General features: G+C 41.8%; 56 protein-coding genes and 1 tRNA gene (1 of these 57 only partly in view). 20 read left to right on the forward strand and 37 right to left on the reverse strand.

Features of this window, described 5'->3' with window-relative positions:
* Window positions 1-481: 481 nt before the first annotated feature.
* The 5 genes from ACFQ1M_RS02970 to ACFQ1M_RS02990 form a co-directional block, all read right to left on the reverse strand.
* Window positions 482-1,558 (reverse strand): porin, encoded by a 1,077-nt coding sequence (locus tag ACFQ1M_RS02970; protein WP_386403655.1) that lies wholly within the window; start codon window positions 1,556-1,558, stop codon window positions 482-484.
* Window positions 1,559-1,716: 158 nt separating this feature from the next.
* A complete protein-coding gene (locus ACFQ1M_RS02975; protein WP_386403658.1) occupies window positions 1,717-2,967 on the reverse strand; it encodes an ammonium transporter in 1,251 nt (416 codons plus the stop codon).
* 61 nt (window positions 2,968-3,028) lie between these two features.
* Window positions 3,029-3,367: a P-II family nitrogen regulator gene (locus tag ACFQ1M_RS02980; RefSeq protein ID WP_386403661.1), complete on the reverse strand. Its 339-nt coding sequence runs from the start codon at window positions 3,365-3,367 to the stop codon at window positions 3,029-3,031.
* 271 nt (window positions 3,368-3,638) lie between these two features.
* On the reverse strand, window positions 3,639-4,010 hold the full coding sequence (gene crcB, locus ACFQ1M_RS02985) for a fluoride efflux transporter CrcB (RefSeq protein WP_386403664.1): 372 nt from the start codon (window positions 4,008-4,010) through the stop codon (window positions 3,639-3,641).
* Window positions 4,011-4,199: 189 nt separating this feature from the next.
* A complete protein-coding gene (locus ACFQ1M_RS02990) occupies window positions 4,200-5,243 on the reverse strand; it encodes an SRPBCC family protein (RefSeq protein WP_386403667.1) in 1,044 nt (347 codons plus the stop codon).
* A 111-nt stretch (window positions 5,244-5,354) separates the two neighbouring features.
* Between ACFQ1M_RS02990 and ACFQ1M_RS02995 the strand changes: the two genes are divergently transcribed.
* Window positions 5,355-7,385: a dipeptidyl-peptidase 3 family protein gene (locus ACFQ1M_RS02995; protein ID WP_386403670.1), complete on the forward strand. Its 2,031-nt coding sequence runs from the start codon at window positions 5,355-5,357 to the stop codon at window positions 7,383-7,385.
* Between the two features lie 58 nt (window positions 7,386-7,443).
* Here ACFQ1M_RS02995 and ACFQ1M_RS03000 read toward each other — a convergent pair whose 3' ends face one another.
* From ACFQ1M_RS03000 to ACFQ1M_RS03025, 6 genes are all read right to left on the reverse strand, one after another.
* Window positions 7,444-8,280, reverse strand: coding sequence for a hypothetical protein (locus ACFQ1M_RS03000; protein WP_386403673.1), 837 nt, complete (start codon window positions 8,278-8,280; stop codon window positions 7,444-7,446).
* A 107-nt stretch (window positions 8,281-8,387) separates the two neighbouring features.
* On the reverse strand, window positions 8,388-9,176 hold the full coding sequence (locus ACFQ1M_RS03005; RefSeq protein WP_386403676.1) for a hypothetical protein: 789 nt from the start codon (window positions 9,174-9,176) through the stop codon (window positions 8,388-8,390).
* Between the two features lie 102 nt (window positions 9,177-9,278).
* Window positions 9,279-9,893 carry a response regulator gene (locus ACFQ1M_RS03010; RefSeq protein ID WP_386403679.1) on the reverse strand — a complete coding sequence of 205 codons (615 nt, stop codon included), beginning with the start codon at window positions 9,891-9,893 and terminating at the stop codon, window positions 9,279-9,281.
* Entirely contained in the window at window positions 9,890-11,581 is a 1,692-nt protein-coding gene (locus ACFQ1M_RS03015) for a sensor histidine kinase (RefSeq protein ID WP_386403682.1), read from the reverse strand. Before ACFQ1M_RS03015 ends, ACFQ1M_RS03010 begins: the two co-directional genes overlap by 4 nt.
* Window positions 11,582-11,627: 46 nt before the next feature.
* Window positions 11,628-12,323: a hypothetical protein gene (locus ACFQ1M_RS03020; protein WP_386403685.1), complete on the reverse strand. Its 696-nt coding sequence runs from the start codon at window positions 12,321-12,323 to the stop codon at window positions 11,628-11,630.
* Between the two features lie 170 nt (window positions 12,324-12,493).
* Window positions 12,494-12,679, reverse strand: coding sequence for a hypothetical protein (locus tag ACFQ1M_RS03025; RefSeq protein ID WP_386403688.1), 186 nt, complete (start codon window positions 12,677-12,679; stop codon window positions 12,494-12,496).
* Between the two features lie 56 nt (window positions 12,680-12,735).
* On the opposite strand from ACFQ1M_RS03025, the gene ACFQ1M_RS03030 reads away from it, so the two are divergent.
* The 6 genes from ACFQ1M_RS03030 to ACFQ1M_RS03055 all read left to right on the forward strand — a co-directional run bounded on the left by ACFQ1M_RS03030 (window position 12,736) and on the right by ACFQ1M_RS03055 (window position 15,653).
* Window positions 12,736-13,122, forward strand: a complete 387-nt coding sequence (locus tag ACFQ1M_RS03030) for a pyrophosphohydrolase domain-containing protein (protein ID WP_386403691.1) — start codon at window positions 12,736-12,738, stop codon at window positions 13,120-13,122.
* A 67-nt stretch (window positions 13,123-13,189) separates the two neighbouring features.
* On the forward strand, window positions 13,190-13,720 hold the full coding sequence (gene idi, locus ACFQ1M_RS03035; RefSeq protein ID WP_386403694.1) for an isopentenyl-diphosphate Delta-isomerase: 531 nt from the start codon (window positions 13,190-13,192) through the stop codon (window positions 13,718-13,720).
* Window positions 13,717-14,127: a 6-pyruvoyl trahydropterin synthase family protein gene (locus tag ACFQ1M_RS03040; RefSeq protein ID WP_386403697.1), complete on the forward strand. Its 411-nt coding sequence runs from the start codon at window positions 13,717-13,719 to the stop codon at window positions 14,125-14,127. Before idi ends, ACFQ1M_RS03040 begins: the two co-directional genes overlap by 4 nt.
* Window positions 14,128-14,133: 6 nt before the next feature.
* Window positions 14,134-15,123, forward strand: a complete 990-nt coding sequence (locus ACFQ1M_RS03045; protein WP_386403700.1) for a type I phosphomannose isomerase catalytic subunit — start codon at window positions 14,134-14,136, stop codon at window positions 15,121-15,123.
* Between the two features lie 74 nt (window positions 15,124-15,197).
* A complete protein-coding gene (locus ACFQ1M_RS03050; RefSeq protein WP_386403703.1) occupies window positions 15,198-15,467 on the forward strand; it encodes a hypothetical protein in 270 nt (89 codons plus the stop codon).
* A 112-nt stretch (window positions 15,468-15,579) separates the two neighbouring features.
* Window positions 15,580-15,653, forward strand: a tRNA-Thr gene (locus ACFQ1M_RS03055).
* A gap of 822 nt (window positions 15,654-16,475) precedes the next feature.
* Here the strand turns inward: ACFQ1M_RS03055 and ACFQ1M_RS03060 are convergent.
* The 9 genes from ACFQ1M_RS03060 to ACFQ1M_RS03100 all read right to left on the reverse strand — a co-directional run bounded on the left by ACFQ1M_RS03060 (window position 16,476) and on the right by ACFQ1M_RS03100 (window position 24,239).
* On the reverse strand, window positions 16,476-17,177 hold the full coding sequence (locus ACFQ1M_RS03060) for a DUF4369 domain-containing protein (RefSeq protein WP_386403706.1): 702 nt from the start codon (window positions 17,175-17,177) through the stop codon (window positions 16,476-16,478).
* Between the two features lie 45 nt (window positions 17,178-17,222).
* Entirely contained in the window at window positions 17,223-18,488 is a 1,266-nt protein-coding gene (locus ACFQ1M_RS03065; RefSeq protein WP_386403709.1) for a DUF819 family protein, read from the reverse strand.
* A gap of 63 nt (window positions 18,489-18,551) precedes the next feature.
* Window positions 18,552-19,358, reverse strand: a complete 807-nt coding sequence (locus ACFQ1M_RS03070; RefSeq protein WP_386403712.1) for an HAD family hydrolase — start codon at window positions 19,356-19,358, stop codon at window positions 18,552-18,554.
* Between the two features lie 4 nt (window positions 19,359-19,362).
* The gene (locus ACFQ1M_RS03075) at window positions 19,363-21,555 is read right to left on the reverse strand and encodes a DUF5916 domain-containing protein (RefSeq protein ID WP_386403715.1); all 2,193 of its coding nucleotides are present in this window, start codon (window positions 21,553-21,555) and stop codon (window positions 19,363-19,365) included.
* 46 nt (window positions 21,556-21,601) lie between these two features.
* Window positions 21,602-21,784, reverse strand: a complete 183-nt coding sequence (locus tag ACFQ1M_RS03080) for an Arc family DNA-binding protein (RefSeq protein ID WP_386403718.1) — start codon at window positions 21,782-21,784, stop codon at window positions 21,602-21,604.
* A gap of 2 nt (window positions 21,785-21,786) precedes the next feature.
* On the reverse strand, window positions 21,787-22,716 hold the full coding sequence (locus ACFQ1M_RS03085) for an alpha/beta hydrolase family protein (RefSeq protein WP_386403721.1): 930 nt from the start codon (window positions 22,714-22,716) through the stop codon (window positions 21,787-21,789).
* A complete protein-coding gene (locus ACFQ1M_RS03090; protein ID WP_386403724.1) occupies window positions 22,713-23,216 on the reverse strand; it encodes a DUF1648 domain-containing protein in 504 nt (167 codons plus the stop codon). Before ACFQ1M_RS03090 ends, ACFQ1M_RS03085 begins: the two co-directional genes overlap by 4 nt.
* A gap of 2 nt (window positions 23,217-23,218) precedes the next feature.
* Complete coding sequence (locus ACFQ1M_RS03095; RefSeq protein ID WP_386403727.1) at window positions 23,219-23,377, reverse strand: DUF4177 domain-containing protein; 159 nt, start codon at window positions 23,375-23,377, stop codon at window positions 23,219-23,221.
* A 1-nt stretch (window position 23,378) separates the two neighbouring features.
* Window positions 23,379-24,239: an SPFH domain-containing protein gene (locus ACFQ1M_RS03100; RefSeq protein ID WP_386403730.1), complete on the reverse strand. Its 861-nt coding sequence runs from the start codon at window positions 24,237-24,239 to the stop codon at window positions 23,379-23,381.
* Window positions 24,240-24,365: 126 nt separating this feature from the next.
* Between ACFQ1M_RS03100 and ACFQ1M_RS03105 the strand changes: the two genes are divergently transcribed.
* Window positions 24,366-25,151 carry a S1/P1 nuclease gene (locus tag ACFQ1M_RS03105; RefSeq protein ID WP_386403732.1) on the forward strand — a complete coding sequence of 262 codons (786 nt, stop codon included), beginning with the start codon at window positions 24,366-24,368 and terminating at the stop codon, window positions 25,149-25,151.
* On the opposite strand, the gene ACFQ1M_RS03110 is transcribed toward ACFQ1M_RS03105, so the two are convergent.
* On the reverse strand, window positions 25,148-26,038 hold the full coding sequence (locus ACFQ1M_RS03110) for an RluA family pseudouridine synthase (protein ID WP_386403734.1): 891 nt from the start codon (window positions 26,036-26,038) through the stop codon (window positions 25,148-25,150). The genes ACFQ1M_RS03105 and ACFQ1M_RS03110 overlap by 4 nt on opposite strands.
* An 18-nt stretch (window positions 26,039-26,056) precedes the next feature.
* Window positions 26,057-26,917 carry an AraC family transcriptional regulator gene (locus ACFQ1M_RS03115; protein ID WP_386403737.1) on the reverse strand — a complete coding sequence of 287 codons (861 nt, stop codon included), beginning with the start codon at window positions 26,915-26,917 and terminating at the stop codon, window positions 26,057-26,059.
* A 203-nt stretch (window positions 26,918-27,120) separates the two neighbouring features.
* On the opposite strand from ACFQ1M_RS03115, the gene ACFQ1M_RS03120 reads away from it, so the two are divergent.
* Entirely contained in the window at window positions 27,121-27,543 is a 423-nt protein-coding gene (locus ACFQ1M_RS03120) for a MauE/DoxX family redox-associated membrane protein (protein ID WP_386403739.1), read from the forward strand.
* A gap of 444 nt (window positions 27,544-27,987) precedes the next feature.
* Here the strand turns inward: ACFQ1M_RS03120 and ACFQ1M_RS03125 are convergent, their stop codons facing one another.
* Together ACFQ1M_RS03125 and ACFQ1M_RS03130 are read right to left on the reverse strand one after the other, a co-directional pair.
* Complete coding sequence (locus tag ACFQ1M_RS03125; RefSeq protein WP_386403741.1) at window positions 27,988-28,587, reverse strand: alpha-ketoglutarate-dependent dioxygenase AlkB family protein; 600 nt, start codon at window positions 28,585-28,587, stop codon at window positions 27,988-27,990.
* Window positions 28,588-28,591: 4 nt separating this feature from the next.
* Window positions 28,592-29,461, reverse strand: coding sequence for a helix-turn-helix domain-containing protein (locus ACFQ1M_RS03130; protein WP_386403743.1), 870 nt, complete (start codon window positions 29,459-29,461; stop codon window positions 28,592-28,594).
* A 212-nt stretch (window positions 29,462-29,673) separates the two neighbouring features.
* On the opposite strand from ACFQ1M_RS03130, the gene ACFQ1M_RS03135 reads away from it, so the two are divergent.
* On the forward strand, window positions 29,674-30,015 hold the full coding sequence (locus tag ACFQ1M_RS03135) for a hypothetical protein (protein ID WP_386403746.1): 342 nt from the start codon (window positions 29,674-29,676) through the stop codon (window positions 30,013-30,015).
* A 52-nt stretch (window positions 30,016-30,067) separates the two neighbouring features.
* On the opposite strand, the gene ACFQ1M_RS03140 is transcribed toward ACFQ1M_RS03135, so the two are convergent.
* From ACFQ1M_RS03140 to ACFQ1M_RS03170, 7 genes are all read right to left on the reverse strand, one after another.
* On the reverse strand, window positions 30,068-30,433 hold the full coding sequence (locus ACFQ1M_RS03140; protein WP_386403748.1) for a DoxX family protein: 366 nt from the start codon (window positions 30,431-30,433) through the stop codon (window positions 30,068-30,070).
* A complete protein-coding gene (locus ACFQ1M_RS03145) occupies window positions 30,430-30,843 on the reverse strand; it encodes a hypothetical protein (RefSeq protein ID WP_386403751.1) in 414 nt (137 codons plus the stop codon). The genes ACFQ1M_RS03140 and ACFQ1M_RS03145 overlap by 4 nt, the downstream gene beginning before the upstream one ends.
* Window positions 30,844-30,877: 34 nt before the next feature.
* On the reverse strand, window positions 30,878-31,519 hold the full coding sequence (locus ACFQ1M_RS03150; RefSeq protein ID WP_386403754.1) for an MOSC domain-containing protein: 642 nt from the start codon (window positions 31,517-31,519) through the stop codon (window positions 30,878-30,880).
* Between the two features lie 37 nt (window positions 31,520-31,556).
* The gene (locus ACFQ1M_RS03155; protein WP_386403756.1) at window positions 31,557-32,891 is read right to left on the reverse strand and encodes a hypothetical protein; all 1,335 of its coding nucleotides are present in this window, start codon (window positions 32,889-32,891) and stop codon (window positions 31,557-31,559) included.
* A gap of 128 nt (window positions 32,892-33,019) precedes the next feature.
* Window positions 33,020-34,408, reverse strand: a complete 1,389-nt coding sequence (locus tag ACFQ1M_RS03160) for a hypothetical protein (RefSeq protein WP_386403758.1) — start codon at window positions 34,406-34,408, stop codon at window positions 33,020-33,022.
* 108 nt (window positions 34,409-34,516) lie between these two features.
* Window positions 34,517-36,400 carry a molecular chaperone HtpG gene (htpG, locus tag ACFQ1M_RS03165; protein WP_386403760.1) on the reverse strand — a complete coding sequence of 628 codons (1,884 nt, stop codon included), beginning with the start codon at window positions 36,398-36,400 and terminating at the stop codon, window positions 34,517-34,519.
* 356 nt (window positions 36,401-36,756) lie between these two features.
* Window positions 36,757-39,192 (reverse strand): alpha/beta hydrolase family protein, encoded by a 2,436-nt coding sequence (locus ACFQ1M_RS03170; protein ID WP_386403762.1) that lies wholly within the window; start codon window positions 39,190-39,192, stop codon window positions 36,757-36,759.
* A 233-nt stretch (window positions 39,193-39,425) separates the two neighbouring features.
* Here ACFQ1M_RS03170 and ACFQ1M_RS03175 point away from each other — a divergent pair, with 233 nt between their 5' ends.
* A complete protein-coding gene (locus ACFQ1M_RS03175; protein ID WP_386403764.1) occupies window positions 39,426-40,436 on the forward strand; it encodes a 3-oxoacyl-ACP synthase III family protein in 1,011 nt (336 codons plus the stop codon).
* A 74-nt stretch (window positions 40,437-40,510) separates the two neighbouring features.
* On the opposite strand, the gene ACFQ1M_RS03180 is transcribed toward ACFQ1M_RS03175, so the two are convergent.
* Together ACFQ1M_RS03180 and ACFQ1M_RS03185 are read right to left on the reverse strand one after the other, a co-directional pair.
* Window positions 40,511-41,905 (reverse strand): glycosyl hydrolase family 8, encoded by a 1,395-nt coding sequence (locus tag ACFQ1M_RS03180; protein ID WP_386403766.1) that lies wholly within the window; start codon window positions 41,903-41,905, stop codon window positions 40,511-40,513.
* Between the two features lie 154 nt (window positions 41,906-42,059).
* Window positions 42,060-44,615, reverse strand: coding sequence for an outer membrane beta-barrel protein (locus ACFQ1M_RS03185; RefSeq protein ID WP_386403768.1), 2,556 nt, complete (start codon window positions 44,613-44,615; stop codon window positions 42,060-42,062).
* A gap of 128 nt (window positions 44,616-44,743) precedes the next feature.
* Here ACFQ1M_RS03185 and ACFQ1M_RS03190 point away from each other — a divergent pair, with 128 nt between their 5' ends.
* A complete protein-coding gene (locus ACFQ1M_RS03190) occupies window positions 44,744-45,106 on the forward strand; it encodes a CoA-binding protein (RefSeq protein ID WP_386403770.1) in 363 nt (120 codons plus the stop codon).
* On the opposite strand, the gene ACFQ1M_RS03195 is transcribed toward ACFQ1M_RS03190, so the two are convergent.
* Window positions 45,083-46,555, reverse strand: a complete 1,473-nt coding sequence (locus ACFQ1M_RS03195) for a sodium:solute symporter (RefSeq protein WP_386403772.1) — start codon at window positions 46,553-46,555, stop codon at window positions 45,083-45,085. The two genes, ACFQ1M_RS03190 and ACFQ1M_RS03195, sit on opposite strands and share 24 nt — an antisense overlap.
* A gap of 144 nt (window positions 46,556-46,699) precedes the next feature.
* Between ACFQ1M_RS03195 and recR the strand changes: the two genes are divergently transcribed.
* The 3 genes from recR to ACFQ1M_RS03210 all read left to right on the forward strand — a co-directional run bounded on the left by recR (window position 46,700) and on the right by ACFQ1M_RS03210 (window position 49,875).
* Window positions 46,700-47,320: a recombination mediator RecR gene (gene recR / locus ACFQ1M_RS03200; RefSeq protein WP_386403775.1), complete on the forward strand. Its 621-nt coding sequence runs from the start codon at window positions 46,700-46,702 to the stop codon at window positions 47,318-47,320.
* A 3-nt stretch (window positions 47,321-47,323) separates the two neighbouring features.
* Window positions 47,324-48,451: a glycosyltransferase family 2 protein gene (locus ACFQ1M_RS03205; RefSeq protein WP_386403778.1), complete on the forward strand. Its 1,128-nt coding sequence runs from the start codon at window positions 47,324-47,326 to the stop codon at window positions 48,449-48,451.
* A 92-nt stretch (window positions 48,452-48,543) separates the two neighbouring features.
* Window positions 48,544-49,875, forward strand: coding sequence for a dihydrolipoamide acetyltransferase family protein (locus tag ACFQ1M_RS03210; protein ID WP_386403781.1), 1,332 nt, complete (start codon window positions 48,544-48,546; stop codon window positions 49,873-49,875).
* Window positions 49,876-49,922: 47 nt separating this feature from the next.
* Here ACFQ1M_RS03210 and ACFQ1M_RS03215 read toward each other — a convergent pair whose 3' ends face one another.
* The 3 genes from ACFQ1M_RS03215 to ACFQ1M_RS03225 all read right to left on the reverse strand — a co-directional run bounded on the left by ACFQ1M_RS03215 (window position 49,923) and on the right by ACFQ1M_RS03225 (window position 51,461).
* A complete protein-coding gene (locus ACFQ1M_RS03215; protein WP_386403784.1) occupies window positions 49,923-50,162 on the reverse strand; it encodes a hypothetical protein in 240 nt (79 codons plus the stop codon).
* Window positions 50,155-50,610, reverse strand: a complete 456-nt coding sequence (locus ACFQ1M_RS03220) for an SRPBCC family protein (RefSeq protein WP_386403787.1) — start codon at window positions 50,608-50,610, stop codon at window positions 50,155-50,157. Before ACFQ1M_RS03220 ends, ACFQ1M_RS03215 begins: the two co-directional genes overlap by 8 nt.
* Before the next feature lie 89 nt (window positions 50,611-50,699).
* Window positions 50,700-51,461, reverse strand: coding sequence for a T9SS type A sorting domain-containing protein (locus tag ACFQ1M_RS03225; protein WP_386403790.1), 762 nt, complete (start codon window positions 51,459-51,461; stop codon window positions 50,700-50,702).
* A 176-nt stretch (window positions 51,462-51,637) separates the two neighbouring features.
* Here ACFQ1M_RS03225 and ACFQ1M_RS03230 point away from each other — a divergent pair, with 176 nt between their 5' ends.
* The 5 genes in view from ACFQ1M_RS03230 to ACFQ1M_RS03250 are tightly spaced (at most 4 nt apart) and all read left to right on the forward strand, a layout consistent with a single transcriptional unit that may run on beyond the window.
* A complete protein-coding gene (locus tag ACFQ1M_RS03230) occupies window positions 51,638-53,605 on the forward strand; it encodes a peptidylprolyl isomerase (protein ID WP_386403793.1) in 1,968 nt (655 codons plus the stop codon).
* A gap of 2 nt (window positions 53,606-53,607) precedes the next feature.
* Entirely contained in the window at window positions 53,608-54,465 is an 858-nt protein-coding gene (locus ACFQ1M_RS03235) for a peptidyl-prolyl cis-trans isomerase (protein ID WP_386403795.1), read from the forward strand.
* Window positions 54,458-55,879: a peptidylprolyl isomerase gene (locus ACFQ1M_RS03240; protein ID WP_386403797.1), complete on the forward strand. Its 1,422-nt coding sequence runs from the start codon at window positions 54,458-54,460 to the stop codon at window positions 55,877-55,879. The genes ACFQ1M_RS03235 and ACFQ1M_RS03240 overlap by 8 nt, the downstream gene beginning before the upstream one ends.
* Before the next feature lie 4 nt (window positions 55,880-55,883).
* Window positions 55,884-56,837 (forward strand): AAA family ATPase, encoded by a 954-nt coding sequence (locus tag ACFQ1M_RS03245; RefSeq protein ID WP_386403800.1) that lies wholly within the window; start codon window positions 55,884-55,886, stop codon window positions 56,835-56,837.
* 1 nt (window position 56,838) lies between these two features.
* Window positions 56,839-57,027: the 5' portion of a hypothetical protein gene (locus ACFQ1M_RS03250; RefSeq protein WP_386403803.1), read on the forward strand. Its footprint extends 18 nt past the window's final position; 189 of the gene's 207 nt are visible here — the first part of the coding sequence; the start codon lies at window positions 56,839-56,841; the stop codon falls past the right edge of the window.

The following is a 57,027-nucleotide window of genomic DNA, read 5'->3' on the forward strand; positions in this document are numbered from 1 at the left end:
ACGGCAAAGAGGCCCACAAAATTGGGGCGGGTAGGAGAGAAGATCATTGAAAATGCACAATGGGCCTGCCCGAAAGAATTATAAGTTAAGGCATTGCACGTAACTTGTATATAAACGCAATGGCGTTTATTTCCTATGTATAAACGTACCCACTAAAATAGCACAATTTTGCGGGCATTGCCGTTTCTAACCGTTAAAAACAGGTAATTTGAATAGCCGATAAACAGGGAGATACACATCATAAATCAGTTCTATATAAAGTTCTTATAGAATTTAAGGACTTTCAATGCTGCTCGGAGAAAAGCGCGATGTAAGCGCTTACAAATGTTTACAAGCGTTTACAAGCGACTACAAACGTTTAAATTTTTCTAATCGGATAGCATCTACGACGACATGCTTACAAAAAAGGAGACCTCCCATTGGAGGCCTCCGAAAAATTCAAGTAAACACAACCTAAACTTAAACTATATTCTATGTTATATTAGAACGAGTAAATGGCTGCTAAAGTAAAACTGGCTAGGCTCTTTTGAACGTCATCCAAGTCAGCATTGGGAATGATCTCATTCTCAAAGGAGTCGATTCTCAATTCTGGCTTAAAGGTAAGGCTCCCAACGGCATAACTTCCTGTTAGTGTCGCTGCAAAAACAGAGTCGTCATCCGCACCATCGGCAAAAACGGTAAAATATTCCCCTCTTAACCCAATGGCAAAAGCCTCCGAGGTCTTATATTGAGGATATAAGGCAAGACCGTAGAAGCCGTCACCATCCGTGTCGGCATAGGTCCCGTTAAAACCAAGGTAGAAGTCATCGGTGATATCGCTTCCCGCGGTAAGGTCTACCTGAAAGGTATTCTCTGCCCCAAGCTCTTGCTTTCCATACAAGAAGTTCAGATACGCACTGCTAGCATCTGTTGAGTATCCCAACTGCGCCCCATAGGTGTATAGACTTTCTGGATTGTCCGCCGTTAGGTCTGTTGGGTTCATCACCGATAGCATCGCCGACCAGTTATCGTCAATGGCAAAATCAGCCTTTAGACCGGCATGCGAAAACGGTCCGTTGCTAAACATATACGACGTGCTGTAGTTGAAGTTCCCTGTAGGAGAGATGACCTCGTACCCGAGGTACGTGTTGAAATTACCAAAGGTCAATGTCACGACCTCGCTCACTTTCCAGTATACATACAACTGATTGACGATGTTGGTAGACCCCACAGGCGAACCAAAGACAGCCTCTTCTCCTCTTGGGCCAAAGACGAGGTCGGCCACAAAGCCTACTTTTTCACCTTCATAGCTGGCGATCACATTGGCCATTCCCAGCGCAAAGCCGTTGGCATTGGCAAAGGAGGTGGGAGGGGCGATAAATATTTCTCCGCCACTACCATCTGGGATGGTTTTGTTTGCCGAATTGATATTGGCTCTGTAATAGGCATCTACAGATCCACTTAGGCTAAATTTTTGTGCGGGTTCTTCTTCCTCTTGGGAGAAGCCAGTGAAACCGACGAGTAACACTGCGGTAAAAATTACTTTTTTTACGATCTTTGTGATTGTGATTGTTTTCATAATTGGGTAATCAAATAGTTTGTAGTTTGATCGTTGATCAAACGGTTACGTTTCGTTTTTGTAATTCAAGCTTTCCCATAGAAAATGATCTCACTTTTCCCGGAGTGCTCTGCCAAGCACTCCGGTCTTTTTATGGGAAAAGCAGTGGTTGTTATTGGTTAGGACATTTGGTCTAAAGTAAAGTCTGGATAAGCATCCATACCGTGCTCGTGAATATCCAGGCCTTCTACCTCTTCTTCTTTGCTTACGCGCAATCCTATCGTCTTCTTTATAGTAAAGAGGAATAAGAATGCGGTGACCACACAGAATGCTCCGATGATACCTACGCCTGCGAGTTGCACTAGAAATTGGTTCAAGCTTGCCAATTCTCCAAATATTCCTACGGCCAAGGTGCCCCAAATACCGCATATCAGGTGAACGGCGATAGCACCTACCGGGTCGTCCAATTTCAATTTGTCTATCAAGGCAACACCCAATACGATGATCACCCCTGCAATCAGGCCGATCAAAATAGCATCGGTAATGCCCATTTTATCTGCACCAGCGGTGATTCCTACCAGACCTCCAAGAATTCCGTTCAAGAACATGGTGAGGTCGTAGTTCTTATATAATATTGTTGACATAAAAAAGGAGGCGAGTCCACCGGCAGCTGCTGCCAAACAGGTGGTGACCAAGACAAGAGAGGTCAATCCAGGATCTGCAGATAATACAGAACCACCGTTAAATCCAAACCAACCTAGCCAAAGGATCAATACCCCGGCGGTCGCCAATGGAATATTATGTCCAGGAATGGCTTTTGGTTTACCATCTTTGCCAAATTTGCCGATCCTTGCGCCTAGCAATGCCACAGCGACCAAGGCAGCCCATCCGCCAACGGAGTGTACCAAAGTGGATCCTGCAAAGTCATAGAATCCCCAGCCATCTAGGAAGCCAGTTCCCCATTTCCATGAGCCTACTATTGGATATACCAATCCTACGTAAAGGATGGTGAATAGCATAAAGCTTGGAAGTTTGATTCGTTCTGCGACTGCCCCAGAGACGATGGTCGCGGCAGTGGCGGCGAACATCCCTTGAAAGAGAAAGTCGGTCCAGTAGGTGTAACCAGCGTTATAGGACAAGTCCAGAGCTCCTTCTACAGTCGGGGCGCTGAGTCCAAAAAGATCAACAAAGTAATCGGGGAGTACGCCACCCAGTGAAAAGCTTCCTGGATACATTAGGTTAAAACCTACCAAAGCATACAGGATCAACCCGATGGTGATAATAAAGATATTTTTGAATAGAATGTTAATGGTGTTCTTTTGTCTGGTGAGCCCTATCTCTAAAAAGGCAAAGCCCAAGTGCATAAAAAAGACAAGTCCTGTACAGATCATCATCCATACGTTGTCTACTGTGCTTACTGTCGTTTCCATAGTAATTTGATAATGTTAGTTGTTGCGATGCGAATGCATCTTTTAGTGTTTAGTTGTTGGTTTACTGAAGTGAAGGTTTTCCGGTTTCCTTGGTTCGGATACGATAGGCTTCCTGCACGTCGCTCACAAAGATCTTCCCATCGCCCACGTTTCCAGTTTGGGCGGAGTCTAAAATGGCGTTTACCGTACGATCAAGAAATTCATCCGAAACAACGATCTCTAAATACCTTCGCTGAATGTCGGCAGTGCTATAGCTGATACCGCGATAGACATGGCCTTTGGTTTCATTGCCGACGCCGGTAACATCCCAGTAGCTGAAGAATGTTACATCTACTTGATGAAGTGCGTCCCTAACTTCATCAAATTTGGATTTTCTAATGATTGCTTCTACTTTTTTCATAATTGAATTTTGATAGGCTAAAACTATGTTAAAAATAGTTACCCTCAAAAAATAGGGGGTATGTGCAAGTATTTTTATCAATTAGAAAAAAACCACCCCTATAAAATTAGGGGTGTATAAATTTAGTATGATAATATTGCTATATATGCATTCGTTTTTTGAGGTTATAACGCACTCAAATCTGCAATCATTCGATCTCATTTTTTTACGAAAACGTTTTCATAACAAAACGATCAAACGCAATGAATTTTGAAATAAGAAAGGGAGGGTGTTACCATAGTTTTGCAAGCTCCATGCCTCCAAAGACGGCAAGAAAGCCAATGACGAAACTACCAATGGTATACACCGCAAAAGTTATAAGATCCCCAGCCTTTAAGAAGACATGATTTTCATAGGCAAATGCTGAGAAGGTGGTGAATCCACCACAAAAGCCGGTAGCAAGTAGCAATGTGTAGTTTTGTGAAAGAGCTTCGTGTTTTGCCGCGAGACCAAGGATGATGCCTATAAGAAGACTCCCAAGAATGTTGGCCAAAAAGGTGCCGTACGGAATACCATCCTCTGGGCTGTTCAGAAATTTGCCGATGGTAAAGCGCAAAACGCTTCCAAAGCCACCACCAATAAAAACCAAGACCAACTGTTTCATGCGATAAAGAGTTCCTTGCGACAAATATAGCTTTTCCTGCGATTGTCGCTACCAAAAGTAATACAAAAGAAAAAGCCCTAACAAACGAGGTTGTTTAGGGCTCTTATCGTGTTGGTAACCTGACTGCCTATCCTCCGTACTAGACTTCGGAAGGCGGGCCGTCAGGCAAGTTGCAACAGCCTGTTACGATCATTGCGCTTTTAGCGGATAGTAGACATCCGTCTGTATTTCTATGGGCTTCACCGACGCCGGATCATTGACATACATCTCATAGACAACACCCGTTGGCACTAGATTGTTCTCCTTCAGGTATTTTTCGATAGCCATATGCGCTTCCTGGTCGCCATTGCCGTAATTCCCGTACTTAGAGATGGTCACTACCTCACCTGCTGGCATATCCATTTTTTGCATTCCCTTTCCAGGTACCAGATCCTTATAAAGAAAAACACCTATCATAAATTCAGATTCACCTGTTTCCTCATTCCAGCTTGTAAAGATGGCTCCAGGCATATAATCATCACCATAGTTTAGGCCAGCTTCCGCTACATATTTTCCTGCTTTCGGCAGCGATTCCTCAAAGGCTTTGGTCATTTCAGCATGGTCGATCTTGGTCTTGTGCGCGATACCGATAAATTTCTGTGCATCCTGAGTTTTTTTGGAGATATCACCTAATTTGAAAGCTTTCATGGCAGCATATTCCTTGGCTTGGATCTGTGTAACGCTGTCCAATTTTTCCAAACCTCTTTCAAACATAGGCCCCATCATAGCATCATAACCACCACTAATGGCGCTGAATATCTTAAAGATATAAGGGGTGTTCTCTGATTTGATTCCCCAGGTGACCTCAGTGCCGCCATCTTTAGGTTCGAACTTCCAGAAACCCTCGGATGATCCGAAGCCCTCAAAGGTCATCTCGTTTTTAATGGCAGCGTTTTCTTTGGCTTCCACCATTTTCATGCTTCCATTACCATCTTTACCACTCCAGCTATAGGATGCTCCTGTGCCTTTGGTCTGGTCTCCATAAGAGAAGGTCATGCTTGGGTCTTGCTCTAACCAAGGTCCCCAAGCTTCCCAGTTCTTGTAATCACTTACATTATTGTAAACAACTTCCACTGGTGCTTCCAGCGTTCTTGTACGCGAAACTTCATATTCGCTGGGTTGTGTGGCTGCATAAATAAGAAATCCAACCACCACCACTACGATCAGAAGCAGTAGATACTTTAAAATTTTCATCGTTTATTTATTTTGGGTTGTTAGTATAGCTAAAGTACGAATTTTTCAAGTTTTCAGATGTTTCATTGGGAATATGTACATTTGTTTTGCCTAAAACTAAAAATTAAACAAATGAGAGCAATAAAAGGATTGTGGAGCTTGTCTTTGGGACTCGCTCTGATGATCTCTTGTGTAGAAAACACCAAGGAGAGCGTCGAGAAGAAACCTGTTAAAAAGGTTGCGTTTGACTATACGGTGGATCAATTCGCCGATCTAAAGATCTTGAGATATCAAATACCTGGCTGGGAAGACCTTAGCCTTAAAGAACAAAAACTGGTCTATTATCTCACGCAGGCGGGTCTCGCCGGTAGAGATATCATGTGGGATCAGAATTACAGACATAATTTGACCATCCGCAAGGCGTTGGAAAATATATATACTTCCTACAATGGCGACAAGAATACCGAGGCATGGAAAAATTTTGAGACCTATCTGAAGCGTGTTTGGTTCTCTAATGGGATTCATCATCACTATTCTACCGATAAGATGAAGCCAGATTTTTCAAGGGAATACCTCCAAGAGCTCCTGGCGGCTACTCAGACTACGCTAGAAGGGGAAGCATTTGAGGTGATATTCAATGATCAAGATGCTAAGAAGGTGAATTTGTCCAAGGATGTTGACAATGTGCTGGCTTCTGCGGTTAATTTTTATGGCCCAGATGTAACTGCCGATGATGTTGCCGCTTTCTATGCGGAAAAAAAGAAAAATATCGATCCAGACAAACCAATCGAGTTAGGGCTCAATTCAACGCTGGTAAAAGAAAACGGCCAGTTGGTAGAAAAGGTTTGGAAGAGCGGTGGTACCTATGGCACAGCGATCGACAAGATCATTTATTGGTTAGAAAAGGCACAGACGGTGGCACACGATGAAACTCAGGCAAAACAATTGGGATTGCTCATCGATTATTATGCCACTGGCGACCTCAAAACTTGGGATGACTATAATATCGTATGGGCGACCAATACCGCTGGGAATATCGATTATATCAATGGATTTATTGAAGTATACAACGATCCGGTAGGCTATAGAGGTTCTTATGAGACCATTGTGGAGATCAAGGACTTTGATATGTCCGCAAAAATGGCTGTGCTGTCTGAAAATGCGCAATGGTTTGAAGACAATGCGCCACTGATGCAAGAACACAAAAAGGACAATGTAGTTGGTGTTTCGTACAAGACGGTGAATGTTGCAGGTGAAGCTGGAGATGCTTCTCCAAGCACTCCGATAGGGGTTAATCTGCCAAATAACAATTGGATTCGTCAACAACATGGTTCCAAATCGGTATCGCTTGGAAACATTATCGAGGCCTATAACAATGCAGGAAGTAGCGGAAGGCTGGAAGAGTTTGCGCATGACGAAGAAGAGGTGGAACTGGAGAAGAAGTACGGGCAATTGGCCGACAAGCTACACACCGCCTTGCATGAAGTTGTCGGACATGCTTCAGGACAAATAAACCCTGGAGTCGGTACGCCAAAGGAAACACTGAAAAATTACGCTTCTACTTTAGAAGAAGGAAGAGCGGACTTGGTAGGCCTGTATTATTTGATGGATCCCAAGTTACAAGAATTGGGCTTGGTAGAGGATTGGGAAGCTGTTGGGAAGGCAGCTTACGATGGCTACATCCGAAATGGTCTGATGACCCAATTGATTCGTTTGAATCTAGGGGAAGATGTAGAGGAATCGCACATGCGTAATCGTCAATGGGTAAGTGCCTGGGTGTTTGAAAAAGGGAAGGCTGACAATGTTATTTCTAAGGTCACCCGTGATGGTAAGACCTATTATAATGTAAATGACTATGCCAAATTAAGGGCGCTCTTTGGCGAATTGCTTAAAGAAACCCAACGTATAAAATCGGAAGGCGATTTCGCTGCTGCGCAATCCTTGGTAGAAGACTATGGGGTGAAGGTGGACCAGGAGGTTCACAAGGAAGTGCTTGAGCGAAACAAAAAGTTCAAGTCAGCACCGTACAGTGGTTTTGTGAATCCTGTATTGGTGCCCGAAACAAATGATGCCGGAGAGATCACAGCGATCAAGGTAACACAGCCTGCGAGTTTTGAGGAGCAGATGTTGATGTATGCGAAGGAATATGGGACTCTGGAATAATAAAAGATCAAGATGTTGAATAAAAACCCGCCAATTGGCGGGTTTTTCGGTCTGGAGTTTATCCTTTATTTTCCAATTCACCCTCTTTTGATTCTGATAAGGAGAAACCGATATTAATTCCAATTCCTAGCCATGTTTTTCTGTCATACTTCCAATTTATATTCTTGTCCTCGTTTCCTAAAAAATCTTTTCCTAATTGTATTCCAACGTTGATAGATTCGCTTAGATGTATCATTGCGCCTAGGGACAGGCTAAATGCATTTGCGGAACGATTAGCGTCTTCTCCATCAGCCACTGTGAGATCACTGTTTTCAGGATTTAGACTAACTTTCGACAGACCAATTCCTAAGGTCCCTTCTACAATCCATTTATTTTCTTGATACTTATTCATCCTAAATTGAAATCCAGTATTCATTCCGATAGTCACGTTCTGTTCAAAATCAAAATCATCAAGTCTAAGTTTAAAGGGAATTGTGAAAATTCCGGCTCTAACACCTTTAAATCGTGGATAGATCTTAATGGTGTGTTTTAGAAATTCTTCCTTGGTTATCTGATGAATTTTTCTATTCCTTAAATCATCTGCATCGACGACATTGTCGAGATTTTTAGCGCCATAAAGACCAAATCCAATTTCTTCTTTACCTTCACTGTAATAGTATTTATTGTTTAAAAGCTTCGCTTTTTCTGAGCCTGATGAAAATTTATAGTATTGAAATTTGACCTTCGAGTCTGATGTGTCGATGACCTTTATCCTGTGTCCCTCTCTATATTGAAGCAATTCGCCTTGATTGATTGCGGTAATAGAGTTTTTGAATTCAAAATTTCCGCTTAGCTTTTGTGAATAACAATTCAAGCAGATAAGCGCAAATGAAAAAGAAATAATTAGAGATTTCATGGTGCAGTTTTTAATATTACGTTATGCTAAACTACTTCTTGCAACCCCACAAAAAAATCCCTATAAGTAGGGATTTTAATCGGACGAGTTCGGATGGAATAACCGACCTAAAGCTCTGAGTCATTCTCAAAATCAAATTCTGGTTCACCAAAATACAGGTCAAGTTCCTTTTGTTTGTATGCTTCTGGAGAAGCGAGGTCCATGGCATCTACACCACTCATTTTAAAGATTGGTTTCATTAGCAGGTGACTTCTAACTTTTGAAACTTTGAATAATGGCGTGATTCCTCTTTGTGCAATCATTTTAGTAGAAAGGTCTTTGGAGAAGGATAATCCAAAGTTTAGTTCAGCATCAGCGATGTCCAACTGTTTGCTTCCAAGTTCTCCATTCACTTTTAGGTCGATCTTCCCTTCTTTGGAGCTCGAGATGATCACGCTTCCGCTTTCAGCATTGATCAATTCCGTAATAACGGCCCAATCCTTATTCCATTTGCCTTCTTTGTAAAGCTCCAACACTTTTTTCCCTAAAGCTACTTGGTTTTTTATTGCGGGAGTTTTGGTTTTGTTGGCCTTGAATAGGATCGCATTTTCTTTAGAGAATGAGACCGATATTCCGGCATCAGCTTCACTTAAAGTACTACCCGTAGGGGTTGCTGTTCCTGAAAGCTTGGTAATGATGGATACGCTTCCCTTAGATGAAAATTCGAGGTCGGCAGGGGTGTCATCTGGTTCTATTTCAAAAGAAATGCCATGTTCGGATAGATTTCCAATCTTTGTAAATTCCTTGCCTCTTAGGATTCCAATATCTCCTAGTTCTAAGGGGGTTCCAGGTAGCCAAGTAGCCAGATATCTAAACTGGCGATACATTTCAAGGGTGTAAATTCTTCTAGTTTTCATGTGATACTTTATTTATGTTGATTCTACAAAAGTATCTGACTATCTAACGCTAGGGTATACCCATTAATGGTGATTATGAATTGATTAACAGCTATTAACTCGTTAAAAATCGTATTTTTTCTCAACAGCATATCGTATGAGCTCACCAGTGCCACTTAGTTCCAACTTTCGGATCATGTTCTTACGATGTGTATCAACGGTACTCTTTCCAATAAAGAGCTGATTGGCAATTTCGAGAGAGGTATTTCCCTTACCAATGAGTGTTAGGATTTCTTTTTCGCGCGAAGAGAGCACACTTTTTGAAGTGTTCTTTTTTGAGGAAGGTAGATGGACCTTTTTATCATAATAGGTATTTCCTTTGGCAACGGTTCGTATGGCCTCTAAAACGACCTGAAGCGATGAGTTTTTCAATATATAGCCTTTTGCCCCGGCAGAGAGCATTTGTCTTATGGCTTCTTCTTGGTCGAACATGGTGAAGGCGATCACCTTTGTGTCTGGAAATTCTTTAGTGATCTGCTGGGTTGCTTCAATGCCATCCATTTTGGGCATTCGAATGTCACAAAGCACCAGCTTGGGCCTTTTTTTTGCTACAATATCTAATAGCACCTCTCCGTCATTGGCTTGTCCAACGATCTTGATATCGTCTTCAAACTCCAAGTACGATTGTATTCCATCGATCAATGCCTGATGGTCCTCTGCTATGGCTATCGTGATCATAAGGGTATGTCTATAATAATAGAAGTTCCTTTTCCGAGGATGCTATCTACGGTAAAAGAACCTTCTAAATGTTCTATGCGTTTGGCAATATTGTTAAGCCCAATTCCTGATTTTCGAGGGTCGATCTGATGTGTATCGAATCCTTTTCCGTCATCTTCGATCAAAATATTTAGGCTGTCATCATGTTGCGTGAATTGGATGGTAGCACGTTTGGCATCTGCATGTCTAATGATGTTGGTGATCAATTCTTGGATAATCCTAAATATCATCAGTTCCATGGAGTTTTCCATACGTTCCTCTAGACCATAGTCCATGACTTCGATCTCTATTTTGTTAGTAGCGGAGATATTCTTCGCCATATTTGTAACGGCAGGCAATAAGCCCTGGCTTGCCATCACTCCAGCATTCTTTGCATGGGCGATGCCGCGAATCTTTTGATAGGCCTTGTCAAGTAACTTATGAGTATTTTTTAGTGCAGGGTCTTCTTTGTCTGCTTTGATGTTTTCGAAATGTAATTTTACAGTGGCCATTAGGCTTCCCAAATCATCATGAAGTTCATTGGCCACTCGTTGCCGCTCCTTCTCTTGCCCAGTGATCATGGCATCGATACTTGCTAATTCTTGTTCTTTGAGTAAGGTGGTCACTTTTTGTCGCTCTATTTCCTGCTGTTGCTCTGCAAGTCTGCGTTTTTTGAGAGTGTTTTTTTGTATAAGGAGCGCAATACTGACACCCAAGAAAATAAAAGCAAGTCCGCCGATGATCAAATACCGATTGATTTGTTGAAGTTGTTGGTTTTTTTGTTCTTTTTTTTCTGTTTGATACTTAGTGTTAATCTCTGATATAACCTTGTTTTGCTCTAGTAAGTTAATACTGTCGCGAATGGTTAAGATCTGTTTCAGCTGAACCTCAGAATTCTTATAGTCCTTAAGGGCCCCGTAGCACTCCTGAAGCCGCTCCGCCAATATCAAACTTTTCTTCAATGCAAATTTTTTGATCGGGAGTGCTTTGGCCAGTTTGTACTGCTCAATGGCCATAGTATAATTTTGATCGAATTTATATGAGTTGCCTGTATTGAGTAAAATGTTCCATTGAAGATCGTTGTTTTTAATTTCTTTTGCAATTATCAACCCTTTGGAAAAGTAATGGCGAGCCGAATCGGATTGTTTCATATTATTCAAAAAGAGAAGACCGATATTGGCATAGGAAGCACCGACCCTATAAGTATCTTCAACTTCCTTATAATGCTCGATGGCGTCCAAGAAGTGTTTCTTAGCAATAGTACCGTCTTTATTTTCAAATTCCTTTATGGCTAATTCTCGTGATGCCTTGGCCTTCCAATTTGGGTCATTGCTACGCTTGGCATACTTGATGAAATTTTCAAAATAACTTTTTGATTCAATATCCAAATTGTTCTGACTATCTAGTAAGGTATAGATCCTATAATTCACCTCAGCGATCCTTTCCGTTTCTCCAGACATTTCAAAGGCGAGTAGTGCCTTTTTGTAGATGGATAGGGCGAGTTCTTCTTTGTTCAAATTCTCCAAAGCTTGACCCGCCATTAGCATTGCGGCGTTTTCATCTGCCCCAAAGAACTGCCTGTTCTCTTCCCAATAAGATAGGGCAGTATCGTACTTCTGGGTTTCTACCAGGACTGTAAGACTATCCAGCAAGGGTTTCTCCTGTGCCATGGTAGTATGGCTCAATAAGAGCAGAAACGCTATGTAAAGGATTTTTTTAACCACCGGAAATGACGCCGCCACCGCTTTCTTTTGGCTGGTATTTAATGAGTTTGATAGAATCACAAGGCTTATTGAGACTTTCAAGGCGTTGTCGGTTTGTGGATGAAACCCCTCTGGCATATGCGGGATGTGGTTGTCGTGCGAGATCGTTTCTAAAGATGGAGGCAATAGCCCGTTTTTGTGCTGGATAACAATTATCATGCAGCACATACACCTTCATCTTTTTTGAGTGTGGGTTTTGAATGTTTCCAAAACCAACGCTGCTCATAGGAATTTTGGCTTGAATTATCCGGGTGACTGGTAGCTCATTGGTTTCCTTTCCAATTGAATCCTTCAGCACTACCAATAGGCAGTTGTGTTTGCCAAGGCTGATATTCTCGAATATGGTTTCGGATAAGATAAAGTGGTTGGAAGTGACCGGAATTTCAATATCGATGGTGTCCATGTCAAATTCGCCTTCAGAAATGTATCTTTTATACCCCAAATTAGGTCGGTACCGCCCATTGAGAGTACTATTCCAACGAAGATCTGCATAGCTGTGCCCTATATCTCGATAAGCGTCATTCTGAAGCGAACTGCTCGGATTTGAAGTTTCATCCTTCAGAGGTGCAACTTGTTTTTTCTCCTCTTTACAGTTAATAAATAGTAGCCCAGCCATTAGTGGAGCCAGCAAAAATTTTGAAGTTTTCATTTATATAGATCAGTTGGATTAATGAAACAAAATTCGTGCAATTCAAAATAAAAAACCATCCCCATTCCTAGGGATTTTTTTAAAATAATTGGATTTACAGAATTAAGGAGGGAGATTGTAGTATTAAAACTACGAAATTATTTTTGAACGCTTATTCTAATTCCACTTTGTCACTTCAACAGTTCCTTAATACCGAAAAGGACAAAGATGAAGGCGATGATCAGTACCAAGATCCAAATACTGCCTTTATAGTACTTTTTATGGAGCTTCAGGTCTTTGCGGTAGGTGAAAATCATCACCACAGTGAATGCGACGATGAAAAATGCTGCAAAAATCAATTGACCTGTACTAAACATATTATTGGTATTTTTATGCGAAATTAACTAAAAAAGAATTCAATTAGATCGTCACTATGAAAAGAAAGTTAGCCGCCGTTGAGGAATTTCATGCGGCCTTTGGTTTGGGGATTCAGCAATCGCCAACAGCAGCCTTGGGAGAGGCAAAGAACCTACTTAGATATAAGCTGATGCGTGAAGAGAATGAAGAATACCTCGAGGCTGCAAATAATGGAGACCTCGTTGAGGTTGCCGATGCTTTGGGCGATATGTTGTATATCTTGTGCGGGACGATCCTGGAACATGGTATGCAGCATAAGATCGAAGAGGTCTTTGAAGAGATCCAACGGAGTAATATGAGCAAGTTGGGGTCTGACGGAAAACCTATTTATAGAGATGATGGCAAGGTGTTGAAAGGGCCCAATTACTTTAAGCCAAATATTGCTGAAATATTGGACAAATAAGGTATTCTATCTTGGTTTACATAAATTAACAAAGCTTTAATAAGCTATTTTGTAGTTTTGTGCTGCTATGAAAGAAGAAAAAGTAATACTCGTCAACGAGCGCGATGAGCAGATCGGATTGATGAATAAGTTGGAGGCTCACGAAAAAGCACTCTTACACAGGGCGTTCTCTGTATTTATCCTTAACGAGAAGGGCGAACTGATGCTTCAGCAAAGAGCTAAGCATAAATACCATTCACCCGGACTATGGACGAATACATGTTGCAGCCATCAGCGTGCCGGAGAAAGTAATATCGCTGCTGGGAAAAGACGATTACAAGAAGAGATGGGCTTTGTGACCGAGCTTGAAGAAAGTATCTCCTTTATTTACAAGGCGCCTTTTGACAATGGTTTAACAGAGCACGAATACGATCACGTTTTGGTCGGTTATTACGAAGCAGCACCATCGATCAATAAAGACGAAGTTGCCTCTTGGAAATGGATGCAACTCGAAGAGGTGAAAAAAGACATCGAACAACAGCCAGAGCTATATACGGCTTGGTTCAAGATCATTTTTGAAAAATTTTATTCTCACATCGAAGCCTTCAATAAGCAATGAGAGTCACAGTAACAAGAAAAGCACATTTTAATGCAGCACACCGACTTTATCGGAAGGATTGGAGTGGGGAAAAGAACGCTCAGATCTTTGGAAAGTGCAGCAATCCCAATTTCCATGGACACAATTATGAAATGGAAGTAAGTGTCACTGGGGCCATTGATGAGGAGACCGGTTATGTGATCGATATGAAGATCTTGAAGGATCTGATCAAGTCCGAGATAGAGGATGCGTTCGATCATAAGAATTTAAATATAGAAGTTCCGGAGTTTAAGGATCTTAATCCTACAGCCGAAAATATCGTTGTGGTTATTTGGAGCAAATTGAGGAGCAAGTTGGCCTTGGATCTAGATTTGGAAGTGGTCTTATATGAGACCCCTCGAAACTTTGTGAAATTCTCAGGCAACTAAGAATATTTGAATTATAAAACCACAAGATTGAACGGATACCCCTTAAAATTTCATCCAATATTTAAAGAGCGCCTCTGGGGAGGCCAGAAACTAAAGACCGTGCTTAAAAAAGAGATCACGGGTGATACTATTGGAGAGAGTTGGGAGCTATCTGCTGTCGAAGACAACGTCTCTATCGTAAGCAACGGACCCTGGAAAGGGCAATCGCTGCAAGCGTTGATAGAGATGTATGGAGAAGATCTTTTAGGTGCGCATGTTTATCGAACCTTCGGAAATAGCTTTCCCATTCTCATCAAGTTCATCGATGCCAAAAAAGACCTGTCCATTCAACTACATCCCAATGACGATTTAGCACGAGAGCGCCACGACTCATTTGGAAAGACGGAGATGTGGCATGTGATGCAGGCGGATGAGGAAGCCGAGCTCATCATTGGTTTTAACAAGGATGTGACTCAAGAAGAGTATCGAGAACACCTAGACAACAATACCCTATCCAACATTTTGAATTATGAGCAGGTAACGAAAGGAGATACTTTCTTTATCAATGTGGGCAAGGTCCATGCCATTGGCGCGGGAGTTTTACTCGCCGAAATACAGCAAACATCCGATATCACCTATCGCATCTATGATTGGAATCGGAAGGATAAGGATGGAAACACCAGAGAGCTGCATACAGAACTGGCGTTAGATGCTATAGATTATAAAAAAAAGGACGATTTTAGGGTGAGCTATCCGAAGGCAGTGAATAGCCCCAACGAGATGGTAACTTGTCCTTATTTTATCACCAACTATTTAGTTGTTGAAGGGGTATTGCACTTAGACCATTCTGACAAGGATTCCTTCGTGATATACATGTGTGTGGAAGGTAGCTGTAAAATTTTGGCGAATGATGTTGAGGAAGTTCTGGATACAGGGGAAACTCTGCTTATTCCCGCTACACTTAAAAATATAGAGATCCAAGGAGATCACGCACAATTATTGGAAGTGCATTTGTAAAACTACATGGAGTTGATGTACCTTTGCCTGCAATAATGATGTTAGGTCGACATCGAATAAAACAACAAGAAATTATGGCAAGTGTTAGAAATTTAAAGAAAGATATCAATTATGTGTTGGGGGATATTATCGAGGCGGTATACGAATGGGAGCTAGAGAATCCTGAGGCCGATACTGCCAAAGGTGAGAAGATCATCGATGAGGCTATCGCAGAATTTGATGCCTTGATGGCGGAGGTCAATAAAAAGGATGTGGAGGATAAGAAGGCGCATTTCAAAGGAATCAATGTCACCTTGGAAGAAAAGGGAAAGGCACTGATAAAAAAGGTGAATGCATTAAAATAATGAAGAGCTTTGATATAGAGGGCCTTGCTTTTGCAAGGCTTTTTTAGTTGTGAAAAATTGAGAGAAAATTATTTGCAGAAATCAATTTCAAAATTATATTTGCACCCGCATTGCCGATGTAGCTCAGCTGGCTAGAGCAGCTGATTTGTAATCAGCAGGTCGTGGGTTCGAGTCCCTCCATCGGCTCTGAAAAGCTCCTTTTGTATGAGGGGCTTTTTTTTGTGTAAAAATTTTCACTGACGACTTAAAGTGGGTGGCCAAAACTCAAAATTCGTAACTTATTAAAATACGAATTTTGAGTTTTGGCCGTAACTAGGTGTTTGGATCGGCGTAGGCTTTTTGAACCGTCGAGGTTGGCCGTAACTACGTGTTTGGATCGGCGTAGGCTTTTTGAACCCGTCCAGGTTGGCCGTAACTACGTGTTTGGATCGGCGTAGGCTTTTTGAACCGTCCAGGTTGGCCGTAACTACGTGTTTGGATCGGCGTAGGCTTTTTGAACCCGTCCAGGTTGGCCGTAACTACGTATTTGAATCGGCGCAGGCTTTTTGAACCGTCCAGGTTGGCCGTAACTACGTGTTTTGATCGGCGTAGGCTTTTTGAACCCATCCAGGTTGGCCGTAACCACGTGTTTGGATCGGCGTAGGCTTTTTGAACCCGTCCAGGTTGGCCGTAACCACGTGTTTGGATCGGCGTAGGCTTTTTGAACGGTCCACGTTGGCCGTAACTACGTGCTTGGATCGGCAGAGGCTTTTTGAACCGTCCAGGTTGGCCGTAACTACGTATTTGGATCGGCGTAGGCTTTTTGAACCGTCCAGGTTGGCCGCAACTACGTGTTTGGATCGGCGTAGGCTTTTCGAACCCGTCCAGGTTGGCCGTAACTACGTGTTTGGATTGGCGTAGGCTTTTTGAACCGTCGAGGTTGGCCGTAACTACGCTTTCCTATTGGCATGAATGGCCGTAGAACTGAAAGAAGAAAGAAGACCTGTCGGATTCTTAAGAGATTAGAAACTATTCCTTGACGCTATCCAGATATTCCTGCAGTTCCTTTCCAAACTTGCTTTCTTTGATACTTGGGTCCAACGTATTATAAATGGTATCTAGATATTTTGGATTGGCATCATAGATCTCGGTCAAGGCTACATAGGGTGCTACCACCTTATCCCGATTATTCAAAGCGAAGTTCACGGCATACAGATAACTTCTCTTTAATAGCTTCTCCGATTTTCTATTCACTTCTTTTACTGTTTGAGTGTCCCCAGCTTTCTGTGCATTAAAGGCCTCTCCAATAAGATCTAATCGCTGATCACGATATTTCTTCATGATGGTAGCGAATTCCTGGTAGCTATCCGTGTTCTCAGAACCTTTGATCTCGGCATCCAATTCAAAGCGCTCTACCGATGTGGTAATATGGATGGTGTCCTTCTCGCCAAAGAAAAAGATGCGGTCATTAAGTGTGTCATTATCCTTCTTGTTCAAGTATAAATAGAAGATATCTGTTTCTGGAAGGTCAGCCCCAAAGCTGAAATTAGCATCACCATCGATGACCATAGAGTCTACCGTGACTAATATAGAGTCTTGCACTTTTTGAAGATACAGTGTTCCCTTCTTTAAGCCACGGACCGTACCCATCACCGTCATGTCTCGCGCTGATTCTGTACCGCAAGAAATAATGACCGTAAGTATGGCCACTACGCAAAGTAATTTCTTCATGCTATAAAATTTGAAGCGCAAATATCTTCAATTCAAATTTAAAATCTAAACCTTCGAAGCAATTTCCATCAAATAGGCACAAAACATAGCGCCATAGGTACCTACAACATATCCAAATACTGCCAATAGCACCCCAACGGTAGCCAGGGAAGGATGAAAGGCTGCCGCCACAACAGGGGCCGAAGCGGCACCACCAACATTAGCCTGACTTCCCACCGCGAGAAAGAAATACGGTGCTTTGATCAATTTTGCGACCAAGATCAACAGCCCAGCATGGATGGTCATCCATACCAATCCGATAGCGATGAGGCCAGGATTTTCGAGAATTTTCCCTAGGTCCATCTTCATGCCGATCGAGGCGACCAAGATGAAGATAAAAACACTACCGATCTTACTCGCTCCAGCACCTTCATAATTTCTTGCTTTTGTGTAGGACAAAATAATACCGATGACCGTTGCAAAGGTGATCATCCAAAAGAATTTAGAACCAAAGGAAGAGAGCGCGCTTTCCTTATTATCTACCGCCTCGAAGGTATTCTTCAAGAAATTGCTCATTCCTTCAGCAGCCCAATGCGAAATGCCAACCGCAGTAAATGCCAATGCCAGAATGATCATAAGGTCTGCCGTAGATGGGTTTCTAGAGATCTTTTCGGCAAAGGAAGACACCTTTTCTTTCAGTTCCTCAATGGCAGAGCTATCAGCCTTTAACCATTGGTCGATCTTTCTATTTTTCCCGATGCCGAGCAGGATGATAGCCATCCATATATTGGCAACAACGATATCCACCAACACCATACCTCCGAATTTCTCGGGATTATATTCGAAGATCTCTAACATGGCAGCTTGGTTAGCGCCTCCACCGATCCAGCTTCCTGCTATTGTGGCCAAACCACGCCAAACCGCATCAGGACCCACGCCGCCTACAGTCTCTGGCGAAAAAGCGGAGATCAATAAGATGGCCAAGGGTCCACCAATGATGATTCCGAAGGTACCCGTTAAGAACATGATCAATGCCTTTGGACCTAAATTGAAGATGCCCTTTAGGTCAATGCTCAAGGTGAACAATACCAAGGATGCTGGTAGCAAATAACGGCTAGCAACGAAATAGAGCTGAGATAGTTCATCAGAGATCCATCCCAATGAATTAAAAATTGCTGGAATCATATAGCACAAAAGAATCGCAGGGACAAAGCGATAGAACTTCGCCCAGAAGCCCGTCTTTCTAGATTCCGTATAAAAGACAAGCCCTAGGACTAACATGAGTAGCCCCAGGACAATGGCGTCATTCGTAAATACAGGTGGATTTTCCATTTAGTTTTATTAGTTAAGAATTGCAAAATACCAAAAATAGCTGAGAACAAAATGCACCCTTCGCTAAGGTATATACTTGGCGATGGCCTTGGCCACACCATGTTCTTTATGATGATCGGTAATGGCATCGGCCACGGCCTTCGCCTCTTCTCTGGCATTGGCGACCGCCACACCAAAACCTACGGCTTCCAACATTTCCACATCGTTGTAATTGTCGCCAAAAGCGATCACTTGTTCTAAAGAGGCATGCTGGCCCTTCAGTAGATCTTTAATGGCTGTGAGCTTGGATATTCTTTTATCCGCGATCTCTATTAAAGTGGCATTGGACCGATATAAGTGCAAACTATCAGAGAAATGTGCTTGTAAAATAGGATAGATAGCTTTTGAAGCCTCCTCCGATGCCATGGTCATTATTTTGTGTGCACCACGGTTCTGGTACTTCAACTTGGCGATGGCCTCGCTGATGGGCATGAAAGTAGGGGAGACCTGGGTATTGAACTTCTCTTTTTCGATACGTGCAGAATGCTTTTCCACATACCACTCATCCTCGGCATAGATTCCCAGATGTATGTCCTTTCTGTCTTTGGTAATATCGTATAGGGCTTCTAAGGTCGCGGTCGGTATTTCGGTAGAATCGATGACCTTATTTCCTTCCATAATGAGTGCACCGTTATAGCAAATAATGGGTAATCCCTCGATACCCAATCTTTTTTGCAAATAGGTAATGGCACTTGGCATACGGGCCGATACCAAGATGGTTTGGACACGATGCTTGATTCTGTTGATCTCACTTATGGTCATCTCTGATACATCATTTCCTGTGGAAAGCAAGGTACCGTCAATATCGGTGAAGAGATATTTAAAATTCATTTTGTTATAAATTAAGCCAATAGGTGAGTTTCAGGTTGATCGACCGGTTCAATGGTACAAAATTCTCTGTAAAATAATTGTCGTTATATACGATAAAGAGATCCGAGAGCGGAGCAAAGCGCCACTGCAACCTAGTGTTGATCCCTAAGTTGTCATTCTGACTGCTATATTGGAAAATCGTCGACCAGAATATCGATTTGCTGAAGGTGACGTTAAAATTTTGACTAATGATCCAAATGGAAGCACTCGGAAAAGGATCGGGTAAGGTGATGTTATCATATCTGGCTCGCAAGGAGGTAAGGAAATTGGGTTGAAGCCTCAAGTCCATCTGCCCTTCGAGCGAAATGATATCACCATTAAAAAAACTACCAAAAGAAGGTTCGATAGTATATGAAAATATCTTTCTTCTGTCCGATTGGAACGATACCGAGAAATTGGTGAAATGATAACCTTCGTTTGCAGGGAGCTCTAAGGCGCCATCGGTATTGGTTGGGTCAAAACTTTCAGTCAAATAGATAAATCGATTGTTCATCTCTACCTCCAGCTCTGAGGTATTTATAAATTCTGCACCCCATTCGGTGGATATAGTGTAGTCGGTGTTCCTAAAATCTAGTTCGGGGCGCCATATAAAATTGGGAGCTATGCTTATACTGTGGTTATTGATCGCACTGTCTGTTGGCCAAAAAAGGCGCTCTACAGTGGGTTCAATGCTAAGAATGTCCGTGCGTCTGATAAAACCAAGGTCCGACCTAAAATCATCGCCAACATAGAATCCTTGCAGTCCTACTCTGTAAAAGCGAGAATTATAGTTGAGAATGGCACCGGTAGAGGCATCATTACCAATTCCGTTTTCTCCAAAAGAATGATGTGCGTAAAATTTGCCTTGCCAGGTATTGTTTGCCGAGGCCAGATTATAGTCGAGTCCGATAACACGATTATACCGATCGCCGACCTCTAAAAAGCGATATTTTCCGAATGTTTCACGATTTAGGAATAGAAAGCTCAGGTTAGAGCGGGAAAACACCTTTTTTTGAAGCACGAACACAGTGTTGTTGTTGCTAGGGATCTCATTGGTCTCATCTTTCTCGGTTTGAATATTTAAAAAGCCAAGTCGCCAATCCTCATTCAACTTACCGCTAAGACGCACTCCGCCGATGATATCGTTTTGAATGTTATCGCCATTCGCATCTTCGGCGATCCCTATCCTTCTTGAGAAGAAAGGATTTGCTTCTCTGGGTTCTCCAAAATCTGAAAATAAATCGCTATTATCAATAAAGAATTGTCGTCGTTCTGGAAGACCGATCTCAAATCGGGTGAGATTGGTCACCAGGTTGTCCACTTCAACGTTGGAAAAATCCGGGTTGATGGTGATATCCATGTTCATCCCGTTGCCAATGGCGATCTTGGCATCTCCTCCAAATTTGAGATTCGTATTGGCTACATCGGACTCAAAATTCTTATTGCTTTGTCCATTGATATAGGGAATAATGGCCAATGGAGTTCTAGATCTTCCAAGGGGTTGTTCAAAGACCATATCGCCCATAAAGGCCAGATTGAAGATAAACTGATTCTGCGGGATCTTCATCCAAGTACTTCGTTCGTTTGCACTGGTATTGAAGCGGTAGCTGTTAAAGCGAAATTTTTGAGTGCCATCCTTGAATTTTAACGAGGTCAAGGGAATGGCCATTTCAACAATATAATGATCTTCGAATATTCTGGCCTCTCCTTGCCATTTTACGTCCCATGTAGTGCTAAAGCCTCTAAGGTCGGAACCGCCTCCCGAGATAAGGCCTTCTCGTTGTACCCCTAGAGGATTCATCCCAAAAAGAAATGCATTGGTGCCATCGTTAAAAGTGTCGAAGAGGATGCTTATGTTGTCATTACCGCCCGCTCTAAAATCGCGTTCTAAAGAGGGAACTATAAAATCAGCGCCACTCGTTTCTAGTCGTATGCCTATGTAAAGTGTACGTTTGTCATACAACATTTTAATGTCCGTCTGTTCTATCGCGGCAACAGAATCAGACGGGAAATATTGCTGGAATTCATGGGCACTCTCGGCTTCCGCCCAAGCAGGCTCATCTAGAATACCATCTATCTTAAAATTGGTTTGTGTATATTTTACTGTGAACTGCTTTTGTTGAGAAATAGAACTGCCAATGGTGAAGATCGATAATAGTAAAAAGAATGCTGTTCTCAAGATTGTCGATTAGTTATTGGGTAATACCCAAATATACGTATTCGAATCATGATTCTTTAGCGTCTTCATCGACTTTCTTTTTCGGTGCTCTTTTGGCATCTTTAAGACCCTTCATCAATATCCATTCTATTTGACCATTAGTACTACGGAACTCGTCGGAAGCCCATTTTTCAATGGCTTTCAACATTTCTTCATTAATGCGTAGTGCAAAGGCCTTCTTTTTCGCCATAGCTATTTATTGATGAATTCTTTAATGGTAAGGATCATTTCTTGAGATATAGGAAACGAAGCCCCCGTATAAGTGCGTTGATTTTCCTCGGTATTTTTTACGTCATATAAAAGGTGATTCAATGTTGGGATGATCCTTAGCTCGGCATCGGGTTTCGCTTCTTTAAGGTTTTCCGCATCTTCAACCTGTACCTGCGAATCCATTTCGCCTTGAATGATCAATACAGGAATGGATAGTTTTTGGATCTCTTCTGTAGGGTCATATGCTATCCAATCTCTTAGAAAGGCATTGCCTTTGTCATTGAATAACGTTCGCAACATGGGATTCACATTTTTTACGGTCCCCTTTTCTTTAAGTTCCGCGATGTACTGCTTTGTCATTTCGCCAAATACGGGGCTTTGACTGCCGACCTGTCTTATGATGGTCTTGTCTATCGTTTCACCTGCACCAGCCAGCGATACAAATTTATCAGGCTTTGTCTCAGTGATCATCCCCAATAGTGATCCTTGGCTATGTCCTATGACCGTGATCGTCTCGAAACGCTTATCTTTCTTGAAATGTTCAATAATTACGCTCAAGTCAGCGGCCAGATCAGCGATCTTTGTGTCTTTCGAAAATTGGTAATTACTGGTTGTAGAACTACGTTTATCATATCTAAACACAGCGACACGCTCGTTGTTTAGCGCTTCCCCAAACTCCTTGATATAATTGAAACTTACTGGCGACCCTAGAGGAGTGCCGTTTCGGTTACTTTGCCCAGATCCGTGTACAAAGATGACCAGCGGAGGGTTCTTCACGTCCTGTGGATAGGATAGTGTGCCAGGTAGTCGAATGCTATCGTTGAAGATCGTTATTTCTTCTTCGGCAATTTCTATTTGTGCAAAGCAGCTGGAGACAAGGAAGAAAACCAAGATTTTTACTAGATGTATCATTTTTTTATGCTTTTAATTCTATAAATGATCACTGCGGAGGTGAATGCTAACGTTAGGATCAAAATACTAGGTACATGCCAAGCTGTTTCCACAGCTTTTTTGTACGTGTGTGCGATGACCATATATAATGCGAATGCCATCAATGTCAGGACAAAGAAATTGGTCGTTCTCACGATTCTAGTATTGACCCTATAGTGCAACAAGGCGTTGTCTTCGTTAATATTTACCCTATAGTTATGCCAATGGGGAAACCTGTTCAATACGAACAATCCTGCGGCTGTTAAGCTTGCTATGACGGGTATGATCCAAAGCCATGATTTATGGCCGTAGGCGTCGGCTTCACCCGCCGCATTGAAATGTGTGGCAACGGTCTCTGGCAGGTCTTTGTATTCGTTAAGGAACATGACCCATATAAAGATCAGTATGGCCGCATTGAAGGCTTCAACTACAATGTCAAAGGTTTGATAAGGAACTGCTATCTTGGGCCGATCGCTTTTCATGGTCATCGGTTTTTATCTCGCTCAAAAATAATATATGAATAATGGTCATCTATATTTTTAAGTGACCACCCTTGTGCTGCATAACTATTCAAGAGATCTTCAAGTTTTTGCATTCTATTTCTTAAACCCAACATGGGTCTAATTACTTTGTATTCCTTCATATCAATGATTTAATGTTCCTGTATTTACTACTGGCGCGGTGTCTTTATCTGAACAAAGGACTACCATTAGATTGCTTACCATGGCGGCTTTGCGCTCTTCATCCAAGTCCACCACCTGCTTTTTGCTAAGCTCCTCGATGGCCATCTCCACCATGCTCACAGCCCCTTCTACGATCTTATGCCTCGCAGCGATGATGGCAGTTGCTTGTTGACGCTTCAACATGGCGTTCGCAATCTCCTGTGCATAGGCAAGATAACCAATTCGCGCTTCTAATACTTCTATGCCTGCCATCGCCAATCGCTCTTGTATTTCTTTTTCCAAGGCTTCACTTACTTCATTGAGACTAGAGCGCAAAGTGATGTCTTCGTCATGACCCTCGTCGGCAAAATTATCATAAGGATACATACTTGCCAATTTTCTCACGGCGGCATCTGTTTGCACGCGGACGAAGTTCTTATAGTCGTCCACATCAAAAGCGGCTTTGTAGGTATCCAGTACACGCCAAACCAAGATAGTACTGATCATGATGGGGTTTCCTATCTTATCATTCACTTTGAGCCTTTCGCTATCAAAATTACTAGCACGAAGCGAGATCTTTTTTTTCGTATACAAAGGATTTACCCAATAAAACCCATTCTGTTTGATGCTTCCAACATATTTACCAAAAAGCAATAGGACCCTAGACCAATTGGGATTTACCAATACAAATCCTGGTAACAAGAAAAAGGAAATCACGATCAAGGTAATAAACCAAGGATTCAAGGTTTGTGTCAAACCAAAAATGCCTCCAACTAAGAACAGGAGATAGACCGCGAGCATCAAATATCCACTGGAGGGAACGATAGTTTTTTCAAGATTCATAATAGGTTGTTTTAGATGTGATATTAAAATGATATCATAAATATATTAAAATTAAACGTATCTTTCAAAATAATTTATGATGTAATTAACATGGTCATGATTATTTTTGTGATTCAAAATCATTTTATGAAAAAGTTATTCTTATTACCTTGTTTTTTCTTTATGTTGTTCGGGATGGACGCTTCAGAATCCGAATTGGTCTGGGGAAAGACGGGACATCGCGTCGTTGGTGAAGTGGCTGAGCAACATCTTGGCAAAAAGGCAAAAAGGGAGATCGCCAAGCTATTGATGGGTGAGTCTCTGGCCAATGCTTCCACGTTTGCTGACGAAATAAAATCCGATAGGGCATTCAGGGAATTTTCACCATGGCACTATGTCAATTTTCCTTTTGATAAAAAATATGGTGAGGAACCTATCAGCGAATATGGTGATATCATCATGGGAATTGAAAAATGTATCTCGGTGCTGAAAGATGATGCCGCTGATCAGAAAGATAAGGTCTTCTATTTAAAGATGTTGGTTCACTTCATCGGCGACTTGCATCAACCGTTGCACGTTGGTAGGGCCGAAGACAAAGGGGGCAATGATTTTCAAGTGCGTTGGTTCGATGACGGGAGTAATTTACACAGAGTTTGGGATAGCGACATGATCGACCATTACGGAATGAGCTATACCGAATTGGCTTCAAACCTTCCTTCAATCAATAAAAGACAGGAAAAGGCGATTCAAGAAGGAACGATCTTGGACTGGGTATACGAATCGCAAAATTTGGCAAAGAAGACCTATGCTTCTGCTATAATAGGAGAGAAATTGCGCTATCGCTACATGTACGACCATTTTGGGACGGTAAAATCACAGTTGCAAAAAGGAGGTCTTCGCTTAGCGAAGGTACTCAACGATATCTTCGGTTAAGGGTTGAATTTCTTATAGCGACGTTCTTCTTTTTCCATAAGTAAGGTGAATTTATTTGGTGGTGGCAACTCAAAACGCAAACGTTGATCGGTATGCGGATGCTTTAGAGCAAGCCCTACTGCAGATAAGAATAGCCCTTTGTGTTTAAGGGTATGCCCTTCTTTCCCATATAAGGCATCTCCGACTATAGGATGCCCAATAGCGCTGAGGTGAATTCGCAATTGATGTGTCCTGCCGGTTCTGGGATAAAGCTTCAATGATGACAGGGTCTCGTTTCGCAACGAATTCACAGTTTTTAAGGTTTCAAAATAAGTGTTGGCAGCTCGATCGTTGATGGGCAAGGTGATCTCTCCTTCCAACTTGGGTGTACCGACGACCAAGGCCACATAGGTCTTGGAGATATGCTGCTCTTCAAACTGTTGATGCAGATGTTTCTGTGCGGATCGCGTCTTTGCGATGATCAGCAGCCCGCTAGTAGGGTTGTCCAACCGATGTACCGGTCTTGGGATTTTCATCGCATCTGCACCCTTGGAAATTTTTAGATTAAAGGGCAAGGCATTTTGTATGGTTCTAAAGTAGTTACCACTAGTGGGATAGCCAGCAGGTTTTTTGATGATGGCCAAGTGATCATCTTCGAAAATGACTGTCAATGGCAGCTTAAAGATCTTTTGTAGAGGCTTTTCGAGATCCAACAACTCGATCGTCTGTCCTTCTTTGATCCAATGACCTGTGGTGGCGATCTCTCCATCGATTCGAATTCCGCCCTGTTTGATGGTCTTTTTCAGCGCACTTTTGGTGGTGATCGCGGAAAAAATGCTTGTACCATAATCTTGAAGTCGGATTTCCTCGCTAAGGAGGGGAACGATATGTGTCTCCAAGACCATCATCGTAAGTAAGCGAATGATCTAACGTTGTAATTCATTTAGTTTTTTCTTGTAGGCTCCTGGCGATAGTCCCACATATTTTTTAAAGGTCCTAGACAGGTGGCTTTCGTCTGTAAAACCTAATTGAAATGCAATTTCAGCAATAGAATAGCTAGTATTCAATAAACGATATTTGATAATGCCTAGCTTATAATAGGTGATGAATTGATGAATGGACTCACCCGTCTGCTTTTTGAAGAAAGCACTGATATTACTCGGAGAGGTATTGAACTGGTCGGCTATATTTTGAAGTTTTAGCAATTCTGAATTGTAGATGTTACTTCTGATATAGGAAAGGATCTTATCTATTTTGGTGCTCTCCACCACATTGGTACTATTCAAGGTGTAGTTTTCAGAAATATTTCTTGCAATGATGCTTAGAATGGTACTTACACAGTTAGAGATGATCTGCCGATAATAATTTTTTTTATTCTCGTATTCATCTACGACCAATTGTTGAATATTCCAAATACGTGCTCTGTCTTCTGAATTGAGAATGACATCGCCTGGCAATAAATTGGGATGATGAAGAATGTGCTCGATCTTATTTAGCCAATACTCCCTATCGGGAAGATTCATATCTCCGGAGAAAAGCTGTTCCGTAAATTTGAAATGGCAAAAGTGACTTTTCTCTTCAATCTCAAAAAAATGGGTGTCTTCTGGTGCCAGAAAGAAGATGTCTCCTTGGCCGTAACTAAATCGTACGTCATTTATCGTATGAAATCCCTTGCCTTTCTCTACAAATACAATCTCGAAATAGTTATGGTTATGGGGTTCGGATTCCCATTCATCAAACTTATATTGATGGATCAAGAAAGTTTCGTGCAAATTATATCGAGCCATTTCTTAATGGAATAGGGGGTCTTAGCGCTTAAAGTTACACAATTATGCACGTTAAAAAAGAGGCCGACGAAAATTTTCGAAAACTACTATAACGTTGTAGTGTTGATTATAAATCGCTGGTTTATAGAATTGTACATGTATAAAATAATTTTTTACAAGTTGAAAACTATGCACGCATAGTATCTTTGTACTATCAAAATCAAATGACAGTGAAGAACAAAGTATTGACATATGCTATAATAAGAATGCTACTAGGTACGACGCTTATCGTACATGCGGTACTTTCAATATTTAGCTATCAAGACTTTTTGGTGAGATTGGATGATTATTTCGACACGACTCAAGTCTTTAATAACCTTTTTTTGCGACTTACCGCCCCATTGGTCCCATTCGAAGAGTTTGCGGTTGGACTTTTTATTGCAACAGGTCTCTTTACAAAGAATACGTTGAAAATAGGAAGTTTTTTGCTTCTATTCTTTGCGGCCTTTCTATGGAGTGCAGGAGAGTTGGATCGTGCGATCTTACATTTTGGCACAGTGGTGACCATGATGATACTGCTTTATAATAACGAGTACAATCTTTATTCTTTGGATTGGCATAACAATACATATATCAAGCAACAATAAACCGGGTCGATGTGTAGTCCCCAACCTATATATGACCCGGCAGTTGCCTAAAATACAAGACATTGAGCACGTCGGTGCTAGATTTTTCATTTTGTTTTTATGTTGGTTAGTTGAAAAAGGGTTCCGATACATCGGAGCCTTTTTTGTTTCGCCACAACATAAGGGCTTTTGACAACAATTTTTTGTTTTAGATCCCTGATACGAGTAAACTTGTTAAGCATTTAATAGGAAAGCCCCATGATAAAAAATAGAAATACTGCACGTACGTTTGTTATTCCACAAAATATAGTAAGAACACGAGTTTTGATGATGGTCTTTGCCGGCTTATATTTTTTGGCATACTACTTGATTACAATATAACATGTTGGTTGTGAGGATGCTAGTCTAAAGGCTAGAGGTAGTGACCAGTATGAGAAAAATCGGTGCCCCAAACTCCGATTTTTTTTATTTTATGACCCTAAAGGTAATATTTATCCTGGGGTCAATTTTTTTTGCGGTCTTCGGAAGCTGATGGAGCCAATGGTGTTGTGTAGGACCTTTCATCAGAAGCAGGCTTCCATGATCTAATAGGAGCTTCTGCTTTAGATCTTTATCGTGCTTGTGCTTGAAATGGAAACGTCGTGTTGCCCCAAGGCTTATTGAGGCGATCACAGGATCAGTCCCAAGTTCCTTCTCGTCATCCGCATGCCAACCATTGCTATCAGTTCCATCTCTATACAAATTGAGCAATGCCGTAGTAAAAGATGTCTGGGCCACCTGCTCTACCAAAGCTTTTATTTCATTTAAAGTTTCTGTAAATCTTTCTGGTTGCATGGTGATGTTCGAATAGGAATAGGGTTTTCCATTATTGCCGTAAAGCGCGGTGAGTCTGGGTTGTGGATAAACTTTGCCAAAGACTCGTATATCATCTTGCTGCCACGGTGTTTCTTCAAATAGAATATCAAAATAGTGGTTCGCCGCTTTTTCAGCGAAAAATCTTGGGAAATAAACGACTTCTGCATCGGGCATTTCAAGGGTTTGTGGAGGTATATCGAAAAGTTCCATGGCGCTATCTTACAATCTTTATGAGTTCGTTTCGATATTTGGTCGGTGTTTTGCCCGTGTACGTCTTGAACGACTTGTGAAAGTGAGAAAAATTGTTGAACCCACATTCATAGCATACCTCTGTGATGCTCAATGGTTGTTCGGATATCAGTTTTATGGCATGGACCAAGCGGTGTTCATTGACAAATTTTGTAAAGGTCTTTCCCGTTCGTTGCTTAAAGTACCTACAAAAGGCCGGAACCGTCATGCTTACGTGTCCGGCAATCTCATTGAGACGTATCGATCGCTTAAATTCTTGTTGCACAAATGCAAATATCTGATTGAGACGTTCATTGTCTTGGGGCTCTGTTTCGATCATGATACCTTCCAAATTAAGCAAGGTATATTCTGTAGAGGATGCCAAGTACTGTAGGATCTTTATCAATCTTAATAGGCGTTTAAAACTGTCCAGGGGAACCAACGATTCTAATTGTGCGCCTATGTGGCGTTTGGTCTCTCCATGAAATACGATTCCTTTTTTGGCTTTTTCAAACAACAGTTGAACCTCTTCCATCTCCGGAAGTTTCATAAAATCGGTTCCAAGGAGACCTTCGCGCACTTGTACTACTGTCTCGCTTTTATTTCCCGAGAACCGATTGGTAAAACCGTAATGCGGAAGATTGGCCCCTATAAAGATAAGATCGCCATTGTTGTAGTAAGAGATGTGGCTTCCTATATGTCGTTTCCCAGCGCCTCCGTTGACATAGACGATCTCCATTTCTGGATGAAAATGCCAACTCGCATTCTCATTCTGGTTCTTTTCGTCGTAGTGTTTAACTTCAATGGAGGAACCAAATTCTGGAGCAATCACTTCTAATGTAGGTTTCTTTAACATCAGCAACATTCAATGGGTTACATTAAAAATACGATTTACCTTCCATATAGGATTATGCAAAATTACCTCAAAATTATGCAATATTGATTGCACGGTCCTTATCCATACCAACAACAGTTAAAATAGTGTATAAATCAGAAAATGGAGTGGTGGTGACACTGATATAACTATTACAACTTTGTATCAGTCAAATCATTAAAACCATTTGCATTATGAAAAAATTGAGAGCACTTGCGGCAGTTATGACATTGGCAATGTCATATACCATGACCGCATCCGATGGAAAAGGGCTGAAAGGGTCGAAGGTACAAGCGCCAAGTATTAGAGTGGAGAACAATTTGGTTTCGGTCTCTATTCTAAATAGAGAACTAGCTCAGTATCGTGTGGCAATATATGACGAATATGGAGAACTCATGTACCAGGGAGGACTCGGTGATGAGATAAGCTTAGGTAAGATGTTTGATTTCTCTATTGCTAAAAAGGGGTATTATACCTTTAAATTTTCTAACGACAACGGATACAGGTTTAGTTACCAACTTAAGGTTGGGGTTTAGTTTACTTTACTTACTCTGATGAAAGAGAGGGTGTCACCCTCTCTTTTGTCATTTAATATGATAGTTGGGTGTATGAATGGGCCCAATAGATCAATCCAAATTGAAGCGTCAATCTCCCGTATAACAACCATTTTGGTAATCCCAAACCTGCCTTTTTGTTTTGTATCATGTACCAATGTACTGGTAAAAAGGAGACCAGAAGCAATACAATACCCCACGCAGCGATTGTGGTTGTTTCTTGTATCAATAAAAGGACACCTAGCAAAACTTCAGCAAAACCGCTTAGAAAGACCAAAAGCCGATGTTTTGGAAGATACCTTGGCATGATCCGCATAAACGCTTTGGGCCTAATGAAATGAAATCCTCCGGCGACGATGAATATACTGGCCATGAGGTAAACATGCCACGGATGAGTCATGTCGTCAATTTTTTATGAAATTCCACTTTCCTAAAGCGGGTGGCAGTCCAATTATCATCGATAACGATCGCCCTTACGCGCTCATAGTAATGGTTGCCCAAAATGGTCCATTGATCATTATCTTTGGTAAGGGAGTCGATCGCGCAATGGGATGATCCTTTTCTAGGGCAAGCAAACCACAGGATAGCATCTCCGTCCAACTTCGGCGCCAGTGTTTCCATTTGCTCCTCCAGTTCTTTTTGTGAGGTAACAAAGACAAGGGCGAAATCCACTTTGGTCACCACCACCAAGGACTCTTTCACTTCAAAACCATCGGGAATATCCAGCTCTTCATCGAAGCCCTCGGGTTTATTGAGGATAAGCACCTCGGGATGATCATTTAATTGTAGTTTTTTGAAGAGTTGGTTCATACCTTAAAGGTACAAAATAATCGTATTCAATTCATTAGGCCTTATCTAGAAAAATGCTCAACTTCTTTCGTTTTTCTGCAGGTATCGAATCAAGTTTCAAGATCTTTTCAAGAATTGATCGATTCTTTACTTGAGCGAACAAGAACTCAAAGAATTGTGCGGTCGTCACAGCATCCGTATGACGCTCGGCTAAAACCAATTCATCACCCGTGGCCACCTCACCTTCTTCCAAGACCTTTACATAGGTTCCGGGATGTCCGTGAGCGATAAATTCTTTCAATACTTTCTGTGTGCCAAATTTGACTCCGAATTTATAGCATGGCTCTCTGGGCTGTGTGATCTGTACCAAGGCATCTCCTATTTTGTAGATATCACCAATAAATATCTCGTGCTCATCGAGGCCAGCGACCGTGAGATTCTCGCCGAACATACCCCAATTCCAATCGAGATCTGGGTATTTCTGTTTCCAATACGGATAATGGTCTGCCGAGAACAGGTAGCAGGCCTTATAACTTCCGCCATGTACTTTTCTATTGGATACTTCGTCCCCTTTCACTGTTTCTTTGCCCAAGAAGATGGGGTGCGCAGTTGGTGTTTTGAAGATCCCGGTCTTCTCTTCTTTTCCTTTCCAAAGAATGAATCCAGGTTCGGCGATGTTGGTCGCAATCACTTTCATCGAATAAAAATAATTAAAATACCCAATATTTACCTAGCTATTCGGGGTAATACCAGAAGGGGATGTTTACGATGGTCCTTTGTCCAATACTATCCTTTTTGATGCTTGTTCTGCGTTTTAAGGTAAGCAAATGGTTCCCCTTTTTTAGGTGATCGATCGGTAGCACTGCTTCGAACCCCTTTTGGTCATTCTTATTTTCAGCCAAAAGAAAATCCCCCGAATAATTTATACTATCAATGGTGATGGAATTGATCTCAGAAAAACAGCGAAGATAGCTTTTGAGAAGCGTCTTTCTTTCTTGCACCGAGAGTCTTTCAGACCGGAACATAGTGGTTTCTATACCACGTTGGTCAATCTCTGGCTTGAGTTCTTTACAATTCAGAAAGATGTCATCCTCAATTTTTTTCTTGAAAGCGACGAAAAGGTCGATATAGGGTTCTCTGATAATTTTAGACTGAATTGATGCTGTGTGTACAAACTGCCCTTCGTCCAAATCATTCTCGTAATAGATAGGACTTGCAATTTCTGAAAAGTGATCCAACTGCATGAACCGATTTTCCAAGCTGATCGGTATGATATTGGACGGTCTTTGCTCGAGCGTACTAATTAAAAAGATTCCAACATAAATTGGGACCAGACCAAAAGCGACGCGCCTTCCAAATTTATTGTCGAGCAAATTATAGACGATAGGTCTGTATATAAAGGACAGTGAAAGTATGCTGAAAAATCTGTAAAAGGGGTAATATATCCTTGCAAGCCACTTTTTCTTTTTTAGAAAACCTTGAGTTATAAAATCTATGAATGTAAGGAGCGCCCCCCAAAAATATAGGAGCGAAAAAAAAGCGACGATGATCTTTAATCCAATAGAAGGTTCCGATTTTCCTAAAGGCGAAAGAACTAGAAAGAAAAGGCCGAAGGTTATAAAAATGGCGAGCAAATAAAAGACCAGCAGAAATGTAATACCAAAAATGATACTGCAATAACGTTCTAGGTCAGCGATGAACTTGTCGAATGACCCAACCCTCTTTCTTAAGAAGATGTTGAATTTAGGGGCGTATTTAAGCTGTTTGTAATCAATTTCTCCTGAGACGTATCGTAATCCGATAGCGCCGATCCATAGACCTCTAAGTATCACATGTACCGTAAGATTTAAGATCAGCACCATAACCGATAGTAAGGTGAACACTAAAATGGTATCTTCATAATTGTGTTCTAATGCCACTGCTCTGGCACGAGCTATTTCCAAGGGTTCAAAGGCTGTGAACAATGCGTATAGCGCAAAACCAGAGATGATCAGCTCTAATTGCCAACTCTCTTGCTGTAGCACGTCTAACCACTTCTTAAATACGGGACTCTTATGTTCTTTGCTCATCGTAGAAATTTCATGCAAGATAGGTGTTTCATGAAAAGTTTTTGTTACAAGATGGACCGAGAATTTTATGGCGACCGACGATTCCAGGATCTATATTTTCGAGCCGATCGAAGCCGACGCTATTCGATTTATTCCGGATAGAGCCAGAAAGGGATTGCAACCACTTTTTTAACGATGATACTATCCCTTTGAGTGATTTCTGTGTCTCTCCTGTCTTTCTCAGGGATAGGGATTTGATGTATCTTCTTTCGCTCTATATGAAGCACATGCTTTCCTCGTGGCATGTCCTTGAGGTCGATCGTTGTTTCAAAACCCAATTGCCCCTTCCGATTCCTGGTAATTAAAAAGTCAGTGGTCACTTGAAAACTATCTATTTGAACGCAGTACAGTTCACTAAGTTTAGACAAGTATTTTGGTAGTTTTTCAATAGCTTCTTTATTTGGATTTCTTTCAATGGTGATCACGCCTTTCAAGGTACTACCCCTAATATCATCATCAAGGGCCAACTCAGGATAGACCTTTAGGAGGTCCTCTTCAATATCCTCTTTGAAAAGAATGAAGATCGGAAGATGCTCCCTGTCAATTTGCTTTGAAGGGATAGCGGCATTGTTCACCAATTGAGAATCTTCTATCAGCTCATCCATATAATTGTATCTTTTTGTAAAAAGAGAATTGTTGTTTTCTATATTTCCACGGACGCTACCTACCGTTGAAAAGTAATTGGAGCCTTGATAGTTTAAAGAAGATAGGGTCATTAACGCTATATATATGGGGAGTAGCAAGATGAATATACGCCTCCCAAATCGACTATCTAAAAAATTATAGACCAGCGGCCGATACAAAAACGACAAGGAAACCAAACTATAGAATCGGTATATAGGATAGTACCAAACTGCGATCCATCGTTTTCGCTTAAAAAATCCCAGTGTCAAAAAATCGAGAAAACTCAAGAGCAGTGAAAAGGCCAAAATAACGGTGGCCACCATACAAATGATCTCTAACCAACGCGGGGTGTTAGGTGCTCTACTGGTGGTACCCAATAGGGTGAAAAGGCCGATGACGATAAATAATGAGAGAATATAGAATATAGAAAGAAAGGCCACTGCAAACATGATACTACAATAATTTTCGAGCTTGCCTATGAAATGATCGAAAGACTTTATTCGCTTGCGCAGGAAACCATCAAACCATCGATGGTAGTTGAGTTGCTCGAATTCGATCTCTCCAGATACATACCTCAGGCCAAGAGCTCCTACCCAAAGCCCTCTAAGAACCACATGTATCAACAAGTTCACAATACATATCAGTGTGGCGAGATAGATGCCGACCCAAAAAAGTTCGTTTGCAACTTTCTGTTCGCTTTGCGCAAAGGCAATTTTCACCTCTACTGGATCAATGATCTGGTACAGCCCAAATATTGAAAAACCAGAGATGATCAACTCTAATTGCCAACTCTCCTGCTGCAATAGATCGAGCCATTTCTTAAAAGCACTGCTGTTGGGTTCTTTTATCGACATATGGTTGTTAGTTGTTTGTCGCAATATAGGCAATACCCAAAAAATGCGACAAAAAAAACCGCCTATAAAATGGCGGTTTTTCTGAATGTCCCGTAGAAAGGAAAAAGACTATTTTATCATTTCGTAACTCCGCTTTATGAATTTGGTCAATTCTTCACCTTTAAGAAGTCCTTGAGATAATCTGGCCAAATCCAACGACTGTTTGATAAGGCGCTCTTGCTTCTTTCTGGTTTTGGTGTTGAAAATATCATTTACCAACTCACTATTGGTGTTTACGACCAAATTGTACATTTCGGGCATATTGCCAAACATGTTCATGCCGCCACCGGTTTGCTGCATTTCCTTCATTCGACGCATGAACTCTGGTTGCGTTATCATAAATGGCGATGCGTCACTGCTCATGGCCTCTAACTGAACGGTAAACTTATCTTGAGGAATGGTCTCCTCTAATATGGTCTTCAATTTCGCTGTTTCTTCGTCCGAAAGTTTTGAGATCTGTTCCTCGTCCTTTTTGATCAGATTATCAATATGGTCAGCATCCACTCGCGCAAAAGAAATATTTTCCTTGCTGGTCTCTAATTTTTGGATCAAATGAGAGACGATTGGAGAATCCAATAGCAATACTTCATAGCCTTTTGCTTTGGCTGCATCGATATAGGCATGCTGTTCGTCTTTGTTGGAAGCATAAAGGATGACTAGCTTTTCGTCCTTATCTGTCTGAGTGTCCTTTATCTTTTCTTGAAGCTCCTCAAAGGTTAAATAAGCATCATCAACTGTTGGATACAGTGTAAATTTCTCGGCCTTTTCAAAGAATTTCTCCTCAGAGAGCATTCCATATTCGATGACGATCTTAATATCATTCCATTTGGCTTCAAAATCTTTACGGTCATTCTTAAAGAGCGAATTAAGTTTGTCAGCAACTTTACGAGTGATGTAAGACGATATTTTCTTGACGGCGCCATCGGCTTGCAAATAACTACGCGAGACATTCAAAGGAATGTCTGGTGAATCGATCACCCCTCGAAGCATTGTCAAAAATTCAGGAACTATGCCTTCTACATTATCCGTGACGAACACCTGATTTTGATACAGTTGGATCTTGTCGCGCTGCATGTTCAAGTCGTTGGTCAACTTCGGGAAATAGAGAATCCCAGTAAGATTGAACGGATAATCCACATTTAAGTGAATGTTAAAGAGTGGCTCCTCAAATTGCATTGGATAGAGCTCCCTGTAAAATTTTCTATAATCCTCTTCATTAAGATCCGCGGGTTGTTTGGTCCAGGCCGGATTTGGATTATTGATAATGTTATCGACCGTTAAGGTTTCTGCCTCAGCATCCTCTGGCGCATCCTCAGGTAAGGGTAACGTTTCTTCTCTAGTGCCAAACTTTATCGGGATGGGCATGAACTTATTGTACTTTATCAATAGTTCTCGGATACGGCTTTCTTCCAAGAATTCTGTCTCATCATCGGCAATATGAAGAATGATCTCCGTACCGCGGTCGGTCTTATCGGAAGTTTCGAGTGTATATTCTGGAGATCCGTCGCACGTCCAATGCGCGGCTGGCTCATCTTTGTAAGATTTGGTGATGATCTCTACCTTGTTGGCCACCATAAAAGCCGAATAGAAACCTAAGCCGAAATGACCGATGATACCGGCATCCTCTACCTTGTCCTTATACTTGTCCAGAAATTCTTCAGCCCCAGAAAAGGCCACTTCGTTGATGTATTTTTTAACCTCTTCGGCCGTCATTCCAATACCCTGATCGATGATGTGAAGCTTTTTTCCTTCTTTGTCGATCTTCACTTCGACCAGCGGATTGCCATATTCCACGGATGCTTCTCCGATATTGGTCAGATGCTTCAATTTTAAGGTTGCATCAGTCGCGTTTGATATGAGTTCGCGCAGGAAGATCTCGTGATCGCTGTACAAAAACTTTTTGATCAGCGGAAAGATGTTTTCAACAGATACATTAATATTTCCCGTTGTCATATGTAAGGTTTTAAATTTTAATTCGATTAATGTCAAATGTTTTTCAAAAAAAATACCAGAGTCTGTAAAGATGACAAGATGGCATTGGAAGCATGTAAGCTTGTCAAAAAAGTTGAAAAAACTTTAACAGAATTTTTTGTTTAACTATTTTGATAAAAGGTTAAACATTTTGTATATTTGAACTATAAATAATCAACTCAGCGATTGAGGGAAAAAATTTGCTAAGAAAAAGATACTTACAATTGGTTTGTTTATTTATTGGTTAGGTTGTTTTATTAAACGCATCTAAAATCTTCTTTAGATGCGTTTTTTTAACCATTGTAAGAAAGAAAGAGCCCCAATTTGGGGCTCTTTTATTAATTTGTTCCTGGTGCTTCTTCCTGTTTCTTATTTTTAACATGTCTCTCTAACCATTGGTCCTGCTCCCATAATAGATGCAAAATGCTTTCCTTAGCTCTGTATCCATGGCTTTCTTTTGGCAACATGACCAAGCGCACGGTGGCGCCCAAACCTTTTAGCGCATTAAAGTAGCGCTCACTTTGTAGGGGATAGGTGCCAGAGTTGTTGTCGGCCTTACCATGAATAAGAAGCAGTGGTGTTTTCATTTTGTCAGCATGCATAAAAGGCGACATCGTATAATAGACTTCGGGAGCTTCCCAATAATTTCGTTCCTCGCTCTGAAAGCCAAATGGCGTCAATGTACGATTGTAAGCACCACTTCTGGCAATTCCCGCGGCGAACAGGTCTGAATGCGATAGTAGATTGGCGACCATAAAGGCACCGTAGCTGTGTCCACCTACAGCGACGCGATCACGGTCGATGTAACCTAACTTATCCACCGCATCGATCGCGGCCTTGGCATTTGCCACAAGCTGTGACCTAAAAGTATCGTTTGGCTCGTTGTCACCTTCGCCTACTATCGGAAATGCAGCGCCGTCCAGCACCACATATCCCTTAGTTACCCAATAGATCGGCGACCCCCAATAGGGATAGGTGAATCTGTTTGGATTTTTAGTGTTCTGAGAGGCACTGCTTTTATCTTTAAATTCTCTTGGATAGGCCCATAGGATCATCGGCATCTTTTCTTTTTTATCCTTGTCATATCCGACCGGCAGGTAGAGTGTTCCGGAAAGCTCTAAGCCGTCTTCTCTTTTATAATTGATCACTTCCTTATGAACATTCTGAATACTCTTAAAAGGATTTTCAAATGCTGTGATTTGCGTTAGCTTTTTCTTTTGAAGATCCCTAAAATAATAATTGGGATATTCGCTTTTGGATTCTATGCGAACTAACAGTTTTTTTGTCTTGGGGTCATACTGTCTAAGATTTTCTAGTTTATCTGTGAAATCTGATTGATATAGTCTCTTGGTCTCTTTGGTCTCCAAGTTCAATTCATCCAAAAATGGAAATTGTCCTTTTTGAGAAAAGCCTTCACCCAGTAAATAGGCCTTTTTTCCATTTAGCGATAGCACATCGCTACCAAACTTATTTCGTTCCTCTACGAAAGTTCCTGGGTCGTTATAGCGATCCTGGTAGTTGCGATCATAAAGTATCACTGTTTCCTTGGCGCTATCAGAAGGATCGAACAAATAGGCTTTTGTGTTTCTTGTATTCCACCAATAATCGAAGGCGACGGCTGTGTTGTCATTACCCCATTGTATGCCGCTAAAACGATTAATGGTCTTTAAGATGCTCTTTGGCGTGCCATTGAAAGGAGCATCCAACTGGAAAACTTCGTCTCTATAGGCTACCTCGTTGGCAGGGTCGCCTCCGTCCAATACCGAAGCAAAGACCAACGAAGCGGGCTTGTCCGCTCGCCATGAGATGTCCCTTCGACCTTTTCGTGCCGACATAAATCCTTTTGGCAGATCCTCGATGAGTGGGACCTTCTCGATAGTCGCTATTTTTTTGGCATTTTGGTCATAAACAATAGTTTCGGAGGGAAACCTATAATAAGGTACCAGATAAGAGAAAGGTTTTTCAATTTTGCTCACCAGAATATATTTGCCATCTGGAGAGAAACTGATGTTTCGATACATATCACTTCCTAACCACTTTTCTGAGGTGCCATCTAAAGAGACCTTATATATTTCAGAAAGTGCCAACTGCTCAAAATTATGCTCATCGTCTTTGCTTTTAAGCAGATCTTGATAGGTACGATTCTGAGCTTTCTTTCCATCATTCACAGAAATGGTCGGTCCGGTCGGTGTCACCTCCTTTGCATCGATAAGCGGTTTTCGATTCCCAGGAAGCATCTTCACCAACATAGAAGTGCCATCTTCGAACCAATTGATAACATCTCCAAGATTTGCATTGACATTCGCTGCGGTGAGCTTCGTCACCTTAGCGCTTTGGATGTCTAGGACCCAGATCTCTACTCCAGTCTTGGTCGTGTTGGTCACGGCGATCTTCTTTTGATCTGGCGACCAACTAAAATTTGCAAGCCTAGGATTTTCTGGAAGGCCCATTACTTGGACCGCCTTTTTGCCAGTTACCTTTTTTACTTGAATATTGTTGTAATAAGTCGTCCTACTTCCAATATTGGTTTTAGGATTGATCCTCAAGCCTCCCAAACGAAGTTCGTCTTCTGAGAGTTCGTCAATAGTCTTGTAAGCATCTCGATACAAGAGAATCATATATTCATTTTTGTGATCTAACAGCACGGATGGTGCTAAGGGAGCATCTGCCAGTTCCAATATTTCTTTGGAGGGTCTTTGGTAATTTAGATTCTCTTGGGCGAATCCGATAAAACAAGTTACTATAGCAAGTAACAATGTGAAGATTTTTTTCATGACTGGTTATTTTAAGGCAAGTTACATAAAATGAAAAGTGTCGATCGCTAAGAATATGTTAAAGACATTAATGATTCATTGCCTTTTCGAGGATTGTTATGCGTGCATATAATAAGTAAGCCACATATTTTAGGAATCTGTCAACTTTACTTAAATTGCGCAGCACCTTTTTGCTAGGTTGTTAATTACGGATTCTGATTTTCAGAATTCTTTAAACTAATACAATAGATACTATGTACAATTCAAGAATTGCAGGCCTTGGATACTATGTCCCAGAAAATGTGGTGACCAATGACGATCTTTCCAAAATTATGGATACCAGCGACGAATGGATCCAAGAACGAACTGGAATACAAGAAAGAAGGCATGTTAAAAAGACCAATGGCGATACTACAACTTCTATGGGCGTCAAGGCAGCCAGGATTGCGATAGAGCGTGCCGGTATCGATAAGGATGAGATAGATTTCATCATCTTCGCAACATTGAGTCCGGATTATTATTTCCCCGGTCCAGGCGTGTTAGTTCAACGAGACCTGGGGATAAAGACGGTGGGTGCATTGGATGTCCGAAATCAATGTTCGGGATTCGTATATGCTATTTCCGTGGCGGACAATTTTGTCAAAACGGGGATGTATAAGAATATTCTGGTCATTGGATCGGAAGTACATTCTCGCGGTTTGGATATGACAACACGCGGTCGCGGGGTATCGGTGATCTTTGGCGATGGTGCTGGAGCTGCCGTGGTATCGAGAGAAGAAGATACTAAAAGAGGAATATTGTCCACACACCTTCACTCTGAAGGGCAACATGCCGAGGAATTGTCGGTGATCGCTCCTGGTATGGGTAAACGATGGGTGACCGATATCTTGGAAGACGGCGACCCGGAAGACACTTCCTACTATCCTTACATGAATGGACAATTCGTCTTTAAAAATGCAGTGGTGCGCTTTAGCGAAGTGATCATGGAAGGATTGAAAACCAATGGTTTGACGCCTGCGGATATCGACATGCTAATTCCGCATCAAGCCAATCTTCGTATCTCACAATTTGTACAGAAGAAGTTTGGACTTAGTGATGACCAAGTATTCAACAATATCATGAAATACGGGAACACGACCGCGGCATCTATCCCTATAGCATTGACAGAGGCATGGGAAGCGGGAAAAATAAAAAAAGGAGACATCGTCGTATTGGCAGCCTTTGGTAGTGGATTCACTTGGGGCAGTGCCATCATCAAATGGTGATAGAAGAGCTAACTAACCAATTATTTCTTGGACCCTCAGTATAATTTATCTACGCTGAGGGTCTTTTTTTTTGATCACTCCTTTATAAATTTAACTACCTGGTTCTCGATCTTAGCAAAGTATATACCTGCAGACAACCCTTGAACATCTATTAGTTCTTCGTCCCGCGACGTTTTTTTATGCGCTATTATTTTGCCAGTAAAATCATGAATCCTGATCTCTCTCTCATCCGAAGAGATAAAACGAATATTCAACTGCTCGGACACCGGATTTGGATAGATCAAGAATGTAATATTTGGATCAGTGCTTTCTGTTGAAAGCACATTGGTCTGGGTAGGATTGAATGTATTTCCGGTCATCGCATACATATACAAGACTCTTAGGGTAGCACCAAAATAGGCCGTGGTGGTCATATTCTTTACTTCGGTGTAGGCCTGATTCACAAAAGTTTGATTTCCAGAAGCCATTGCCGCTACGGCATATGCTCCAGTAAATGTAACGTCTTTGTAAGCTGTTGTGATGGTGCTACCATCTTGATTGTAACCTGGGTATATCTGGTCGAACCCACCTACCGAGTTTACAAAGGCATCGCATTTTGTGGTGTAGGAGAGCGCATCTGCATCGCCATACCAGAGATAATCGGTGGCGATCCTCCACGGCGTTCGAGCTGCGTCATAAAAATATGCTTGTCCTTGATGCGCTGCCCAGCCTGCAACCTCCGAAGTATAATTTCCATCAGCTCTTGTCCAATCCGAGACCAGATTATGGACTGCACTGTTTTGGGTGAGGTTGTTGTCGATGATCTCGTAGGTTTTACTCGCTACATTATTCCAATAGGCATTGTCAGACATATAATCGCCATAAGCCCTAAAGTAGCCAGGTGTAAAGTAAGATGGGTTGGTCGTATTACTTCCGCCCCAAGCATCACCAGGTTTTAAAACAAACGTACCCGCCTCGACCTCATGGTTTTTAATAATAGTTATCAAGGAAGATGCTGCTGCGCCATAATTGATACTTCCAGCATTTCCCCAGCGCAATTCGGCAACCATCAATGCGATGGCAGCATCTATTTCAGCATCAGTAGCGCCATTGAATCCAACAACCGTAGAGCACCCATTAATTTTCCAATTCATAACGCCATTGGCATTGACGTGGTCTTGGTAGTATAGCCACAACCCATCAAAGGCGGCTTGGTCGTTTGCATATGCCGTGAGAAGCATTCCATAGGCGATACCCTCAGAAACAGTTTCCGACGGATTGTCAAATTGAACGCGATATCTTCCATTAGGGCAACTTGCCAAAAAGTTGGTCTTCCAATCGGTATAAGCAGTCGCTACATCATTGGCGCCAACGTTATTAGGCATTGTGCCATAGTTGTAGGTGCTATTGATAAATTCGATGGTTTGTGCATTCGATAGGGGCATAGAGAATAGACATGCCAAAGCGGTAAAGTAGGTTAATTTTTTCATTTATAGCTTTTTAGTTGATGCGTATAAAGATATACATATCTCAATAAATTCTAAAAAAAGTGAAAGCCCTAGAACAATTTCTAGGGCTTTCTTGATTAACAACTGGCAATTAACACTAACCATCAACTATAGAATTGCAGTCATTAAACGTTCTTTAGAAAATTCCTCCACTTCCTTGTTTTTCATTATTATCTCTGCTACGGCGTTGTTTTGCTCTATATTTACCTCCACCAAATCTATAAGATAACCCAGCAAAAACTGTTTGGCTTTCCCAATTGAATCGGCCCTCTTGTGGATAGGGTCGATCTCCATTGAATCTAAATTCCATGGTATTGAAAATATCGTTATAATTCAAGCTGAAGGTTCCTTTTCCTTCGGCAAAGTTGTAACGTGCACCGAGGTTCACAAAGACCATTGGGTCCACATCAAATTGGATGTTCCTATTCTTGCCTCGGTAAAATCCGAAAGCTGAAAGCGTGAGTTTTTTTGTAACGCTGAAATTGTTGAACATTCTAAAATTCCATGCGGTGTTTGTCACTTGGCGCTCTTCCGTAAATATCTCGTCGAGTTCTTTCACACCGTTACCATCTTCATCTATCGAGAATTCCGTGAGGCCTCTTTGTTTTTGGCTGAAGAAGTCAAAGCTACCGTTGATGCTCCACCATTTGGTGGGACGGTAGTTGGAGGATAACTCAAAACCGTAGGCTGACGTATTGTTAAAATTATCGAAGGTAAGGATGATCCTGTTTAATTCTGGGTCCAGTCTATCGACGAATACCGCTCTATTGATCTCGTCTTCGATGGCTCTATAAAAGACACCCGCGGTAACGCTTCCGCTTTTGAGCCTCCTTGTGTAATTCAGCTCTAACGAATTTGTGAATTGTGGGACTAACGACGATCTCCCAAAAGAAGTGATCAGTGGGGTACTCCATTCCCTAATTGGATTTACCTGTTGCAAGCCGGGACGATCCACTCTGCGGCTATAGCTCATTTGATAGCTATTCTTCTCAGAGGCTGTATAGGTCACAAAAGCTGACGGATATATTTGCGTATAATCGTTCTCGAACTTCCTCAAGATCTTGTCGCCATCTCTTGTTACGATAACATTATCATCGGTGGTAATATTTGATAGGTCGTCTGTTGTAATACCTGGTTCGTATAATTCTTCGGTATCGGCTGTTACGCTTACCGTTTCAAAACGTGCACCGACTTGCACCGACCATTTCTCCCATTTTTTTCCATAGGTGGCGTAGGCCGAATAAATATCCCTGCTGTAATCAAAATCTGTCGAAGGCCCTGGAATGTCTCCTCCTGATAGATCAAATGGGTTTTGGACAAATTGTGACGAAGTACGAGCGATGTCCGAATTGAACAATCTTGCCTCAAGGCCAAGTTCCAGCTTGGTCTTTTCATCGATAGGATTTACGTAGTCCAAATTCACGGTCAATCGATCCCTTTCAGTGTCAACAAAGTCTTCATAATCCAAGGTGGTCGTGTTTCCACGGAAATCGAAGGTGGCATCTTCATCATTTTCAAAGGTGTTGTAATCTGCCTCTAATTCTATATTATGGTCATCTTTCGCAAAATCCAATTTATAGTTGAAATTGTATTGTGATGAGAGATTGTCTCTGATATTATTGAATATTTGAGAGAAATCATCAGCAGCATCCATGTTTACGATATCTGTTGTTCCTAAGGTGCCACCATCAAAGAAATTTTGATTGGTGAAAACGGAGATCGTATTCTTTTCATTCAAGTAAAAGTCAAAACCAACTTTAAACAAGTGGGTCTTGCTGTCATCCAGAAAGGCAAATTGCTGATCCGAATTGTCGTCAGATCTAAATACGTTACCTCGATTGAAATTCTTGGAAATGTTATTGCTATAGTTTCCAAACAAATTTAGTTTGTTGTTTCGGTAGTTGAGGTCAATACCGCTATTGAATCTCGCATTATCATCGTAGTTGAGACCTATGTTGATGTTTCCATTGAAGCCGATCATCGCATTTTTGATCAATACGATGTTGATGATACCACTCATACCCTCGGGATTATACTTCGCAGATGGATTAGTGATCAATTCGATCTTCTTTATCGAGGTCGAAGGAATTTGCTTCAGCAATTGCGCAACAGGGACATTGGTAAGTTTTCCGTCGACCATGACCCGTACATTTTGATTGCCACGCAAACTGAGGGCACCTGTCTGCTGATCGACACTCACCGATGGTAAATTATTCATGATATCGGAAGCCGTTGGGCCTGCGGTTTGCAGGTCTTTTCCCACATTGATCACTTTTCTATCGATACGCTGTTCTATCGTTGATCTTTCGGCAACCACATCCACACCCTCAAGTTCATCGACATTTTCTTCGAGTGTGATGGTACCAACATTCAATCGTCTGCCGCCTCGACCGATGGTGATCTCTTGGTTATGTGTTTTGTAGCCGATAAAGCTAACTTCGAGCACTAATGAACCATCTGGGATACCTTTAAGTTCGAAAGTTCCATCTTCGTCTGTAATAGCTCCGGTGATCGTGCTTTGGTCGGTTTTGGCTTTTATAGCTACCGTGGCATACGGAATAGGTTGTTGAAGGTTCTTGTCGATTACTTTTCCACTTACTACTCCAACGTTTGGTAATGATGGACCAGTGGAATTTTGTGCGTTTATCATAAAGAATGACAAGAACGCACACCATAAAATTAAATTTTTCATTGGTTAGATTGTTTGTTTTTTGATTGATGATGTGGTACTCACAAAATATTTGTAAGTTCCATACAGAACAGACGACAACATTTAGATTGTGTTACCCCTTTTAACAATACTTAACAGCATTTTAACAAATGAAGAAAAAGACACTGGTTTTAGGCGCTTCTACAAAGCCGCACCGCTATTCCAATATCGCGATCAATCGTTTAGCCGAAAATCAACACGATATTGTTGCTTTTGGTTTGCGTGAAGGAGTTGTCAACGGAATAGAGATCGATACCGAGTTGATGGATTACAATGGTATAGACACTGTGACATTGTATATGAAACCTGAGCGCCAAGTGGCCTATTACGATTATATTATTGGGTTAAAGCCAAAGCGTGTCATCTTTAATCCAGGCACGGAGAATCGAGAATTTTATCAATTGCTTCAAAAAGAAGGAGTCGAGGTAGCCGTGGCTTGCACACTTACCTTACTTGCGACGAATCAGTACTAGCCCCAAAAAGGTGAACAACCCATTAAAGATCAATAGTTCGAATCCAAAGATGTAGCCTCCTAAAAGGCTTTCGGAATGATCTGCGAGGAGATAGGTCAAAACTACAGATATGACAGCAACGCCCCAAACGTAGTTATCTCTGATCTTTGCTTTAGTGAAGATGCCAAAGGCAAAAAGGCCTAACAGAGGGCCATAGGTATATCCTGCTACGGTCAATAGTTCGTCGATGACACTTTTATTGTTAAGACTGTTAAAGATGATGACCACGATGATCAAAAGAACGGACATTGCAACATGAACACGACCTCTGATGGCTTTCTGTTTGGACACCTCTCTTTGTTCTATGTTCAAGAAATCAATAGAAAATGAAGTGGTCAATGAGGTCAAAGCCGAGTCGGCACTAGAATAGGCAGCAGCGATGAGCCCAAGCAAAAAGAAGATGGCAAGTGCCAACCCAAGACCTCCATTTAGTGCAACTTCTGGAAACAAAAGGTCGGTTTTTACTTTTCCGTCCATCATTGGAACAGCGATGCCGGTCTTTTCAGCATAAATAAACAAGAGGGCTCCCAAAAGAAGAAAGAACAAGTTGACGACAACGAGGACCAAGCTAAAGGAGACCATGTTCTTTTGAGCTTCTTTCAAGTTTTTACAGGTCAGGTTCTTTTGCATCATGTCTTGATCCAATCCGGTCATGCAAATGGTGATGAACATTCCGCCTAAGAATTGTTTGATGAAGTGATTCTTGGGCAAGATGCTATCAGTAAAGAACCATTTGTCATATTTGGTCAACTCGGTCGAAGCAAGAAAATCCCCTAATGTCCATTCCAGTTTATTCAATATCATCACGATGGCGACGCCGACGGCTATAAGCATGAATAGTGTTTGGAGCGTATCGGTCCAAACGATGGTCTTGATTCCCCCCCTAAAGGTATAAAGCCATATCATTAGGATAGAAAGCACCACGGTTAGCGCGAAAGGCCATTGACCACCAAAGATCTCGATCTCATTGAATACAAAACTCTGCAAGACGATAGCCACCAAATATAATCGGAAACTCGCTCCCAAGACTCTAGAGATAAAGAAGAAAAAAGCGCCAGTTTTATGACTCACAACACCAAAGCGTTCATCTAGATATTCATAGATCGACGTTACATTTAGGCGGTAATATATAGGCATAAGCACAAAGGCGATGACGAAGTAGCCAAAGAGGTATCCCAGAACAACTTGCATATATCCAAACTGACTGCTGGCCACCCAGCCTGGGACCGAAATAAAGGTAACACCGCTCAGCGAGGCGCCGATCATCCCAAAGGCCACCAGATACCATGGAGACTGACGTTTTGCTTTGAAGAATATCTCATTGCTGTCATCTTTACCGGTAAAATAGGATATGAGAATGAGGATGCCGAAATATCCGGCTATCAAGAGAAGGATCTGTGTTGGCTGCATATACTTTTTATGAGCAGTTTGTAGTCCACATTCGCAGAGCGCAAAAGATTACACGGTAAAGCAAAGTTGTACAAACATCAATTAGATTGCTAACTTATGAAAATTCCTTCGTACTTCGTACCTCTAAAATTGTACTTTTGCGTTATGGATTTCTCTTCAAAATTATTGGAAAACGCCGTTTACGAAGTATCTCAACTTCCTGGTATTGGAAAGCGTACAGCATTGCGATTGGTGCTGCACCTATTGCGACAGCCGCAAGAACAGACCCAGCGATTGTCTTTTGCTTTACAGGAAATGCGTGATCAAATAAAACACTGTAAAAATTGTCATAACATTTCCGACGTCGATATTTGTGATATCTGTAATAATCCTTCAAGAGACCGGTCGATCATTTGTGTTGTTGAAGACATCCGAGATGTGATGGCCATAGAGAATACCAGCCAATATCGTGGATTGTATCATGTTCTAGGCGGAAAAATATCCCCGATGGAAGGCGTGGGGCCCCATGACCTGACCATCAACTCGCTTGTAGAGAAAGTAAAAGGAGGACAGGTGGCCGAATTGATATTTGCCTTGAGTTCTACCATGGAAGGGGATACTACCAACTTCTACATCTACAAGCAGATCGAGGCATTTGATGTCAAAACATCTACCATTGCCAGAGGTATTGCCGTAGGTGATGAGCTGGAATATGCCGATGAGGTAACGCTAGGCCGGAGTATTCTTAATCGGGTCCCGTTCGAAAACTCCTTGAAGAGCTCATAACTCATGAAGCTTTCTGTGATCATCCTTAATTATAATGTTTGCCATTTTCTAGAACAATGTATCAGAAGTGTCAAAGCTGCTATCGCCGATATCGATGCGGAGATCATCGTCGTTGATAATTGTTCCCCCGATAACAGTGCGGCAATGGTTAGCGAAAAGTTTCCAGACGTTGTCTTGATCTCAAATGATAACAATATTGGCTTTGCTAGAGCAAACAACCAAGCGGCGGCTCTTGCAAAGGGAACCTACTTGTGTATCCTTAATCCCGATACCGTTGTCGGGGAGGATGTGTTCATCAAGGCATTGGCATTCGCTGAAGCTCAGCGTCAATTTGGCATTCTCGGTTCAAAATTGATCGATGGCACCGGAAACTTTCTTCCAGAGAGTAAAAGAGGATTACCGACTCCTGGCATCGCGTTGACCAAAATGTGGAGTGCCACAAGATCAAAAAAGTATTATGCATCACATCTTCAAGAAAACGATTCAGGTGAGGTAGAGGTGCTTGTTGGGGCCTTTATGCTTTTGAAGAAAGAGCTCTACAGGCAAGTGGGCGGTTTTGACGAACGCTATTTTATGTACGGAGAGGATATCGATCTGTCCTATACCGTACTTCAGGCGGGATATAGGAACTTCTACTTTGGAGAAACTGCAATAATTCATTACAAAGGTGAGAGCACTGTTAAGAATTACGAATATGCGAGGCGTTTTAGCAAAGCGATGAGCATATTCTATAAAAAGCACTACCGGGGGAACTTTTTCGTTCGTTTTGTCATATCAATTGGGGCCAACCTCTTCAGTCTTTTAAGGGTCTTTGGTTCTACCAAAAATGAGGACGACGACGTATTTTCCGATCGTTTGTTCCTATCAAAGAATTCAGAAAGAATTAGATTGTTCAAAGCAACATTCCGCGAAAATAGTGCTGTCTGCAGCGCAATGTCTCAAATCGATAGATACAAACAGCAAAATATGCAGTTGATCATAGATGGAGATAGCTATAGCAATCAGCAGATCATAGCGATAATGGAGACCTTTAAAAACACCGGACTTACATTTAGAATATGGCCAAAAGATTGTAATTTTATCATCGGAAGTGATTCTAGCGACGGTAAGGGAATCGTCCACACACTTTAGCAAACATATTAAATATTGAAAATTTAAATAAAACTTCTTTTTTTTAATATTTTTGCAAAACAGTAAGATAAAAAGACCCTCATATTACAGATATGGCAAAATTTGAACTCAAGTTACCTAAGATGGGAGAAAGTGTTGCGGAAGCAACGGTCACTTCTTGGCTAAAAGAGGTTGGCGATACTATAGAGATGGACGAGGCAATCCTTGAGATTGCAACCGATAAAGTGGATTCCGAAGTACCTAGTGAGGTAGATGGGGTTTTGGTAGAGAAGTTCTTTGATGTTGACGATGTGGTACAGGTAGGGCAAGTTTTGGCGATCATAGAAACGGAAGGGGATGCAGCTTCAGGCAATGGTAGTCAGGTTAAAGATATCGAGGATGTAGTGCCAGAATCAGTTGCCGCAGTGGAAGAAACGGTCCAGGCAGCAAAAGAGTCCGTTACCTCTACAAACGATTATAGCAATTCGGAACGTTTCTATTCGCCCTTGGTAAAGAACATTGCGAAAGAAGAAGGTATTTCTTTGGAAGAATTGGATAGTCTTCAGGGTACAGGTAAAGAAGGTCGTGTCACCAAAAACGACATCTTAGGATATATAGAGAACAAAGGTAGCAAACCCGCAGCTGCGGCAGCAACGCCCGTATCTACGAAAACTGCTGCCCCAGAAGTGAAAACTGCAAGTTCAGCTTCTAAGCCTGCGCCAATCTCGGTCAACGGGCAGGACGAAGTTATAGAGATGACACGGATGGGCAAACTTATCGCGCACCATATGGTAGAGAGTGTGCAAACGTCTGCTCATGTACAGAGCTTTGTCGAAGTAGACGTGACCAATATTTGGAATTGGCGCAATAAACATAAGAAGGCCTTTGAGCAACGCGAAGGAGAAAAACTCACATTCACGCCAATTTTTATGGAGGCCGTGGCCAAGGCACTCAAGGATTATCCGATGATGAACATTCAGGTGCATGGTGATGCAATTGTAAAAAAGAAGAATATCAATCTAGGAATGGCGGCGGCTTTGCCAGATGGGAACTTGATCGTCCCGGTCATCAAAAACGCTGATCAGCTTAATCTCGTGGGGATGGCCAAGGCCGTTAACGATCTTGCGGGCAGAGCTAGGACCAATGCGCTGAAGCCAGATGAAATTCAAGGTGGTACTTACACTGTGACCAACGTAGGTACTTTTGGCAGTGTTATGGGAACGCCTATCATAAATCAACCACAGGTTGGTATTTTAGCTTTGGGTGCTATCAGAAAAGTTCCAGCGGTGATCGAAACTCCCGATGGTGATTTCATCGGCATTCGAATGAAGATGTTCCTGTCGCACAGTTATGACCATCGCGTTGTGAATGGTGCCCTTGGAGGAATGTTTGTAAAGGCCGTAGCCGATTACCTCGAAGCATGGGATATCGATAGAGAAATATAAAAAATGAAATACTATTATATGTGAGAGAGGCTCTTTGGGCCTCTTTTTTATTCTTCGAACAGTCTGCCTCGATGAGGCTTCAGGTCTTTGCGTACTTTTTGCATGTCGTTTTCGCCGACGATCACATAGGCGAAGCTATGCATATTGGAAACTTCTTCGATCCCAGTATCTGCAAACCAGACTTCCTCTACCTTTAAATACTCTTTGAGGTGAACCAGGTGGTGGGCTGCAGTTTGTTTGGCGTTAGGGCCTCGGAAGTCCCAGATCATTCTAATTTTTCTACTCATCTGCTACAGAGATTCCTTGTTCTACAAAGTCTTTGAAGGCCTCCATATACTTACGGCTTTGCTTTTTAAATGCTCCTGGCATGATAAAACCAAAAAATTTCATTTTGAAGGTAGAAAATTTGAATTCCGACTTAGAGATCCACTTGGTTGTTGTGGCATCGACCTCCGAGAAATAGTTGTGTTGCATATTCCACACACCCGCAGCCTCATAGGTGGCGTGAAACTCTTTTGGGAAATTACGTTTCACAATGGTTTCGGTCATGGCCATTTCACTATTTCCCATAGTATACGTGAGACGCATCTTCGCGCCAACTTCTCCCGGGGTTCCATGAATATGTTCATAACTAATTAGACCTTTTTGCCAATATTTCATATTTTCGGCACTGTCCATTTTAGAAATGACCTCCTCCAAAGGTTTGTCGATGACGACTTCATTTTGATATTTCATTATGATCAGGTTGGTTGGTCACTTAAAGGTAAGAAAAAAGCGAATAGGGGATTGCTATTCAATTTATAAAAATGCAATCAAACCCCAGACTAGAGGGCGATCAGCTTCAAGGTTTTGCTCAGGCGGCCGCTTCGTATCCTTAAGACGTACATACTTTTTGGCCTCAGCGATATTTCTTTGGAGAAATCATTTTCAATGGTCACATTGTTTATCTGGAACACCCGTTTTCCTAAGATGTTGAACACTTCAATGCTCGCCTGCCCAACAAGTCCCGTTACTCTTAGTTCGCCATCGTTATAGGTTGCCCTGACATCTGTACTCTCGAAATTGTCAGTGCTCAATACGCCCCTATTGATAGTGGCGTCGACAAGGTCGATATACAGGTCCAATGATTGGTTGTTTCCTCCACCTCCAAATTGATTTTGAAACAATAGGTTTATACCATACACAAGCGTCCCATCAGGGGCATCTGTAAAGAAAATGGAAGGATTGATGTCAATGGCATAAGAATTTGGAGCTGCATTGTTATCGGTATCTGTAGAACTAAGACTGAATTCAGGTTGCCATGTAAGGTCGGCAAACGTACCAGGGACGAATTGAAAGCTACCAGCAGGAGTGTCTAGCCCGCAGTACATAAACACCGAATTTTGAAATTGGGTGTAAAAATTATTGATGATGTCGGTATCCTCAAAAGTTATCGTTATTAGGTCATTCACAGTGGCTGACGAAGCGGTCACAGACAGCGAGCTACCAGCGCCGTTGTATCCATTGAAGTTGATCGTCTCGACTTGAGAAAGTGAGATACCTGAAAAAAAGAATAAGAAAATATATTGAAGATAGTTTTTCGTCATAAGGATCTTCTCTACTTTTAAGGACGATGCAAAGTACGTCGTTTTCCCAAAAAAAAAAAGTTAAAATGAACAACAGTAATGGTTGGAATACAATTCTTTTAATTTTCTTCGTTGTTAGGGTAGTTGTAAACTATTTTCGAATTCTTATTTTTGTCAGTCGCTAAAATACTGGTTTTATGAAGCGTTTCTTTACGTCCTTAGTCTCTATGTTTTTATTGGTTTGCTCCTTCGCACAGCAGAATGGGCAAGAAGTACTATTTACCATAGACGGCGTCCCGACCTATACCGATGAGTTCCTAAGGGTATACAACAAGAATTTGGACCTTGTACAAGACGAGTCACAAAAAGACATGAAGGCTTATTTAGAGCTATTTATTACGTACAAACTAAAATTGAGACAGGCCAAAGAGTTGGGACTAAATGAGAAACGATCCTATCTCCAAGAGTTTGAGGGATATCGAAAGCAATTGGCGCAAAGCTATATGACCGACCCCAAGGTCACGGATAAGCTCTTAAGAGAGGCCCATCAGCGAATTGCCAAAGAGGTAAAAGCCAAGCATATTTTGGTAAAGGTTCCTCAAAATGCCTCGGCGCAAGATACCATGGCTGCGTTTAGAAAGATAAAGCAGTTGAAGAAACGTTTGGCAAAAGAGGATTTTGATACCCTTAAAAAGCTGTTGCATGATGGGAAAGAGCTCTTCGTTGAGGACTTAGGTTATTTTTCCGCTTTCAACATGGTCTACCCTTTTGAGACCATGGCATACAACACAAAAGCAGGGGAGGTGTCCGATCCAGTGCGAACAAGTTTTGGCTATCATGTGATCAAAGTAGAGGATATACGTCCTTCCAAAGGAGAAGTGACGGTGGCACATTTGATGATTCGGGAACGTCCCAACGATCCCAATGACACCGTTAAGGTGCAACCTGCCCAAGAACGGATCAAGGAGATATACGGAAAGCTACAGCAGGGAGAGACCTTTGAAAGTTTGGTACGTCGATTTTCCGACGATAGAAATTCTGCGATCAATGGTGGAAAGCTGCCAAGGATGGGTAGCGGTCGAAGTAGTTCGCAAAAATTTGAAGAGGTCGCATTTTCACTCGAAAAAACAGGAGATATTAGTCAGCCTTTCGAGTCGCAATATGGGTGGCACATTGTAAAGTTGCTAGAGAAGCACCCTGTAGGCACCTTCGACGATATGAAAGCAGAATTGGAGGCTAAGGTCAAAAAGGACATGCGAAGCAGGCTGATCGATCAGTCCTTGGTAGAGCGTATTAAAGATCGCTACAAGGTCAAGGAGGATCCAAAGGCAGTGAATGCTTTTACCACCATGATCACCGATGATTTTTTTGAAAAAAAATGGAAGAAACCCACGGATAAAGATTTTTTGAACAAGGTATTGGTCTCGATTGAGGATAAAGTGATCCGTTACGGTGATTTTGCATCTTTCCTCGAAAAACAACAGTACAACCAGCGATTGAAGAAGGGGGATAGTGAGATGATGATTCGTTCGTTGCTGAAAGATTTTTTGGCTAAGGAATATTTGGCCTATTATGAGGCCAATCTAGAGAAAGAAAATCAAGAGTTCGCAGCAATCGTTGCTGAGTATAGAGACGGGTTGCTGCTTTTCGATCTGATGCAAACGGAAATCTGGGAAAAGGCAAAAAGTGATTCGATAGGGCTTCAAGGGTATTATGAAAAGAACAAAGGGAAATATCGCTGGAAAAAAAGAGCCGATGTAGAGATCGCCTCCTGTACAAAACAATCCTTTGCTAAGAAAGTAAGGAAACTGTTAGCGAAGCAAAAATCCATTCAGCAAATCAAAGACGAGATCAATGAGGGTGCTCTTATAAATGTTATCTTCACCTCCGGAACGGTTGAGGAAGGACATCAGGCATTGCCCAATGGTTTTAAATTTACAGAAGAAGGAGTATCGCGGATCTATGAGGAAAAGGACGACTTTGTGATCGTCAGGGTCAAAGACATCCTTCCCGAAAGCCAAAAATCCCTGCAGGAGGCCAAAGGGAGAGTGGTCAATGATTATCAGCAATATTTAGAGTCTCAATGGGCAGAAAAGTTGCGGCAGGGAAGGACGATCGTTGTAGATGAAAAAGTGCTTTCAAAATTAATCGCAACCAATAATTGAACGTGGCAAGAATAGTGAAGTATAGTATATTTTTTCTCTTCCTTGTAATGGCCTCTTGCGAATGGTTTCAACCAAAACCAACAGGCGAGGTCATAGCGAGAGCTGGCAACGAATTTCTCTATAAAAACGATATAGAGGGAGTGGTGCCCGAAGGAATCGCAGCGACCGATAGTACGATCATGGTCAAAAATTTTATAGATAATTGGGCCAGACAACAACTGCTCATCGAAAAGGCCAAACTCAATCTCAGTGAAGGTAAGCAAGAATCTCTCTCAAAATTGGTGCAGCAATACGAGAACGACCTGTTTACAAAGACCTATCAGGAAGCATTGGTAAGTGCGGGCATCGATACCATCGTAAGCGATACCGAGATCGCTACTTTTTACGAAGACAACAAGGAGAATTTTAAACTGAATGAACAGCTATTAAAACTGAGGTATATCAAGTTGAGCAAACGACACAACGGGATATCCGAAGTTACCACTCGCCTCAAACGTTTTGACGAGGAGGACAAACGTTATTTGGACTCTATCGCTTTGCAGTTCAGGGCATATTCTCTCAACGACTCGGTTTGGGCGAAGGCGGTTCAGGTCTATCAGCGGATTCCACCACTTACAGATGCTCCAGCTGACCAATACTTAAAAAAATCACAATTCTTTACGCTGGAAGACTCATTAGAGGTATATTTGGTGCGCGTTAACGATGTGCTTCAACGCAACGATACGGCACCTTTGGCGTATGTTGCTCCTACAGTGAAGCAGATCATCATAAACAGGCGTAAGCTAGAATTCATTAAGAAATTAGAAAAAGATATCATTGATGATGCCATCAAGAACAAACAGTATGAGATTTATGAATAGAATGGTAACTACCGCTTTGGTGGTGTTTGGATTGTTTACGAGCGCTTTCGCTCAAGAAGAAGAGTCGCAAGTTGATCCAGAGGTGGTAACGGAGGAGCAGGTGCCCGAAAAGAAAGAATCATTTCAACGAATCAAAGTAGATGGTGTGGCCTCTGTAGTTGGTGACTATGTGATCCTCGAAAGCGACATCGACAAGATGATATTGGATCTAAAAGCGCAAGGTGCTCCGATGGAAAATGTTACTCGATGTAATATCTTAGGCAAATTGATGGAAGATAAATTGTATGCTCACCACGCCATCCAAGATAGCCTTGAAATAGACGACGGACGTATCAATAGCGTCGTGGACCAACTGTTGGAATATTTCTCTAGTCAGTTAGGGTCGATAGACAATGTGGTGGAATATTACAACAAAGAAAGCGAAGAAGAACTTAGAAAGGAATTATTTGACATAAAACGATTAGAAGCGTTGGCCAGCCAAATGCAGTCTAAGGTCATCGATGATATAGAGATCACTCCCGAAGAAGTTCGTCAATTCTTTAACAAGATTCCCGAAGACGAACGTCCGTTATTTGGTGCAGAAATGGAAATCGCCCAAATTGTGATCAAACCAGAGATCTCCGAAGAAGCAAAACAAAAAGTGATCGAAGATCTAAAGGGATATCGTAAGGACGTCATAGAGAACGGAGCTAGTTTTGCGACCAAGGCAATTTTGTACTCTCAAGATCCAGGATCCCGCCCCAAAGGTGGAAAATATACCCTTTATCGCAAAAGACCCCAAATGGTAAAAGAGTTCAGGGATGTCGCTTTTAGTTTGCAAGAAGGAGAGATCTCCGAACCTTTTGAAACGGAATATGGGTGGCATATTCTGCTCGTAGAGAAGATTCGCGGGCAAGAGATCGATATACGTCATATCATAAGGATTCCAGAGATCGGTGATAAAGAACTCCAAGAGGCGAAAGAAGAGATCAATACCATAAGACAACGGATCGTGGATGGTGAGATCTCATTTGAAGAAGCAGCTAGAGAAGCCTCGGACGAAAAGGAAACAAGAAATAGTGGAGGGCAACTTTTCAATCCAACCACCTTGGATACGCGATTCGAACTTACAAAGATGGACCCCATCCTTTACAGTCAGGTGCGGAATCTAAAGGATGACCAAGTGTCCTATCCTTTGATAGACGAAGAACGTGATGGCCGTAAAAAGTATAAGATCCTAAAGGTGACCAATCGATATGAAGAACATATTGCGGATTTCTCGCAAGACTATATCAAGATAAAAGAGTTGGCGCTAAAAGAAAAAAAACTGAAGGCCATCCAAAAGTGGATGGTAGAAAAGATAAAAGACACCTACATCAGCGTCAATGAAGATAACCGAGACTGCGAGTTTAGTAACAATTGGTTAAAAAAATGATGCTATGAGCGACGTGGCTGCCATTGAGCAACTGGTTAAAAAACATCAACAACTCAAAGAAGAGATCGCAAAGGTCATCGTTGGTCAAGAGGCGGTGGTAGACCAAATATTACTTTCCATTTTCTCTGGAGGACATTCCTTGTTGATCGGTGTTCCAGGATTGGCAAAGACCTTGATGGTGAATACGATCGCAAAGGCTTTAGGCTTGGATTTCAAGCGTATTCAGTTTACTCCAGACCTTATGCCCAGTGATATTTTGGGAAGTGAGATATTGGATCAGAATCGAGAGTTCAAGTTCATCAAAGGCCCTGTATTCGCCAATATCATCTTGGCAGACGAGATCAACCGTACCCCTCCAAAAACACAGGCAGCACTATTAGAGGCAATGCAAGAGCGTGCGGTGACTGTTGCTGGGCATCATTATAAATTAGATCTCCCTTATTTTGTGCTCGCCACTCAAAACCCTATCGAACAAGAGGGGACCTATCCGTTGCCCGAGGCGCAATTGGATAGATTCATGTTCGCGATACAACTCACCTATCCGTCTTTCGAGGAAGAGGTACAAGTGGTGAAGGCGACAACTTCTGACGAAGAAATTATTGTAAACCCAATGTTTTCGGCAAAGGAGATCATCGATATTCAACATTTGGTCAGAAGAATTCCGGTGGCAGATAATGTTATCGAGTATGCTGTACGGTTGGTGGCAAAGACACGTCCCGATGGCAGTGAAGCTACTGAGCTCGTAAAAAATTACATCGATTGGGGGGCCGGACCAAGAGCCTCTCAAAATTTGATTCTCTCTGCAAAGGCGCATGCTGCTGTGAACGGTAAATTTTCTCCAGATATTGAAGATGTACAGGCTGTAGCCTTGGGAATCCTTCGTCATCGTATCATTAAAAATTATAAGGCCGAAGCCGAAAACATCACCGAAGAACAGATCATCACAAGTTTGCTTTAAGATGAAAATGAAGAATTTCACCTTGGCGATCTTCGTTTTTCTAATCGGAATGGCCATCGTGATCATCGGTATACTTTTTCGGTCGATGCGCTGGATCATTGGGGCCGTTGATGGCGTTACATTCTTGGTCATTGGTGGTACCGGGATTGTGGTCTCCATTCTCATCGCCATGTTCACCATCATTATCTTT

This window comes from Sungkyunkwania multivorans (genome assembly GCF_042675645.1).
GTDB classification, from domain to species: domain Bacteria; phylum Bacteroidota; class Bacteroidia; order Flavobacteriales; family Flavobacteriaceae; genus Sungkyunkwania; species Sungkyunkwania multivorans.

Excerpts from the sequence above, each read along its gene's own strand:
- ACFQ1M_RS02970 (WP_386403655.1), bottom strand. The coding sequence starts at position 1,558 with ATGAAAACAATCACAATCACAAAGATCGTAAAAAAAGTAATTTTTACC.
- ACFQ1M_RS02975 (WP_386403658.1), bottom strand. The coding sequence starts at position 2,967 with ATGGAAACGACAGTAAGCACAGTAGACAACGTATGGATGATGATCTGT.
- ACFQ1M_RS02980 (WP_386403661.1), bottom strand. The coding sequence starts at position 3,367 with ATGAAAAAAGTAGAAGCAATCATTAGAAAATCCAAATTTGATGAAGTT.
- crcB (WP_386403664.1), bottom strand. The coding sequence starts at position 4,010 with ATGAAACAGTTGGTCTTGGTTTTTATTGGTGGTGGCTTTGGAAGCGTT.
- ACFQ1M_RS02990 (WP_386403667.1), bottom strand. The coding sequence starts at position 5,243 with ATGAAAATTTTAAAGTATCTACTGCTTCTGATCGTAGTGGTGGTGGTT.
- ACFQ1M_RS02995 (WP_386403670.1), top strand. The coding sequence starts at position 5,355 with ATGAGAGCAATAAAAGGATTGTGGAGCTTGTCTTTGGGACTCGCTCTG.
- ACFQ1M_RS03000 (WP_386403673.1), bottom strand. The coding sequence starts at position 8,280 with ATGAAATCTCTAATTATTTCTTTTTCATTTGCGCTTATCTGCTTGAAT.
- ACFQ1M_RS03005 (WP_386403676.1), bottom strand. The coding sequence starts at position 9,176 with ATGAAAACTAGAAGAATTTACACCCTTGAAATGTATCGCCAGTTTAGA.
- ACFQ1M_RS03010 (WP_386403679.1), bottom strand. The coding sequence starts at position 9,893 with ATGATCACGATAGCCATAGCAGAGGACCATCAGGCATTGATCGATGGA.
- ACFQ1M_RS03015 (WP_386403682.1), bottom strand. The coding sequence starts at position 11,581 with ATGGCACAGGAGAAACCCTTGCTGGATAGTCTTACAGTCCTGGTAGAA.
- ACFQ1M_RS03020 (WP_386403685.1), bottom strand. The coding sequence starts at position 12,323 with ATGAAAACTTCAAAATTTTTGCTGGCTCCACTAATGGCTGGGCTACTA.
- ACFQ1M_RS03025 (WP_386403688.1), bottom strand. The coding sequence starts at position 12,679 with ATGTTTAGTACAGGTCAATTGATTTTTGCAGCATTTTTCATCGTCGCA.
- ACFQ1M_RS03030 (WP_386403691.1), top strand. The coding sequence starts at position 12,736 with ATGAAAAGAAAGTTAGCCGCCGTTGAGGAATTTCATGCGGCCTTTGGT.
- idi (WP_386403694.1), top strand. The coding sequence starts at position 13,190 with ATGAAAGAAGAAAAAGTAATACTCGTCAACGAGCGCGATGAGCAGATC.
- ACFQ1M_RS03040 (WP_386403697.1), top strand. The coding sequence starts at position 13,717 with ATGAGAGTCACAGTAACAAGAAAAGCACATTTTAATGCAGCACACCGA.
- ACFQ1M_RS03050 (WP_386403703.1), top strand. The coding sequence starts at position 15,198 with ATGGCAAGTGTTAGAAATTTAAAGAAAGATATCAATTATGTGTTGGGG.
- ACFQ1M_RS03060 (WP_386403706.1), bottom strand. The coding sequence starts at position 17,177 with ATGAAGAAATTACTTTGCGTAGTGGCCATACTTACGGTCATTATTTCT.
- ACFQ1M_RS03065 (WP_386403709.1), bottom strand. The coding sequence starts at position 18,488 with ATGGAAAATCCACCTGTATTTACGAATGACGCCATTGTCCTGGGGCTA.
- ACFQ1M_RS03070 (WP_386403712.1), bottom strand. The coding sequence starts at position 19,358 with ATGAATTTTAAATATCTCTTCACCGATATTGACGGTACCTTGCTTTCC.
- ACFQ1M_RS03080 (WP_386403718.1), bottom strand. The coding sequence starts at position 21,784 with ATGGCGAAAAAGAAGGCCTTTGCACTACGCATTAATGAAGAAATGTTG.
- ACFQ1M_RS03085 (WP_386403721.1), bottom strand. The coding sequence starts at position 22,716 with ATGATACATCTAGTAAAAATCTTGGTTTTCTTCCTTGTCTCCAGCTGC.
- ACFQ1M_RS03090 (WP_386403724.1), bottom strand. The coding sequence starts at position 23,216 with ATGAAAAGCGATCGGCCCAAGATAGCAGTTCCTTATCAAACCTTTGAC.
- ACFQ1M_RS03095 (WP_386403727.1), bottom strand. The coding sequence starts at position 23,377 with ATGAAGGAATACAAAGTAATTAGACCCATGTTGGGTTTAAGAAATAGA.
- ACFQ1M_RS03100 (WP_386403730.1), bottom strand. The coding sequence starts at position 24,239 with ATGAATCTTGAAAAAACTATCGTTCCCTCCAGTGGATATTTGATGCTC.
- ACFQ1M_RS03105 (WP_386403732.1), top strand. The coding sequence starts at position 24,366 with ATGAAAAAGTTATTCTTATTACCTTGTTTTTTCTTTATGTTGTTCGGG.
- ACFQ1M_RS03110 (WP_386403734.1), bottom strand. The coding sequence starts at position 26,038 with ATGATGGTCTTGGAGACACATATCGTTCCCCTCCTTAGCGAGGAAATC.
- ACFQ1M_RS03115 (WP_386403737.1), bottom strand. The coding sequence starts at position 26,917 with ATGGCTCGATATAATTTGCACGAAACTTTCTTGATCCATCAATATAAG.
- ACFQ1M_RS03120 (WP_386403739.1), top strand. The coding sequence starts at position 27,121 with ATGACAGTGAAGAACAAAGTATTGACATATGCTATAATAAGAATGCTA.
- ACFQ1M_RS03125 (WP_386403741.1), bottom strand. The coding sequence starts at position 28,587 with ATGGAACTTTTCGATATACCTCCACAAACCCTTGAAATGCCCGATGCA.
- ACFQ1M_RS03130 (WP_386403743.1), bottom strand. The coding sequence starts at position 29,461 with ATGTTAAAGAAACCTACATTAGAAGTGATTGCTCCAGAATTTGGTTCC.
- ACFQ1M_RS03135 (WP_386403746.1), top strand. The coding sequence starts at position 29,674 with ATGAAAAAATTGAGAGCACTTGCGGCAGTTATGACATTGGCAATGTCA.
- ACFQ1M_RS03140 (WP_386403748.1), bottom strand. The coding sequence starts at position 30,433 with ATGACTCATCCGTGGCATGTTTACCTCATGGCCAGTATATTCATCGTC.
- ACFQ1M_RS03145 (WP_386403751.1), bottom strand. The coding sequence starts at position 30,843 with ATGAACCAACTCTTCAAAAAACTACAATTAAATGATCATCCCGAGGTG.
- ACFQ1M_RS03150 (WP_386403754.1), bottom strand. The coding sequence starts at position 31,519 with ATGAAAGTGATTGCGACCAACATCGCCGAACCTGGATTCATTCTTTGG.
- ACFQ1M_RS03155 (WP_386403756.1), bottom strand. The coding sequence starts at position 32,891 with ATGAGCAAAGAACATAAGAGTCCCGTATTTAAGAAGTGGTTAGACGTG.
- ACFQ1M_RS03160 (WP_386403758.1), bottom strand. The coding sequence starts at position 34,408 with ATGTCGATAAAAGAACCCAACAGCAGTGCTTTTAAGAAATGGCTCGAT.
- htpG (WP_386403760.1), bottom strand. The coding sequence starts at position 36,400 with ATGACAACGGGAAATATTAATGTATCTGTTGAAAACATCTTTCCGCTG.
- ACFQ1M_RS03170 (WP_386403762.1), bottom strand. The coding sequence starts at position 39,192 with ATGAAAAAAATCTTCACATTGTTACTTGCTATAGTAACTTGTTTTATC.
- ACFQ1M_RS03175 (WP_386403764.1), top strand. The coding sequence starts at position 39,426 with ATGTACAATTCAAGAATTGCAGGCCTTGGATACTATGTCCCAGAAAAT.
- ACFQ1M_RS03180 (WP_386403766.1), bottom strand. The coding sequence starts at position 41,905 with ATGAAAAAATTAACCTACTTTACCGCTTTGGCATGTCTATTCTCTATG.
- ACFQ1M_RS03185 (WP_386403768.1), bottom strand. The coding sequence starts at position 44,615 with ATGAAAAATTTAATTTTATGGTGTGCGTTCTTGTCATTCTTTATGATA.
- ACFQ1M_RS03190 (WP_386403770.1), top strand. The coding sequence starts at position 44,744 with ATGAAGAAAAAGACACTGGTTTTAGGCGCTTCTACAAAGCCGCACCGC.
- ACFQ1M_RS03195 (WP_386403772.1), bottom strand. The coding sequence starts at position 46,555 with ATGCAGCCAACACAGATCCTTCTCTTGATAGCCGGATATTTCGGCATC.
- recR (WP_386403775.1), top strand. The coding sequence starts at position 46,700 with ATGGATTTCTCTTCAAAATTATTGGAAAACGCCGTTTACGAAGTATCT.
- ACFQ1M_RS03205 (WP_386403778.1), top strand. The coding sequence starts at position 47,324 with ATGAAGCTTTCTGTGATCATCCTTAATTATAATGTTTGCCATTTTCTA.
- ACFQ1M_RS03210 (WP_386403781.1), top strand. The coding sequence starts at position 48,544 with ATGGCAAAATTTGAACTCAAGTTACCTAAGATGGGAGAAAGTGTTGCG.
- ACFQ1M_RS03215 (WP_386403784.1), bottom strand. The coding sequence starts at position 50,162 with ATGAGTAGAAAAATTAGAATGATCTGGGACTTCCGAGGCCCTAACGCC.
- ACFQ1M_RS03220 (WP_386403787.1), bottom strand. The coding sequence starts at position 50,610 with ATGAAATATCAAAATGAAGTCGTCATCGACAAACCTTTGGAGGAGGTC.
- ACFQ1M_RS03225 (WP_386403790.1), bottom strand. The coding sequence starts at position 51,461 with ATGACGAAAAACTATCTTCAATATATTTTCTTATTCTTTTTTTCAGGT.
- ACFQ1M_RS03230 (WP_386403793.1), top strand. The coding sequence starts at position 51,638 with ATGAAGCGTTTCTTTACGTCCTTAGTCTCTATGTTTTTATTGGTTTGC.
- ACFQ1M_RS03240 (WP_386403797.1), top strand. The coding sequence starts at position 54,458 with ATGAATAGAATGGTAACTACCGCTTTGGTGGTGTTTGGATTGTTTACG.
- ACFQ1M_RS03245 (WP_386403800.1), top strand. The coding sequence starts at position 55,884 with ATGAGCGACGTGGCTGCCATTGAGCAACTGGTTAAAAAACATCAACAA.